The sequence below is a fragment of the Pseudomonas sp. FW306-02-D09B genome, assembly GCF_058782685.1.
On the sequence record NZ_JBYSXY010000005.1, the window covers coordinates 1 to 55,490 of the forward strand.

The 55,490-nt window shown below is 59.4% G+C and carries 57 protein-coding genes and 1 pseudogene (1 of these 58 running past the window's edge); 14 read left to right on the plus strand and 44 right to left on the minus strand.

Translation table 11 applies throughout. From position 1 onward, the window contains the following. Window positions 1-94: 94 nt before the first annotated feature. Window positions 95-463: a DUF4870 domain-containing protein gene (locus AC3WK5_RS10230; RefSeq protein ID WP_103314728.1), complete on the minus strand. Its 369-nt coding sequence runs from the start codon at window positions 461-463 to the stop codon at window positions 95-97. Between the two features lie 34 nt (window positions 464-497). Next, complete coding sequence (gene rph, locus AC3WK5_RS10235) at window positions 498-1,220, minus strand: ribonuclease PH (RefSeq protein WP_054594651.1); 723 nt, start codon at window positions 1,218-1,220, stop codon at window positions 498-500. A 270-nt stretch (window positions 1,221-1,490) separates the two neighbouring features. Between rph and AC3WK5_RS10240 the strand changes: the two genes are divergently transcribed. The 6 genes from AC3WK5_RS10240 (at window position 1,491) to AC3WK5_RS10265 (ending at window position 6,795) form a co-directional block, all read left to right on the plus strand. Beyond that, on the plus strand, window positions 1,491-2,354 hold the full coding sequence (locus AC3WK5_RS10240; RefSeq protein WP_103314729.1) for a YicC/YloC family endoribonuclease: 864 nt from the start codon (window positions 1,491-1,493) through the stop codon (window positions 2,352-2,354). Window positions 2,355-2,366: 12 nt separating this feature from the next. Further along, a complete protein-coding gene (gmk, locus tag AC3WK5_RS10245) occupies window positions 2,367-2,987 on the plus strand; it encodes a guanylate kinase (RefSeq protein ID WP_019694279.1) in 621 nt (206 codons plus the stop codon). A gap of 168 nt (window positions 2,988-3,155) precedes the next feature. After that, window positions 3,156-3,419, plus strand: coding sequence for a DNA-directed RNA polymerase subunit omega (gene rpoZ / locus AC3WK5_RS10250; protein ID WP_003177259.1), 264 nt, complete (start codon window positions 3,156-3,158; stop codon window positions 3,417-3,419). Window positions 3,420-3,476: 57 nt separating this feature from the next. After that, a complete protein-coding gene (gene spoT, locus AC3WK5_RS10255) occupies window positions 3,477-5,582 on the plus strand; it encodes a bifunctional GTP diphosphokinase/guanosine-3',5'-bis pyrophosphate 3'-pyrophosphohydrolase (RefSeq protein ID WP_019694280.1) in 2,106 nt (701 codons plus the stop codon). Between the two features lie 36 nt (window positions 5,583-5,618). After that, window positions 5,619-5,999 (plus strand): RidA family protein, encoded by a 381-nt coding sequence (locus tag AC3WK5_RS10260; RefSeq protein WP_003229509.1) that lies wholly within the window; start codon window positions 5,619-5,621, stop codon window positions 5,997-5,999. A 55-nt stretch (window positions 6,000-6,054) separates the two neighbouring features. Further along, window positions 6,055-6,795, plus strand: coding sequence for a hypothetical protein (locus AC3WK5_RS10265; RefSeq protein WP_054594653.1), 741 nt, complete (start codon window positions 6,055-6,057; stop codon window positions 6,793-6,795). Window positions 6,796-6,946: 151 nt separating this feature from the next. Here AC3WK5_RS10265 and AC3WK5_RS10270 read toward each other — a convergent pair whose 3' ends face one another. Further along, window positions 6,947-7,804, minus strand: a complete 858-nt coding sequence (locus AC3WK5_RS10270) for an NAD-dependent epimerase/dehydratase family protein (RefSeq protein ID WP_103314730.1) — start codon at window positions 7,802-7,804, stop codon at window positions 6,947-6,949. 189 nt (window positions 7,805-7,993) lie between these two features. On the opposite strand from AC3WK5_RS10270, the gene exbB reads away from it, so the two are divergent. The 6 genes from exbB to AC3WK5_RS10300 all read left to right on the plus strand — a co-directional run bounded on the left by exbB (window position 7,994) and on the right by AC3WK5_RS10300 (window position 14,935). Next, on the plus strand, window positions 7,994-8,989 hold the full coding sequence (gene exbB, locus AC3WK5_RS10275; protein WP_103314731.1) for a tonB-system energizer ExbB: 996 nt from the start codon (window positions 7,994-7,996) through the stop codon (window positions 8,987-8,989). A gap of 6 nt (window positions 8,990-8,995) precedes the next feature. Continuing rightward, complete coding sequence (gene exbD / locus AC3WK5_RS10280) at window positions 8,996-9,424, plus strand: TonB system transport protein ExbD (RefSeq protein ID WP_054594656.1); 429 nt, start codon at window positions 8,996-8,998, stop codon at window positions 9,422-9,424. Continuing rightward, complete coding sequence (locus AC3WK5_RS10285) at window positions 9,421-10,170, plus strand: energy transducer TonB family protein (RefSeq protein ID WP_103314732.1); 750 nt, start codon at window positions 9,421-9,423, stop codon at window positions 10,168-10,170. Before exbD ends, AC3WK5_RS10285 begins: the two co-directional genes overlap by 4 nt. Before the next feature lie 277 nt (window positions 10,171-10,447). Next, window positions 10,448-11,371, plus strand: a complete 924-nt coding sequence (locus tag AC3WK5_RS10290; protein ID WP_054594658.1) for a hydrogen peroxide-inducible genes activator — start codon at window positions 10,448-10,450, stop codon at window positions 11,369-11,371. Window positions 11,372-11,380: 9 nt separating this feature from the next. Continuing rightward, window positions 11,381-13,456 (plus strand): ATP-dependent DNA helicase RecG, encoded by a 2,076-nt coding sequence (gene recG, locus AC3WK5_RS10295; protein ID WP_054594659.1) that lies wholly within the window; start codon window positions 11,381-11,383, stop codon window positions 13,454-13,456. 78 nt (window positions 13,457-13,534) lie between these two features. Further along, window positions 13,535-14,935 (plus strand): aminoacyl-tRNA deacylase and HDOD domain-containing protein, encoded by a 1,401-nt coding sequence (locus AC3WK5_RS10300; protein ID WP_103314733.1) that lies wholly within the window; start codon window positions 13,535-13,537, stop codon window positions 14,933-14,935. Window positions 14,936-15,184: 249 nt separating this feature from the next. On the opposite strand, the gene AC3WK5_RS10305 is transcribed toward AC3WK5_RS10300, so the two are convergent. Next, the gene (locus tag AC3WK5_RS10305) at window positions 15,185-15,562 is read right to left on the minus strand and encodes an SCP2 sterol-binding domain-containing protein (protein ID WP_103314734.1); all 378 of its coding nucleotides are present in this window, start codon (window positions 15,560-15,562) and stop codon (window positions 15,185-15,187) included. Between the two features lie 554 nt (window positions 15,563-16,116). Between AC3WK5_RS10305 and AC3WK5_RS10310 the strand changes: the two genes are divergently transcribed. Further along, the gene (locus AC3WK5_RS10310; RefSeq protein ID WP_103314735.1) at window positions 16,117-16,506 is read left to right on the plus strand and encodes a DUF6124 family protein; all 390 of its coding nucleotides are present in this window, start codon (window positions 16,117-16,119) and stop codon (window positions 16,504-16,506) included. A 46-nt stretch (window positions 16,507-16,552) separates the two neighbouring features. Here the strand turns inward: AC3WK5_RS10310 and AC3WK5_RS10315 are convergent, their stop codons facing one another. The 31 genes from AC3WK5_RS10315 to tssA all read right to left on the minus strand — a co-directional run bounded on the left by AC3WK5_RS10315 (window position 16,553) and on the right by tssA (window position 50,313). Next, complete coding sequence (locus tag AC3WK5_RS10315) at window positions 16,553-16,975, minus strand: hypothetical protein (protein WP_103314736.1); 423 nt, start codon at window positions 16,973-16,975, stop codon at window positions 16,553-16,555. Beyond that, complete coding sequence (locus AC3WK5_RS10320) at window positions 16,962-17,555, minus strand: hypothetical protein (protein WP_256585104.1); 594 nt, start codon at window positions 17,553-17,555, stop codon at window positions 16,962-16,964. Before AC3WK5_RS10320 ends, AC3WK5_RS10315 begins: the two co-directional genes overlap by 14 nt. A gap of 360 nt (window positions 17,556-17,915) precedes the next feature. After that, on the minus strand, window positions 17,916-18,428 hold the full coding sequence (gene tli1a / locus AC3WK5_RS10325; protein WP_103314737.1) for a Tli1a family immunity protein: 513 nt from the start codon (window positions 18,426-18,428) through the stop codon (window positions 17,916-17,918). 114 nt (window positions 18,429-18,542) lie between these two features. Next, entirely contained in the window at window positions 18,543-21,176 is a 2,634-nt protein-coding gene (locus AC3WK5_RS10330; protein WP_103314738.1) for a T6SS phospholipase effector Tle1-like catalytic domain-containing protein, read from the minus strand. Further along, on the minus strand, window positions 21,161-21,805 hold the full coding sequence (gene tli1a, locus AC3WK5_RS10335; RefSeq protein WP_103314739.1) for a Tli1a family immunity protein: 645 nt from the start codon (window positions 21,803-21,805) through the stop codon (window positions 21,161-21,163). The genes AC3WK5_RS10330 and tli1a (AC3WK5_RS10335) overlap by 16 nt, the downstream gene beginning before the upstream one ends. Beyond that, on the minus strand, window positions 21,790-22,353 hold the full coding sequence (gene tli1a, locus AC3WK5_RS10340; protein WP_256585105.1) for a Tli1a family immunity protein: 564 nt from the start codon (window positions 22,351-22,353) through the stop codon (window positions 21,790-21,792). Before tli1a (AC3WK5_RS10340) ends, tli1a (AC3WK5_RS10335) begins: the two co-directional genes overlap by 16 nt. Then, window positions 22,338-22,901 carry a Tli1a family immunity protein gene (gene tli1a, locus AC3WK5_RS10345; RefSeq protein WP_492574148.1) on the minus strand — a complete coding sequence of 188 codons (564 nt, stop codon included), beginning with the start codon at window positions 22,899-22,901 and terminating at the stop codon, window positions 22,338-22,340. The genes tli1a (AC3WK5_RS10340) and tli1a (AC3WK5_RS10345) overlap by 16 nt, the downstream gene beginning before the upstream one ends. After that, the gene (tli1a, locus tag AC3WK5_RS10350; RefSeq protein ID WP_256585111.1) at window positions 22,886-23,368 is read right to left on the minus strand and encodes a Tli1a family immunity protein; all 483 of its coding nucleotides are present in this window, start codon (window positions 23,366-23,368) and stop codon (window positions 22,886-22,888) included. The genes tli1a (AC3WK5_RS10345) and tli1a (AC3WK5_RS10350) overlap by 16 nt, the downstream gene beginning before the upstream one ends. A 182-nt stretch (window positions 23,369-23,550) precedes the next feature. Then, window positions 23,551-24,093 carry a Tli1a family immunity protein gene (tli1a, locus tag AC3WK5_RS10355; protein WP_371920843.1) on the minus strand — a complete coding sequence of 181 codons (543 nt, stop codon included), beginning with the start codon at window positions 24,091-24,093 and terminating at the stop codon, window positions 23,551-23,553. Between the two features lie 8 nt (window positions 24,094-24,101). Then, window positions 24,102-24,578 carry a Tli1a family immunity protein gene (tli1a, locus tag AC3WK5_RS10360; RefSeq protein WP_256585112.1) on the minus strand — a complete coding sequence of 159 codons (477 nt, stop codon included), beginning with the start codon at window positions 24,576-24,578 and terminating at the stop codon, window positions 24,102-24,104. Between the two features lie 89 nt (window positions 24,579-24,667). Continuing rightward, window positions 24,668-25,474, minus strand: coding sequence for a toxin Tle1 chaperone Tla1 (gene tla1 / locus AC3WK5_RS10365; protein WP_103314741.1), 807 nt, complete (start codon window positions 25,472-25,474; stop codon window positions 24,668-24,670). Window positions 25,475-25,485: 11 nt separating this feature from the next. Beyond that, the gene (locus AC3WK5_RS10370) at window positions 25,486-27,567 is read right to left on the minus strand and encodes a type VI secretion system Vgr family protein (protein ID WP_103314742.1); all 2,082 of its coding nucleotides are present in this window, start codon (window positions 27,565-27,567) and stop codon (window positions 25,486-25,488) included. A 21-nt stretch (window positions 27,568-27,588) separates the two neighbouring features. After that, a complete protein-coding gene (locus AC3WK5_RS10375; RefSeq protein WP_103314743.1) occupies window positions 27,589-28,596 on the minus strand; it encodes a serine/threonine-protein kinase in 1,008 nt (335 codons plus the stop codon). Further along, window positions 28,593-29,321, minus strand: coding sequence for a PP2C family protein-serine/threonine phosphatase (locus AC3WK5_RS10380; protein WP_103314744.1), 729 nt, complete (start codon window positions 29,319-29,321; stop codon window positions 28,593-28,595). Before AC3WK5_RS10380 ends, AC3WK5_RS10375 begins: the two co-directional genes overlap by 4 nt. Beyond that, a complete protein-coding gene (gene tssM / locus AC3WK5_RS10385) occupies window positions 29,321-32,854 on the minus strand; it encodes a type VI secretion system membrane subunit TssM (RefSeq protein ID WP_103314745.1) in 3,534 nt (1,177 codons plus the stop codon). Before tssM ends, AC3WK5_RS10380 begins: the two co-directional genes overlap by 1 nt. Window positions 32,855-32,868: 14 nt before the next feature. Continuing rightward, window positions 32,869-33,744, minus strand: coding sequence for a type IVB secretion system protein IcmH/DotU (gene icmH, locus AC3WK5_RS10390; protein ID WP_103314746.1), 876 nt, complete (start codon window positions 33,742-33,744; stop codon window positions 32,869-32,871). 5 nt (window positions 33,745-33,749) lie between these two features. Further along, complete coding sequence (gene tssK, locus AC3WK5_RS10395) at window positions 33,750-35,081, minus strand: type VI secretion system baseplate subunit TssK (RefSeq protein ID WP_103314747.1); 1,332 nt, start codon at window positions 35,079-35,081, stop codon at window positions 33,750-33,752. A gap of 2 nt (window positions 35,082-35,083) precedes the next feature. Continuing rightward, on the minus strand, window positions 35,084-35,584 hold the full coding sequence (tssJ, locus tag AC3WK5_RS10400) for a type VI secretion system lipoprotein TssJ (protein ID WP_054594674.1): 501 nt from the start codon (window positions 35,582-35,584) through the stop codon (window positions 35,084-35,086). A 5-nt stretch (window positions 35,585-35,589) separates the two neighbouring features. Continuing rightward, entirely contained in the window at window positions 35,590-36,789 is a 1,200-nt protein-coding gene (tagH, locus tag AC3WK5_RS10405; RefSeq protein ID WP_103314748.1) for a type VI secretion system-associated FHA domain protein TagH, read from the minus strand. 17 nt (window positions 36,790-36,806) lie between these two features. Next, window positions 36,807-36,947, minus strand: coding sequence for a hypothetical protein (locus AC3WK5_RS10410; RefSeq protein WP_008030659.1), 141 nt, complete (start codon window positions 36,945-36,947; stop codon window positions 36,807-36,809). A 324-nt stretch (window positions 36,948-37,271) separates the two neighbouring features. Continuing rightward, window positions 37,272-38,789 carry a sigma-54 interaction domain-containing protein gene (locus tag AC3WK5_RS10415; protein ID WP_103314749.1) on the minus strand — a complete coding sequence of 506 codons (1,518 nt, stop codon included), beginning with the start codon at window positions 38,787-38,789 and terminating at the stop codon, window positions 37,272-37,274. Window positions 38,790-38,799: 10 nt separating this feature from the next. Continuing rightward, window positions 38,800-41,454 carry a type VI secretion system ATPase TssH gene (gene tssH, locus AC3WK5_RS10420; protein ID WP_103314750.1) on the minus strand — a complete coding sequence of 885 codons (2,655 nt, stop codon included), beginning with the start codon at window positions 41,452-41,454 and terminating at the stop codon, window positions 38,800-38,802. A gap of 13 nt (window positions 41,455-41,467) precedes the next feature. Next, window positions 41,468-42,475 carry a type VI secretion system baseplate subunit TssG gene (gene tssG, locus AC3WK5_RS10425; RefSeq protein WP_103314751.1) on the minus strand — a complete coding sequence of 336 codons (1,008 nt, stop codon included), beginning with the start codon at window positions 42,473-42,475 and terminating at the stop codon, window positions 41,468-41,470. Beyond that, the gene (gene tssF, locus AC3WK5_RS10430) at window positions 42,439-44,226 is read right to left on the minus strand and encodes a type VI secretion system baseplate subunit TssF (protein ID WP_103314752.1); all 1,788 of its coding nucleotides are present in this window, start codon (window positions 44,224-44,226) and stop codon (window positions 42,439-42,441) included. Before tssF ends, tssG begins: the two co-directional genes overlap by 37 nt. Before the next feature lie 136 nt (window positions 44,227-44,362). After that, window positions 44,363-44,776 (minus strand): hypothetical protein, encoded by a 414-nt coding sequence (locus tag AC3WK5_RS10435; protein WP_103314753.1) that lies wholly within the window; start codon window positions 44,774-44,776, stop codon window positions 44,363-44,365. Continuing rightward, entirely contained in the window at window positions 44,763-45,716 is a 954-nt protein-coding gene (locus AC3WK5_RS10440; protein WP_103314754.1) for a DUF6402 family protein, read from the minus strand. The genes AC3WK5_RS10435 and AC3WK5_RS10440 overlap by 14 nt, the downstream gene beginning before the upstream one ends. 44 nt (window positions 45,717-45,760) lie before the next feature. Next, window positions 45,761-46,285 carry a PAAR domain-containing protein gene (locus AC3WK5_RS10445; RefSeq protein ID WP_103314755.1) on the minus strand — a complete coding sequence of 175 codons (525 nt, stop codon included), beginning with the start codon at window positions 46,283-46,285 and terminating at the stop codon, window positions 45,761-45,763. A 10-nt stretch (window positions 46,286-46,295) separates the two neighbouring features. Continuing rightward, window positions 46,296-46,703 carry a type VI secretion system baseplate subunit TssE gene (tssE, locus tag AC3WK5_RS10450; protein ID WP_054594682.1) on the minus strand — a complete coding sequence of 136 codons (408 nt, stop codon included), beginning with the start codon at window positions 46,701-46,703 and terminating at the stop codon, window positions 46,296-46,298. Window positions 46,704-46,716: 13 nt separating this feature from the next. Beyond that, a complete protein-coding gene (gene tssC / locus AC3WK5_RS10455; protein WP_054594683.1) occupies window positions 46,717-48,192 on the minus strand; it encodes a type VI secretion system contractile sheath large subunit in 1,476 nt (491 codons plus the stop codon). A gap of 28 nt (window positions 48,193-48,220) precedes the next feature. Continuing rightward, window positions 48,221-48,724, minus strand: a complete 504-nt coding sequence (tssB, locus tag AC3WK5_RS10460) for a type VI secretion system contractile sheath small subunit (protein ID WP_054594684.1) — start codon at window positions 48,722-48,724, stop codon at window positions 48,221-48,223. A gap of 32 nt (window positions 48,725-48,756) precedes the next feature. Then, a complete protein-coding gene (gene tssA, locus AC3WK5_RS10465) occupies window positions 48,757-50,313 on the minus strand; it encodes a type VI secretion system protein TssA (RefSeq protein ID WP_103314756.1) in 1,557 nt (518 codons plus the stop codon). A 310-nt stretch (window positions 50,314-50,623) separates the two neighbouring features. On the opposite strand from tssA, the pseudogene AC3WK5_RS10470 reads away from it, so the two are divergent. Then, window positions 50,624-50,730: pseudogene (locus AC3WK5_RS10470) on the plus strand (transposase); the annotation flags it as partial. Window positions 50,731-50,859: 129 nt separating this feature from the next. Here AC3WK5_RS10470 and AC3WK5_RS10475 read toward each other — a convergent pair. The 9 genes from AC3WK5_RS10475 to tagQ all read right to left on the minus strand — a co-directional run. Then, complete coding sequence (locus AC3WK5_RS10475; protein ID WP_103314758.1) at window positions 50,860-51,279, minus strand: hypothetical protein; 420 nt, start codon at window positions 51,277-51,279, stop codon at window positions 50,860-50,862. After that, window positions 51,276-51,701 (minus strand): hypothetical protein, encoded by a 426-nt coding sequence (locus AC3WK5_RS10480; protein ID WP_103314759.1) that lies wholly within the window; start codon window positions 51,699-51,701, stop codon window positions 51,276-51,278. The genes AC3WK5_RS10475 and AC3WK5_RS10480 overlap by 4 nt, the downstream gene beginning before the upstream one ends. After that, window positions 51,698-51,916, minus strand: a complete 219-nt coding sequence (locus tag AC3WK5_RS10485; RefSeq protein ID WP_103314760.1) for a hypothetical protein — start codon at window positions 51,914-51,916, stop codon at window positions 51,698-51,700. Before AC3WK5_RS10485 ends, AC3WK5_RS10480 begins: the two co-directional genes overlap by 4 nt. Before the next feature lie 90 nt (window positions 51,917-52,006). Then, on the minus strand, window positions 52,007-52,630 hold the full coding sequence (locus tag AC3WK5_RS10490) for a hypothetical protein (RefSeq protein WP_256585106.1): 624 nt from the start codon (window positions 52,628-52,630) through the stop codon (window positions 52,007-52,009). A 76-nt stretch (window positions 52,631-52,706) separates the two neighbouring features. After that, complete coding sequence (locus tag AC3WK5_RS10495; protein WP_054594690.1) at window positions 52,707-53,138, minus strand: hypothetical protein; 432 nt, start codon at window positions 53,136-53,138, stop codon at window positions 52,707-52,709. Next, window positions 53,138-53,524: a hypothetical protein gene (locus tag AC3WK5_RS10500; protein ID WP_146039793.1), complete on the minus strand. Its 387-nt coding sequence runs from the start codon at window positions 53,522-53,524 to the stop codon at window positions 53,138-53,140. Before AC3WK5_RS10500 ends, AC3WK5_RS10495 begins: the two co-directional genes overlap by 1 nt. After that, window positions 53,524-53,937 (minus strand): hypothetical protein, encoded by a 414-nt coding sequence (locus AC3WK5_RS10505; protein WP_103314762.1) that lies wholly within the window; start codon window positions 53,935-53,937, stop codon window positions 53,524-53,526. Before AC3WK5_RS10505 ends, AC3WK5_RS10500 begins: the two co-directional genes overlap by 1 nt. A 152-nt stretch (window positions 53,938-54,089) precedes the next feature. Continuing rightward, window positions 54,090-54,476: a hypothetical protein gene (locus tag AC3WK5_RS10510; RefSeq protein ID WP_054594693.1), complete on the minus strand. Its 387-nt coding sequence runs from the start codon at window positions 54,474-54,476 to the stop codon at window positions 54,090-54,092. Window positions 54,477-54,683: 207 nt separating this feature from the next. Continuing rightward, window positions 54,684-55,490, minus strand: partial view of a type VI secretion system-associated lipoprotein TagQ gene (gene tagQ / locus AC3WK5_RS10515; RefSeq protein WP_103314763.1) — the 3' portion only. The gene runs 123 nt beyond the window's last position; only the last 807 of its 930 coding nucleotides appear in the window; the start codon falls outside the window, past its right edge — the gene reads right to left on this strand; it ends in the stop codon at window positions 54,684-54,686.

The window sequence follows — 55,490 nt, forward strand, 5'->3', positions numbered from 1 at the left end:
GGCGGTGTGTCAGTCACCATCAGTATTGCCTATTCCACCGCTTTCGCGAGCAAGCCCGCTCCCACATTAGGTTTTGTGGCGTGGTTTAAAGCGCTTATTTGATCGGTCGCCAGGTGAAGGGGTAACGGTAAGCCACGCCCTCATTCGCCTTGACGCCGCCAATGATGGTCAGCACCACCGCAGCGATCACCAGCAAGCCGAACAGCGGGATGCCGATCAATAGGAACATCAGCGGGATACAGATCGTGGCCGCTACCGCCACGGTGATCTGGAAATTCAGCGCTTCCTTGCCCTGCGCGTCGATGAACGGGTCCTGCTCGCGCTTCATCTGCCACAGGATCAGCGGCCCGATCAGGCTGCCGAACGGAAACCAGTAGCCAAGAAACGCCGACAAATGACAGAACATCGCCCATTGCCTGACTTCCTGGCTCGGTGCGGGTGCGGGTAGCTGGTCGTCATTCATGGCGCTCTCCTTATCCTGGAATGAATTCGAATAGTCAGTCGGCCAACGCAGCGTTCTGCAGATCGAAAATATCGTTCATGCCTTTCTTCGCCAGCTCCAGCATCGCGTTCAGCTCTTCAGGCTGGAACGGCGCGCCTTCAGCGGTGCCCTGCACTTCGATGAAACCACCGGTGCTGGTCATCACCACGTTCAGGTCGGTCTCGGCAGCCGAGTCTTCCAGGTAGTCCAGATCCAGCACTGGCTCACCCTGGTACATGCCCACGGACACAGCAGCAATCATCTGCTTGAGCGGGTCACCGCCTTTCAGGCCGCCGCGCTTCTTGATCACTTTCAAGGCGTCGACCAGCGCAACCATGGCGCCAGTGATCGAGGCGGTACGCGTACCGCCGTCGGCCTGGATCACGTCGCAGTCGACGTACAAGGTCACATCGCCCAGCTTGGACATGTCCAGCGCAGCGCGCAGGGAACGACCGATCAGACGCTGGATCTCCAGCGTACGGCCGCCTTGCTTGCCGCGACTCGCTTCACGCTGGTTACGCTCGCCAGTGGCGCGCGGCAGCATGCCGTATTCAGCGGTCAGCCAGCCTTGGCCCTGACCCTTGAGGAAGCGTGGCACACCGTTTTCGACGCTGACGGTGCAGATCACCTTGGTATCACCGAACTCGACCAGTACAGATCCCTCGGCGTGTTTGGTGTAGTTGCGGGTAATGCGGATCGAGCGGAGCTGATCGGCAGCGCGACCACTTGGACGTTTCATAGAGGAACACCTGTACGGAGGACGGAAATCTGCCGAGCATTATAGGGCGACCAGGCGCGCCTGGGCACTTCTAAAAAAAACGGGCGACGAGCGAGGGCTCTGAACCGGGCTCTGCGACGACCTGCTGCGCTTTGTCACACGCGCCATTTGGGAGCATCCGCCGCACTGCGCTACAATCCTGCGCCTTTGCAGCCTGTGGGCTTTAATTCATCTAATCAGGTCCGTTGAGCCCGCGGGGTTCGGCGCCGGCCTGAATCGCGAGGTACCTCCATGGTGCACAGCATGACCGCCTTCGCCCGCGTCGAAAAAGCCGGCAGCCAGGGCACCCTGAGCTGGGAGCTGCGTTCGGTCAACAGCCGTTACCTGGAACCGCACCTGCGCCTGCCAGAGTCCTTTCGCGACCTCGAAGGCAACGTGCGCGAAGCGCTGCGTCAGGGCCTGTCGCGCGGCAAGCTCGAATGCACGCTGCGCTTCACCGAAGAAACCGCCGGCAAACCGCTGCAAGTCGACCGCGAACGCGCCGCGCAACTGGTCGCCGCCGCCGAGACCGTCGCCAGCCTGATAAAGAATCCTTCAGCCCTCAACCCGCTGGAAGTGTTGGCCTGGCCTGGCGTGCTGGTTGCCGACGCTAGCGACCCGCAAGCGCTCAACGCCGAGGCGCTGGCCCTGTTCAATGACGGTCTCAAGGAACTCAAGGCCGGCCGCGAGCGCGAAGGTGCGGAGCTGGCCCGACTGATCAACGAACGCCTGACGTCGATTGAAGAAGACGTGGTGACCCTGCGCGAACTGGTTCCGCAGATGCTCGCCACCCAGCGTCAGAAGGTGCTCGACCGCTTTGCCGACATGAAGGCCGAGCTCGACCCGCAGCGCCTGGAACAGGAAATGGTCATGCTCGCGCAAAAAAGCGACGTCGCCGAAGAACTGGACCGCCTGAGCACCCACATCATTGAAGTTCGCCGCGTACTCAAGTCCGGCGGCGCTGCCGGCCGACGCCTCGACTTCCTGATGCAGGAGCTCAACCGCGAAGCCAATACACTGGGCTCCAAAGCCTTCGACCCGCGCAGCACCCAGGCTGCGGTCAACCTCAAAGTGTTGATCGAGCAGATGCGCGAACAAGTGCAGAACATTGAGTAAGGCTACCCCGACATGACCCACAGCACTGGCACCCTGTACATCATTTCCGCCCCGTCCGGCGCTGGCAAAACCAGCCTGGTCAAGGACCTGATCAACGATCTTCCACAGATCCGTCTTTCGATCTCGCACACCACCCGCGCCATGCGCCAGGGCGAAGTGGACGGAGTGAACTACCACTTTGTCGACCGCACCCAGTTCGTGAAGATGATCGAGCACGGCGACTTCCTGGAGCGCGCCGAAGTGTTCGGCAACCTCTATGGCACCTCGCAAAGCCACCTGCAGCAGACCCTGGATGAAGGCCACGACCTGATCCTGGAAATCGACTGGCAAGGTGCCGAACAGGTGCGCAAGTTGATGCCGCATGCGCGCTCGATCTTCATTCTGCCGCCCTCCCAGGAGGCCTTGCGCCAACGCCTGCACGGCCGTGGCCAGGACAGCCACGAGATCATTGAAGGCCGGATGCGTGAAGCGGTCAGCGAGATGAGCCACTACGTCGACTACGACTACCTGATCATCAACGATGATTTCAACCAGGCGCTGGAAGACCTGAAAGCGATTTTCCGCGCCAATCAGCTGCATCAGAAACGTCAGCAACAGCGTTTCGGTAAATTACTTGCCGAATTGCTGGGCTGAATCAGCTCTTCCCAAAACCGCTGCAAGGGCTTTACATTGGTACTTGCAGCGCGTTGAAGGGCTTGGTTAAAAAAACAGCGCTTCCCTAATCGCTGGTGATTTTTTAAACTGTTGAGTCCGCTCGCCCAACCGGGCAGCGCGCATATTGCATTCGCTCCGAGGAATACCATGGCCCGCGTAACCGTTGAAGACTGCCTAGAACACGTGGAAAACCGCTTTGAGCTGGTCATGCTCTCTACCAAGCGTGCCCGTCAACTGGCCACCGGCGGCAAAGAGCCTCTGGTCCAGTGGGAAAACGACAAACCTACCGTTGTGGCCCTGCGTGAAATCGCTGAAGGCCTGATGAGCTACGAGTTCATCGCCAATGCTGAAATCGTCGAAGACGAACCGCTGTTCGCAGCGTTCGAGGACGAGTCCAACGAGGCCGTCTAAGTCCATGCCTGGTCGACGTAGTACGGCGCGGGGTCACAGCCATCGGCAGGAGTCATCATGCCGAGCATAGACGCCCTCGCCGAACGCTTATCGACCTACCTCGGCACCGACCAGGTCAACCTGGTCCGCCGAGCGTACTTCTACGCCGAACAAGCCCACGATGGCCAGCGCCGCCGCAGCGGCGAGGCGTACGTCACGCACCCGTTAGCGGTCGCGAACATTCTTGCCGACATGCACATGGACCATCAGAGTTTGATGGCCGCGATGCTGCATGACGTGATCGAAGACACCGGTATTGCCAAGGAAGCGCTCTCTGCGCAGTTTGGCGAAACCGTGGCCGAACTGGTCGACGGGGTCAGCAAACTGACCCAGATGAACTTCGAGACCAAAGCCGAAGCCCAAGCCGAAAACTTCCAGAAAATGGCCATGGCCATGGCGCGCGACATTCGCGTGATCCTGGTCAAACTGGCCGACCGCCTGCACAACATGCGCACACTGGAAGTCCTGTCCGGTGAAAAGCGCCGGCGGATCGCCAAGGAAACCCTGGAAATCTACGCGCCCATCGCCAACCGGCTGGGCATGCATGCCATCCGCGTAGAATTCGAAGACCTGGGCTTCAAGGCCATGCACCCGATGCGTTCCGCGCGGATCTACCAGGCGGTCAAGCGCGCCCGGGGCAATCGCAAGGAAATCGTCAACAAGATCGAAGAATCCCTCAGCCACTGCCTGGCCATCGACGGCATTCAGGGCGAGGTCAGCGGTCGCCAGAAACACCTCTACGGCATCTACACGAAAATGCGCGGCAAGCGCCGGGCCTTCAACGAGATCATGGACGTCTACGCGTTCCGGATCATCGTCGACAAGGTCGATACCTGCTACCGCGTGCTCGGTGCTGTGCATAATTTGTACAAACCGTTGCCGGGTCGCTTCAAGGATTACATCGCGATTCCCAAGGCCAACGGCTATCAGTCGCTGCACACCACGCTCTTCGGCATGCACGGCGTACCGATCGAAATCCAGATCCGCACCCGTGAAATGGAAGAGATGGCCAATAACGGCATCGCCGCCCATTGGCTGTACAAATCCAGCGGCGACGAGCAGCCAAAAGGCACTCACGCCCGCGCCCGCCAGTGGGTCAAGGGCGTGCTGGAAATGCAGCAACGCGCCGGTAACTCGCTGGAGTTCATTGAAAGCGTGAAGATCGACCTGTTCCCGGACGAGGTCTACGTGTTCACGCCAAAAGGCCGGATCATGGAGCTGCCAAAAGGCTCCACGGCGGTCGACTTCGCTTACGCGGTGCACACTGACGTCGGCAACAGTTGCATCGCCTGCCGGATCAACCGCCGCCTGGCGCCGCTGTCCGAACCGCTGCAAAGCGGCTCGACGGTCGAAATCGTCAGCGCTCCGGGCGCACGGCCGAACCCGGCGTGGCTCAACTTCGTGGTCACCGGCAAGGCCCGCACGCATATTCGTCACGCGCTGAAACTGCAGCGCCGCTCCGAGTCCATCAGTCTCGGCGAACGCCTGCTGAACAAGGTGCTCAACGGCTTCGACAGCTCGCTGGAAAAAGTCCCGGCCGAGCGCATCAAGGCGATGCTCAACGAATACCGCCTCGAACTGATCGAAGACCTGCTCGAAGACATCGGCCTGGGCAATCGCATGGCCTACGTCGTCGCCCGCCGCCTGCTTGGCGAAGGCGAACAGTTGCCAAGCCCGGAAGGTCCGCTGGCGATTCGCGGCACCGAAGGCCTGGTACTCAGTTACGCCAAGTGCTGCACGCCGATCCCGGGCGACCCGATTGTCGGCCACCTGTCTGCCGGCAAAGGCATGGTCGTGCACCTGGACAACTGCCGCAACATCAGCGAAATCCGCCACAACCCGGAAAAATGCATCCAGCTCTCGTGGGCCAAGGATGTCACCGGCGAATTCAATGTCGAACTGCGCGTCGAGCTGGAACACCAGCGCGGCCTGATTGCCTTGCTGGCCAGCAGCGTCAACGCTGCCGACGGCAACATCGAAAAAATCAGCATGGACGAACGCGACGGTCGTATCAGCGTGGTCCAACTGGTGGTCAGCGTACACGACCGTGTACACCTGGCCCGCGTGATCAAGAAACTGCGCGCCCTGACCGGGGTGATTCGCATCACCCGCATGCGTGCCTAGCTCGTCCATCCAGCACCCCATTACAAGGAGTCATACATGACCAAGACTGTTATCACCAGCGACAAGGCCCCGGCCGCCATCGGCACTTACTCCCAAGCGATCAAGGCTGGCAACACTGTCTACATGTCCGGCCAGATCCCTCTCGATCCAAAAACCATGGAACTGGTCGAAGGCTTCGAAGCCCAGACCGTCCAGGTGTTCGAGAACCTGAAAGCCGTGGCTGAAGCCGCTGGCGGTTCGTTCAAGGACATCGTCAAACTGAACATCTTCCTCACCGACCTGAGCCACTTCGCCAAGGTCAACGAGATCATGGGCAAATACTTCGACCAGCCTTACCCAGCGCGCGCCGCCATCGGCGTGGCCGCCCTGCCAAAGGGTTCGCAGGTTGAAATGGATGCCATCCTGGTCATCGAGTAATACGCACGGCGCAGCCCCTCGGGCTGCGCCGACTTCGTTCTGTAAGGATCTCCTCATGCGCAAAGCGCTAGCTCTCTCGTTGCTCGCGGTGTTTCTCGGTGGCTGTGCCAGCAACCCTGCCGACCGCGACATCAGTGGCACCTGGATCAACCAGTCGGCAATCAATGCGGCGGCCAAGGGCGGCCCGCTGCGCGAAGCACTGCAAGCCTATGGCCCGAACCTGGAGTGGGACGTCAACACCAAGGCCGGCCAGGCGCGCTACACAAACGGCTTCGAGAACGTCGAAGGCAAAATGCTCGGCGAGAAATCCGACGCCTGGAAAGTCGAGTTTTATGGCAGCGCTGCCACCGAATTGAAGCGCGACGGCAAACAGTTACACCAAGTGGCCAACGACAACGAGCCTGAGCAACTGTTTGACCGCGCCAAAGACATCGCCCCCGAAGGCGCGCCGATTGGTGCCAGCTTCGAGCGTGCGCTGTACTCAGCCTATCTGGGCGGTAGCTGGAAGATCGTCAACGGTCCTGGCGAAGGCAGCACCGTGCAGTTCCAGGCCGATGGCGCCGTTCAAGGTCTGCCCGGTGCTGACCGCTACGCGCTGTGCCTGGCGGGCGACTGCGCGTCCATGAGCGGCGGCCACGACACCGTCTGGCTGCAACTGAGCGGCCAAGGCAACCCATGGATCTTCACCCGCAACGGCAAACAGATGGAGATCTTCCAGGCAGTCAATGGCGCCCAGGCGGACGAAGTCCCTTCGTTCACCCCTGGCAATCGCCAATGGACACTGGAAAAACAGTGATCCTGCTCTAACTGCAACGAAGATCCAATGTGTGCGGGCTTGCTCGCGAAGGCGGTGTAACAGTCAACCAAGATGTTGAATGTTATGACCTCTTCGCGAGCAAGCGAACGTCGCCCGGCCCTTCCCACAGTTGTTTTGTGGTGTGTGAAAGTCAGCTGCGACCTTCGAGAATCGCCGCATAGCCTTCGCGGTAGCTCGGATAACGCGGCGTCCAGCCCAACGCTTTAGCGCGAGCGTTGCTGCAACGCTTGCTGCCCGTACGGCGCACGCTGGCATCCTCCGACCATTCGGTCACCCCAAGGTACTCGCGCAACCAGCCCACCACCTCCGCCAACGGCGCGGGCGCGTCGTCGACGCCGATATAGCAGTCATCCAGCGCCTCGTCGCGTTCGGCACGCAGCAACAGGAACGCCAACAACCCGGCCGCGTCATCCACATGAATCCGGTTGGCATACAGCGGCGGATCAACCGCGACGCGATAGCCTTGCCGCACTTGGCTCAACAGCCACTCACGGCCCGGGCCGTAAATCCCGGTCAGGCGCACCAGACTCGCAGGAATGCCGCTGTTTGATGCGATCTGCTCGGCTTCCAGCATCACTCGCCCGGAATAGCCGGCCGCTTGAGTCGGCGACGTTTCATCGATCCATTCACCGTTCTGCTGCCCGTACACGCTGCTGCTGGAGACAAACAGCAAGCGTTTCGGTTCCTGACCGTAGTCGTTCAGCCATTCCAGCACATGCTGCAAGCCCTGGACATAAGCGGCGCGGTAACCGGCTTCATCGTGATCGGTGGCGGCCGCGCAATACACCAGGTAATCCACCGCACCAACGGGCCAGGTCGCCGGGCAGTCTTCATTGAACAAGTCGCCGGCAACGCCAATAACGCCCTCGGGCAAGCGCGAGATGTCACGCCGCAAGCCATGAACCTCCCACCCCGAGGCCAACAGTTGAGTGGCCAGACGGCCGCCGACATCGCCACAACCGGCAATCAAAACAGAAGGCGCGGACATCAAAATTCTCCCATCAGAAAGGTACAGGCTAGCCTTGGTATTGGACACGCGGCTAGCAATCAAAGAAAAAAAGAGACTCTATTACTTTTGTTAACAAGAATTACTTGCAATAATGCCCGCCACTTTTGTTCTCGGCCCACGAGGCCTGGAAGGACATTAAACCCTCTTCTTCTCTTAGGTCCGGCCAGCATGACACGTAATTCACTCTCCGCTTCGCCAACCACGCTTGCTCGTCCCACTCGCGCCCTGAGCGCGGTCGCCGCGCTGCTGTTCAGCCTGCTGCTGGCCCCGACCGCTACCTTCGCCGTCGAGCCCACCGCCACTGCACCGGCTGCAACAGCCTCCGCGCCCGCCGCTGCTGATCACGCTGATCACGCAGCCCCGGTCGTGACGCCTGTCGCCACCAACCCGGCACTGGCCACCGAAGACGCCGCCACTGACGCACCCGAAGTCCTCGAAGCCGACAACTCCCTGGGCATGGCCCATGACCTGTCGCCGTGGGGCATGTACCAGAACGCCGACATCATCGTGAAAATCGTGATGATCGGCCTGGCCATCGCCTCGATCATCACCTGGACGATCTGGATCGCCAAGGGCCTTGAGCTGCTGGGCGCCAAGCGTCGTCTACGCGGTGAAATCGCCAGCCTGAAAAAAGCCACCACCCTTAAAGAAGCCAGCGCCAGTGCGGCCAAGGAAGGCACCCTCGCCAACCTGCTGGTCCACGACGCCCTCGAAGAAATGCGCCTCTCGGCCAACAGCCGTGAAAAAGAAGGCATCAAGGAACGCGTCAGCTTCCGCCTCGAGCGTCTGGTGGCCGCCTGCGGCCGCAACATGAGCAGCGGCACCGGCGTGCTGGCCACCATCGGCTCCACCGCGCCGTTCGTGGGTCTTTTCGGCACCGTGTGGGGCATCATGAACAGCTTCATCGGCATCGCCAAAACCCAGACCACCAACCTCGCCGTCGTCGCCCCCGGCATCGCCGAAGCCCTGCTGGCTACCGCGCTGGGCCTGGTGGCGGCGATTCCTGCGGTGGTCATCTACAACGTCTTCGCCCGTTCCATCGCCGGCTACAAGGCCCAGGTGTCCGATGCTTCGGCGCAAGTCCTGCTGCTGGTCAGCCGCGACCTCGACCACCTGCCGCCCGAGCGCATCCCTTCGCAACCGCACATGGTCAAAGTAGGGTAATCCGCCATGGGCTTGCATTTAAAGGAAGGCGCAGACGACGATCTCGCCGAGAACCACGAAATCAACGTCACGCCGTTCATCGACGTGATGCTGGTGCTGCTGATCATCTTCATGGTCGCCGCCCCGCTGGCCACCGTGGACATCAAGGTTGACCTCCCCGCCTCGACCGCCAAACCGGCACCGCGGCCAGAGAAACCGGTGTTCCTCAGCGTCAAGGCCGACCAACGCTTGTACCTGGGCGAAGACGAAGTCAACGCCGAAACCCTCGGCGCGACCCTCGACGCGCGAACCCACGGCAAGAAGGACACGACCATCTTCTTCCAGGCCGACAAAGGCGTGGACTACGGCGACCTGATGCACGTGATGGATGCCCTGCGGGCCGCCGGCTACCTGAAAGTCGGTCTGGTCGGACTTGAGACGGCAGCCAAGAAATGATCACGACGCGCCAAAAGCTGACGCGTTACGGCGCTAGCCTGGTCGTGGTGCTGGGCGTCCACGCGGTCGCGATTTTGCTCGCGCTCAACTGGAAGTCCTCGCCGCCGGTCGAGTTGCCGCCGATGGCGATGATGGTCGAGTTGGCGCCGCTTCCGGCACCGCCACCACCGGCACCGCCCAAGATCGTAACGCCGCCGCAACCACCGACCCCGGTCGAAGAGCTGCCGCTGCCGAAACTCGCGGAAGCGCCAAAGCCGACGATCTCGGTGCCCAAGCCGGTCAAACCCAAGCCCAAGCCTCAACCGCCCAAGCCGGTGGAGAAAAATCCCGAGCCGCCGAAGGAAAAACCGGCCGAGGAAAAACCCAGCGACACACCGCCGACCAACACTCCGACGGAGAAATCCGCGCAACCTGCCCCAGGCCCGACGCTGGCGCAGTCTGCGGCCAAGGAAAGTTGGCAAGGCACACTGCTGGCGCACCTGGCCAAGTACAAGAAGTACCCGCCGGCTGCTCAATCGCGTGGCAAGGAAGGCTTGAACCGTCTGCGCTTCGTGGTCGACGCTCAAGGCAACGTGCTGTCTTACGAGCTGGTCGGTCGCTCCGGCAACGCCGATCTGGACCGGGCCACCCTGGAAATGATCCGCCGCGCCCAGCCACTGCCCAAGCCACCGGCCGACATGCTGAAGAACGGCTCGATCGAAATCGTCGCACCGTTCGTGTACTCCCTGGAAAAAGGCCGCCGCTAAGTACAAATGCAAAACCCTTGTAGGAGCCGAGCTTGCTCGCGATAGCGGTGTGTCAGTCAACAGAGATACTGAACATGATGGCCTCATCGCGAGCAAGCTCGGCTCCTACAGGTTCTGCGGCGGCCAGAGAATCTGCAAAAGGCACCGAAAGGTGCCTTTTGCATATCCGCCAGCGCCAAACATGCATTGCCCAGTGTCGCTCTCCGCCCTCTGTCTGATAACGTGCGTCTATCGATTGCAGCCGGTATGCTTGGCCGCATCATCATGGACGCCCGCTATGACCCTCACAGAATTACGCTACATCGTCACCCTCGCCCAAGAGCAGCATTTCGGTCACGCGGCCGAGCGTTGCCACGTCAGTCAGCCGACCCTGTCGGTGGGCGTGAAAAAACTTGAAGACGAACTCGGTGTGCTGATTTTCGAGCGCAGCAAAAGCGCGGTGCGCCTGACCCCGGTTGGCGAAGGCATCGTCGCCCAGGCCCAGAAAGTCCTTGAACAAGCCCAAGGCATTCGTGAACTGGCCCAGGCTGGCAAAAACCAGCTGACCGCCCCGCTGAAAGTCGGCGCGATCTACACCGTCGGCCCGTACCTGTTCCCGCACCTGATTCCACAACTGCACCGGGTCGCCCCGCAGATGCCGTTGTACATCGAAGAAAACTTCACCCACGTGCTGCGCGACAAACTGCGCAACGGCGAGCTGGACGCGATCATCATCGCCCTGCCGTTCAACGAAGCCGACGTGCTGACCCTGCAACTCTACGACGAACCGTTCTACGTCCTGATGCCGGCCCAGCACCCGTGGACCGAAAAAGAATCCATCGACGCCAGCCTGCTCAACGACAAGAGCCTGCTGCTGCTCGGCGAAGGTCATTGCTTCCGCGATCAGGTGCTCGAAGCCTGCCCGACCCTGGCCAAAGGCAACGACGGCGCCAAACACACCACCGTCGAATCCAGCTCGCTGGAAACCATTCGGCACATGGTCGCCTCCGGCCTGGGCATCTCGATCCTGCCGCTCTCGGCCGTCGACAGTCACCACTACTCGCCCGGCGTGCTCGAAGTGCGCCCACTGTCGCCGCCCGTGCCGTTCCGCACCGTCGCCATCGCCTGGCGCGCCAGCTTCCCGCGGCCGAAAGCGATTGAAATCCTCGCGGACTCGATCCGCCTGTGCTCGGTGGCCAAGCCGCCAGCGGTTGCGGGGTAAGCAGTAGCAATGGCTGAGCTGTCGCAAGTGTCGGTCACGGCACTCAAGGGTGTCGGCGAAGCCATGGCCGAAAAACTCGCCAAGGTCGGCCTGGAAAACCTTCAGGACGTACTGTTCCACCTGCCGCTGCGTTATCAGGATCGCACCCGCGTGGTGCCGATCGGCCACTTGCGGCCGGGTCAGGACGCGGTGATCGAAGGCACCGTCAGCGGCGCCGACGTAGTGATGGGCCGGCGCCGCAGCCTGGTCGTGCGCCTGCAGGACGGTACCGGCGGGCTCAGCCTGCGCTTCTACCATTTCAGCAACGCGCAAAAGGAAGGCCTGAAACGCGGCACCCGCGTGCGTTGCTACGGCGAGGCCCGGCCCGGTGCGTCGGGGCTGGAAATCTACCACCCGGAATACCGCGCCATCACCGGCGACGAACCGCCGCCGGTGGATGAAACCCTGACGCCGGTCTACCCACTCACCGAAGGCCTGACCCAACAGCGGCTGCGCCAACTGTGCATGCAAACCCTGACCCTGCTCGGCCCCAGCAGCCTGCCCGACTGGCTACCGCAAGAACTGGCGCGGGACTACCAACTGGCACCACTGGCCGACGCGATCCGCTATTTGCATCACCCGCCCGCCGATGCCGATGTCGACGAACTCGCCCTCGGTCATCACTGGGCGCAACACCGTCTGGCTTTCGAAGAACTGCTGACCCATCAGCTGTCGCAACAACGCCTGCGTGAAAGCATGCGCGCGCTGCGAGCGCCGGCCATGCCCAAAGCCACCCGGCTGCCGGCTCAATACCTGGCCAACCTCGGCTTTCCGCCGACCGGCGCGCAGCAACGGGTGGGCAATGAAATCGCTTACGACATGAGCCAGCACGAACCGATGCTGCGGCTGATTCAGGGCGACGTCGGCGCCGGTAAAACCGTGGTCGCCGCCCTCGCCGCCTTGCAAGCACTGGAGGCCGGTTATCAAGTGGCGCTGATGGCGCCCACCGAAATCCTCGCCGAGCAGCACTTCATCACCTTCAAGCGCTGGCTCGAACCGCTGGGTCTGGAAGTCGCCTGGCTGGCCGGCAAGCTCAAGGGCAAGAACCGCGTCGCCGCGCTGGAACAAATCGCCAGCGGCACGCCGATGGTGGTCGGCACTCACGCCTTGTTCCAGGACGAAGTGCAGTTCAAGAACCTCGCGCTGGTGATCATCGACGAACAACACCGCTTCGGCGTCCAGCAACGGCTGGCGCTGCGGCAGAAAGGCGTGGGCGGGCGGATGTGCCCGCACCAGTTGATCATGACCGCCACGCCGATTCCGCGCACCTTGGCGATGAGCGCCTACGCCGACCTCGACACCTCGATCCTCGACGAACTGCCGCCCGGCCGAACCCCGGTCAACACCGTGCTGGTCACCGACACGCGCCGGGTTGAAGTCATCGAGCGAGTGCGCGCCGCGTGCGCCGAAGGGCGGCAGGCGTATTGGGTGTGCACGCTGATCGAAGAGTCGGAAGAGCTCACCTGCCAGGCCGCCGAAACCACCTATGAAGACCTCACCGCCGCCCTCGGCGAGCTGAAGGTCGGCCTGATTCACGGGCGCATGAAACCCGCCGAGAAAGCCGACGTCATGGCCCAGTTCAAGGCCGGCGCATTGCAGTTGCTGGTGGCGACCACGGTGATCGAAGTCGGCGTCGACGTGCCCAACGCCAGCCTGATGATCATCGAAAACCCCGAACGCCTGGGCCTGGCGCAACTGCACCAGTTACGCGGTCGCGTGGGCCGGGGCAGCGCCGCCAGTCACTGCGTGTTGCTCTACCATCCGCCGCTGTCACAGATCGGCCGGCAACGCCTCGGTATCATGCGTGAAACCAACGACGGTTTTGTGATCGCCGAAAAAGACCTCGAACTGCGCGGCCCCGGCGAAATGCTCGGCACCCGCCAGACCGGCCTGCTGCAATTCAAGGTCGCCGACCTGATGCGCGACGCCGACCTGCTGCCGGCCGTGCGCGACGCGGCCCAGGCATTGCTGGAGCGTTGGCCGCATCACGTCAGCCCGTTGCTCGACCGCTGGCTACGACATGGGCAGCAATACGGCCAAGTGTGAGCAGTGTCTCAGTTTCTGGGCGATGGTTTTAAACAAGCTGGTTATACTCCTGCAATTGTTTGAAAACGGACACATACCATGACCGAAGTTGCCCTCGCACCCGAAGCCCCGCACGCCCCGTCTGTTATCCGGATGCTGCTCGGCAAGCTGGGCATCAGCTACGCCGAAGTGCTCGACCGCCCGGGCCTCAACCCCGCCCGCAAGGTGCAAGCGGTGTTGGTCGATGACGCTGTCGGCGCGCTCATGGTGCTGTTCCCGCAGAGCCAGTTGCTGGACCTCAACCGCCTCGCCGAACTCACCGGCCGCCGGCTCACCGCCGTGCCGACCGAACGCCTGGAGCGCATGCTCGGCAAACACAACCTGAGTTTTCTGCCCGGCCTGCCGGCGCTCACCAGCTCGCCGTGCCTGTATGAAGAAAGCCTGCTGCGCGAACCGCAGTTGCTGATCAACTCGGGTGAGACAGGCGTGCTGCTGGAAATCACCAGCGAAGACTTCAAGAGCATGCTGACCAAGGCCAGCGCCGCGAACTTCGGCGAAGCCCTGAGCAGCATTCGCCCGAACCTCGACCGCCCCGACGATGACCGCGAGGAAATCACCCAAGCGGTGCAGGCCTTCACGGCGCGACGCATCCAGCAACGCCTGGAAGCGACCATAGAGATTCCGCCGCTGGCCGAAACCGCACAAAAAATCATCAAGCTGCGGGTCGACCCCAACGCCACCATCGACGACATCACCGGCGTCGTCGAAACCGACCCGGCGCTGGCCGCGCAAGTGGTGAGCTGGGCGGCGTCGCCGTACTACGCGTCGCCGGGCAAGATTCGTTCAGTGGAAGACGCGATTGTCCGCGTGCTGGGTTTCGATCTGGTGATCAACCTGGCGCTGGGCCTGGCCCTGGGCAAAACCCTGAGCCTGCCCAAGGACCACCCGCAACACACCACGCCGTACTGGCACCAATCGATCTACACCGCCGCCGTCATCGAAGGCCTGACCCGCGCCATGCCGCGCGCCCAGCGCCCGGAAGCCGGCCTGACCTACCTCGCCGGCCTGCTGCACAACTTTGGCTACTTGCTGCTGGCCCACGTCTTCCCGCCACACTTCTCGCTGATCTGCCGCCACCTGGAGGTCAACCCGCACCTGTGCCACAGCTTTGTCGAGCAGCACCTGCTGGGCATCAGCCGCGAACAGATCGGCGCGTGGCTGATGCGCTACTGGGACATGCCGGATGAACTGGCCACCGCGCTGCGCTTCCAGCACGACCCGAGCTACGACGGCGACTACGCCGAATACCCGAACCTCGTCTGCCTGGCCGTGCGCCTACTGCGCAGCCGTGGCATCGGCTCCGGCCCCGACGAAGAAATCCCCGACGCCCTGCTCGACCGCCTCGGCCTCTCCCGCGACAAAGCCGACGACGTCGTCAGCAAAGTCCTCGAAGCCGAAGTCCTGCTGCGCGAACTGGCCTCGCAGTTCACCCAGTCCTAAAAAAACCCGCCTGACATTCAATCCAGTGTCGGGCGGGCTTTGATGAGATATCTCAGTGACAAACTTTTGTGGCGAGGGGGCTTGCCCCCGTTCGGCTGCGAAGCAGTCGCAAACCCAGAAAGCACGTTGTGCCTGACACTACATGGTTTCAGGTTTTAGGGCCGCTACGCAGCCCAACGGGGCGATGCGGCGTTCCGACAAGCCCCCTCGCCACAGTAAATCCCATCGCCACACAGGTTCACACCCACCTCACGCCTTAGCCTTCCTCGGCTTCAAATACTTGGTCAACCCCTGGAACCACATCACCAGCGCCGGGTTGCCCTTGATCTGAATCGACTTGTCCTGAATCCCGGTCATGAACGCCAACTGCTTGTTCTTTGCCTGCATCGTGGCAAAGCCGTAAGCAGCATCTTTAAAGGCAATCGCAAACGCCGGCTCGGCATACACCCCAGCCTTACTGGTAATGCGCTGATCCTTCACCACGAAGTGCCGCGCCACCTTGCCGTCCAGCGTCTGCAACTGGAACACCAATTCTTTATCACCCAACTGCTGCTGAAACGCCGGATTGGTCCGACTGGCCTTTCGCATCAGCAAGCCCATCACCCAGAGAAGAAAACGAAATTTCATGCTCAAGCCCCAAAAGAAAAATGAACGCTGGCGCAGTGTAGCGGCTTAAACCCAGAACGCCACCGTTGCGCAGCGTTGACAGAAGATGAAGCGCTTTTTAAGCACGATGACCACCAAGTCACACTTATCAAAGCCCACCACATCCCCCCTGTAGCAGCTGCCGAAGGCGGCGTTCGGTCTGGGCCGCATCCGGACGCAGCGGTCGTAAAACCAGACAACCCGATCTCGGCTTCATCCCCGCCCCAATTGGCCTCGGACATTTCCTTCAAGTTGTAGCGGTGTTCGGTAACTACCCGGGCCTGCGGGTCAGGGCTAGTCTCACCCTGTCACCAAAAAACGGTGACACGGACGTGCAAGTCCGGGATCGGCACACAATCGGTTATGGCTATTCATCGAGCGTTTTCTTATGCTCGCGAATCGTTATGGCGGCTGTGTGTGGGAGGCCTTCGGGTCTGCCGGTTTGCCGATTCCGGTCTTGCACACCTATACACAGCTGCCACCTCATTCGAAGTGCGAGCGAAATGGTGTTAGCTCCTAATATCGGTACTAATCCAATGTTCAAACAAACACCAAATCCACCAGAAGACCCAACCACCTCCCCCTACGAATCCATCGATTCGAAAAAACTCCACGAAGCCGCCGAACGCGCCCTCGACCATCACCTGGGCACGCCCCCGCCCAAAATCCACCTGGCCGACGCCCGCAAAGGCCAACTCTTCATCGTCGCACCCGGCGTCGACACCGACAGCCTCCTGGCCAACGCCTCCGAAGACATCGCCTCCATCAAAGCCATCGCCGGCGACCTCGCCTTCGAAATCGAAGGCTCCCGCCGCAACGTCGCCCTGGCGATCTACCGCATGGCCGAAGGCGCCCAACTGCTGATCGACCGCGCCATGGACAACCTCGACCCGCCGAATCCGGTGGAGTATCGGGTTAAGGTGTAAGCCTACCGAGGGGCACGACAACACTGGCGCGCCCCTCGGTGCCTCGCTAAATCGCGAAATCCGAAACCTCACTGAGCATCCAGCATTTACCACGCACGAATCGATACTCAACCAAGTAGTCGGTATCAGGCTTATTCAATATGGCCGTAGCGTGATCCCCACTCAGTTCTTTCACGCTTAACGCCAGACCCTCAGCCTCTCGGTGGGCGCGATCAGGCAAGAGCGGAAATTTAATCTGCTCTCCTCCCAATGCGCGCTTTTCCTGTCGCGGCTCGGGCTCAGCATCTACCGTCACCACAAATTGCAGAGGTCGCTGAGTAAAGGCTTTCTGAACAGCCGGGCTCTCCGAAAAAGAAGTGAGGAACACATTGAAGTCCGTAGAAGGGCAAGCAACCTCCGCCGTAGTAGTCCGAACGAACAGACCACATAGCAAACCCGCCAACAGCATCGCGAAATTACGGCTGCCCATAGGTGATCCTTTTCGCATCAGCATTCTGCTCTCGCAACGCCTTCGCAGTAACGCCGTAAGCCTCGATCAGTTCGCGATCAGAGCCCTTGGAACCGAACGAGCGAACGTTATTGCTGTAGGAGTAACTAACCAACTTTCCCGCCGTCGAGTAATAACCAAACCATTCAGGACAAGCACCGCACCCGCCGTACCCACCGATGAACACCAGGCTGCCCTTTGTCCCTTTCATACAGGCCATGGCTACCACAACGTTTGCCAACATCCGCGTACTTTTCCCGTCAGTGGTCAGCTGTGACACCCGCCCCACATCACGTCGCAGCACTTTGCCGTTGATGTTGATCGTCTGGTCAGAGCAGACCGGCAGGGGTTGAGCTTCGCCCTCTTCGACCGCAACAGATCGACAAGAAGAGACCAGCTCCACATCGACGCCGCCACACTGCAGAACATCATGCTGGGTATAGGCATCACTGGCAGCCAAAGCCCAGAGCGAGACCATTGCCAATGCACCGCCCACGAGAAAGCGCTTCACCATCAAACGCCGTCTCTTGGAATCCACGCGCCCATAGAAATCATTGCTCATTTGCATCACCAGCCTTGGCCATCCACATTGTCCTTGCTCAACGTCCGAACACCTTGAAACCCTACGTCGCCAACGATCAGGAGCCCTCGACCTTCAACAACCGAAATTAGTTGTTCGTAAACTCGTAATAGCGAACCCGATTACCCCTGACCATAGGCTTCCCGCTCACATCCACTTCAGTGTCAGCGGTAACTTTTTACACCAAAAGAGGACGCGTTTATTTACGATAAGGTAGCACTTCAATAAATCTCCTTTTACATTCACCTCGATTGATAATTCCTTCGCTCTGCGTGGGAATTCAGCCCGTGACGCTCTGCGTCACAAGAATTCGTAACCCGAACACATCATCACGACACACACTCAAGCGCCAGGACACACCTTCGGCTCGTCCATGTTCATGGGGTAGTTGTAGGGGTAACCGGGATAGCCCGGTGTGATGCCCGTGGCTGAGACACGCACCTGATCACAAGGCAGAAAGTGCACTTTCAAACTGCCTGGGTCATCGTATTGCGGGATATCCACAACGACTTTGTGACGCGTGTATTGCTTCTTCTGTTCCTCCATGCGTTTGGACCAAGCATCTGAGTAAGGACGTTCGGTCCAGGTTGCTGATGAGTAAGGATCAGGATCCTTCTCCCACTCAACAATCGCCCTCAACCCCGGCACCCAATGACGCGGGACCATGCCACAGCACACCTCACTGCCTCCACCCTGATGCGGCCCCACATTCCCACCACCGGCACCATTGACGCTAAACCAATTGATCGCCGCCGAGGTGTGGTTGTACCCCGTCACCGGCGCGGCCAGCATCTTCGACGGAGTGTTGCAGGCTGTCAGCGCCAGCAGGCTAAGCAGCAACGCTGCGTGTCTCATCAAGAAACCAGAAATATCGTCGACTCCTTCCCCTGATAGCAGGCCTCGTCTCGAGAACCTGAAGGTACACATGCAAAGAGCGACTCATCCAGAGCCGCCCTTTACATGTTGTGATTACACGTTCTTTTCAGACGACTTCAACTTGCCCGCCTGATCGGCCACCATGTCCAGCCAGCCACCGGGCTTGTCCTCGTCGTTCGCCGCTTTCGCCACCAAACCGGCCAGCGCGCCAACGTCCTTCTTGCGGGCCGCTTCCACTGCCTCGAGCGCCTGATGCGCAGCCAGGATCTTCTGCAACGCCGGGGTATTGGCCGTACTGGCCGTCAACGGTTTCAACGGTGGCAAGGCGGCAACCTTGGCCGTCATATCCCCCGGCGCCTTGGTGAATGACCGCAAAGAGTCGAGGTTGTCGAGCATCGGCAATGCGATACCGGTGAGCGGGTCGAAGGCGCTGATCTCTGGCAAATCCGACATACCGACTTTACCGCTGAGCACTGGCAGGGCCAGGGATGGCAAGAACAACCCCAACAGCATGCGCGGGTCCTTCTTCTTGATGCTCAGGCCAACGCTGGCCACGGCAATCCCCAGCCCCAGTACTCGACCGGCATTAGCCAGCAGCGACAGTTGCTTGTTCGACTCGTTGTCGAAGTGCACCAAACGGATGCGGAAGTAGTCGGTAAAAGGCTCACGCGGCACAATCCCGGAGGTGTTCATGAACCAGGCACGTGAGTCGTGAACCTGATCATCGAACAGGGCCACGATATCTTCCTGCCCTGGCTTCGGCTTGTTCGGCGCAGAGAACATTTTCTCGTAACGCAAAGTGCCCTCTTTGTGGAGGTAGGCGTACTCCTCTGCCTCGTCCTCTTCGTTGATCAGGTACACCGTTCCGCCAAGCAGCATGTCGATTACAGCCACACTCGTATGACCATCACCCACCAAACCCCACTCGCGGCGGTAATCGTGTCGGAATTCTGCGGCGGCACCAAGCAATTGACTTTGGTCGAGCGGCGGCTCAAAAGCCTTTTCCCAACGCGCTTTGTCGTACTTTTCCTGGCCGACGATTTGGATGTTCAGCTGATGTTCTTTTTCCTCGGCCTCGGTGTAAGTCGGCGCAGGTTTGCCCTCCGCAGCCGCCGTCGCTTCAGCTGTATGACGTTTTTCCAATGCTTTCCAGGCGTCCTGCTTGGCTTCAGGCATGTCCGGGGACACGTTTTTGAAGAAGTCACGCTGTGCGAGGCCACCAGCGTAGCGATCGATACGCCAGGCAGTAATGAGCGCCTGTTGCTTCTTGATCATGTCCTCAAGCGGACCGGCTTGGCTCGCGGCATCGCTCTGCCAGGCATTGAAGCGTTTGATGAGGTCGTCGGATACACTGAACTCATCGAATGTTTCAGCACTCATTGCCCGCCATGTTTCATGGACATCAGGCTGTAGTGCTAGTTGGGGTACCTGCAACGGCGCTCCCGCCATAAACGCTTCGGCGTACAGATGCTGCAAAGGAATCTGAGATAACAAATGGTCGGTACCGGCCATCGCTTTGCCTTGATCACCGGGCGGGTATCCACCACCCACATCCGAGTGCATACCAGGATAGAGATATTCGACGGTACCGCTGCGGTAGCTGGAAGGCTTACTTGTATCCCGCTGACCATCGGCGTTTTTTGGTCTACGGCGGATAGAGTCCAACGGAAAGCTGGCCCGCTGCTCATGCGCAGACACTAAGTGCACGCAGCGCTTCAGGAAGTGGCAGTCATCTGACAGGGATGTGTCCATACCCTGTTCTGCTGCCTCGTCGGGCAAGCGCATGGTGCCGTCAGCCCAGTCCATGTGCCCGGCAGCGAACGGAGCACTGTCTGCAAGCCCCACCGCCGCCACGGTGTCGCAGATACCGAGGAATTCAATGGAGATAGGCAACCCGGCGAAGCGATATTCCATCTTGCAATTACTGCCTTGGCAACGCGTAAGTGCCTGAAGCCAGTTGGCGAAAGCACGTGCCTCAGCAGCACCTCGAGAGAATCCATAAACGTACAAACGCATAGCCAAAATACGCGGCTTCTCGTCAGCATCACGGCGTTGGTTTAGGATTTTTTCCAGATCATCCATGTACGGACGCATGCCGGCTTCACGTTTTTTTTCGCCATTCTCCAGCAGGCCTGCGGTCACAACATTGCCGTACCAACAAGTAGCCATGGTATCTACCAGCGCTCGGGTATCGTCCAGTGAAAGAGGGTCTTGTCCCGGGATCGAGTCCTTTAACGCTGCAATCAACCGTGTTAGCCCCCAGTTGATTCGGTTCTCACCGCCGCTGGCACCAATCAGGCCACTATTTTTTGGTGTGAACTCGCGGATGTCGGGGAATACCGTTCCCACCCCAGGGCAGTAAAAACGATAGAAACCCTCTGCCTGGATAGTTGGATCGTCCCCCAAACTTGCATGAAAGATCCGCGCAATATTGCTGCACGATGACGGTATCGAGGCACTGTCAGCTTTATCGTTATTGTTGGTTCCATCGAACGCTAGCGTGATATGCAAAGTTTTACTACAGGGTGTCCCACTGTGCGTATCGCCCTTGGCCTCGAGTAGCTTACGTTGTTGGTTACCAAATGCAGTTCCGTCACGTTTCTGGCGCTTGATGTTTTCCGCAAGCTGTTTGGGATCTGTAGGCAGTCGCCTGCTTTGAGGAAAAGATGGAGCAACTTTTGCAACATCAGAGCTGGGTTTCCCTCCACTATTCATGGGTTCGGACATACCTTCGGCTCCTCCATATTCATCGGGTAGTTGTAGGGGTAACGGGGATCCCCCCGCTTGATATTGTCTGCAGAAACACGCACTTGGTCACACGGAAGAAAGTGGACTTTCAAGCTACCCGCTATATCGTATTTGGGGATATCAACAACAACCTTGTGACGTGAGTACTGTTTTTTATGTTCTTCCATGCGCGCTTTCCAAGCGTCGGAATAAGGTCGCTCGGTCCACTTACCATAGGAATATGGATCAGGATCTTTTTCCCACTCGACAATTGCCCTCAACCCTGGAGTCCAGTTACGCGGAACGATGCCGCAGCAGACTTCACTACCACCACCTTGATGAGGCCCAACGTTAGGTCCGCCAGCTCCATTGACTGTAAAGCGATTGATGGCCGCGGATGTATGGTTGTACCCAGTCACAGGTGCAGACAACATCTTCGATTCAGCCTGACAGGCACTCAATGTCAGCACGCCAATGAGTAACAGAAGAGCACGTACGCAACGCAAGTCTCGATAACCAGCAACTTCTGACAGATATCGCGTGGGCAAGCGTCGCTCCCACGAAAACTTGATTGGCCTCAACGCCGCGAAAAATCGCGCCTTGATGCCGGTATTTATGAGTGTGGACATACCTTCGGTTCCTCCATGTTCATCGGGTAGTTATAGGGGTAGCCCGGGGTACCGGGTTTTATGTTGCCCGCAGAAACACGTATTTGATCACACGGCAAAAAGTGCACTTTCAGGGTTCCTGCTACTGTGTATTGGGGAATTTCCACATCAACCTTGTGATGCGAGTACTGCTGTTTCTGCGCCTCCATCCGCTTCCTCCAAGCATCGGAGTAAGGACGTTCGGTCCACTTACTGGATGAATATGGATCAGGGTCCTTCTCCCACTCGACAATGGCCCTGAATCCTGGCGTCCAATTACGAGGAGCGACACCACAGCAGGTTTGCTTGCCACCACCTTGATGGGGTCCCAAATTCGGCCCGCCCGCCCCATTTACCGAAAACCGATTGATCGCCGCAGAGGTATGGTTGTAACCCGTCACCGGTGCGCCCAGCATCTTCGACGGTGCACTGCTACAAGCGCCCGGTGTCAGCAAACTCATGAGCAATACCAATCCACAAACACCCACAAATCCCATGCGGGCCATGTACCCGATCAAAGAGCCGGACATATCGTCGACTCCTTCATCTGGAAATACGCCCTATCGGGGTACTTGGGATTTGAAGGGGTGTAACAGGTCGTCGAAACACGCACCTGATCGCATGGCAGGAAGTGGACCTGCAACGCGCAGACCTTTTCGGTGTATTGAGGAATGTCGACAATTGCTTTGTGCCATGTGTATTTGGCGGCGTGAGCCCGATAGGCCTCTCGATAAGCATCGCTTCCAATTCGTGGCCAGTTGACCGACGCCCCACTATTCGGATCTTTCTCCCATTCAACGACGGCTTTCAGACCCGGAGTCCAAACACGAGGCAGCATGCCACAGCAAACTTCCGCCCCGCCGCCTAAGTACGGCCCCAAATTCGGCCCACCCGCCCCATTCACCGAAAACCGATTGATCGCCGCCGAGGTATGGTTGTAACCCGTCACCGATGCGCCCAGCATCTTCGACGGTGCACTGCTACAAGCGCCCAGCGTCAGCAAACTCACGAGCAATACAAATCCACAAACACCCACAAATCCCATGCGGGCCATAACGCTGATCAAAGAACCGGACATGTCGCCGACTCCTTCATCTGGAAATACGCCCTATCGGGGTACTTGGGATTTGAGGGTGTGTAACAGGTCGTCGAAACACGCACTTGATCGCACGGCAGGAAGTGGACCTGCAACGCGCATACTTTTTCTGCGTACATTGGAATTTCGACAGTTTCTTTATGATGAGAGTAACCAGAAGAATGGCGCTTATAGTCTTCTCTATCAATTTGACCATACTGATCACGCTTGAGTGACTCTCGTGGATTAGGGTCTTTGTCCCACTCGATAATCGTTCTAAGTCCCGAACTCCACTGAACAGGAATAACGCCGCAGCAGACCTCACTTCCTCCGCCTTGATGTGGTGGAATTCGAGGGCCGCCAGCACCGTTGATACTAAACCTGGTAATTTCGGCAGAGGTATGGTTGTAGCCAGTTACAGGTGCAGACACCATTTCAGGGCCAGCATGGCAAGCGCTCAGGCCCATCATGCTGACTAGTACAACCAATAACCGAACATGCTTCTTCAGCTTGCTGACTTGCTGCTTAATATTCAGCGTTGACGTGACCAGCATCTTCAAGGGCCCGCGATTAAATGCGCTCAACATCAGCGGCCTCACGAGCGATGCACATCCACGGGCACCAATAGTACTCACGTACACCACGTACTTGATCAAAGAACCGGACATGTCGTCGACTCCTTCATCTCGAAATACGCCCTATCGGGGTACTTGGGATTTGAAGGGGTGTAACAGGTCGTCGAAACACGCACCTGATCGCATGGCAGGAAGTGGACCTGCAACGCGCAGACGTTTTCGCCGTATTGGGGAATGTCGACAACGGCCTTATGACGCGAGTACGTTTGTGTGTGCTCGTTCATGCGCTTTGTCCACGCATCGGAGTAAGGGCGCTCACTCCATTTGCCGTAGGAGTAAGGGTCAGGATCCTTCTCCCACTCGACAATGGCCCTGAGGTCCGGTGTCCAAACACGAGGCAGCATGCCACAGCAAACTTCCGCCCCGCCGCCTAAGTACGGTCCCAAATTCGGCCCACCCGCCCCATTCACCGAAAACCGATTGATCGCCGCAGATGTATGGTTGTAACCCGTCACCGGTGCGCCCAGCATCTTCGACGGTGCACTGCTACAAGCGCCCAGCGTCAGCAAACTCACGAGCAATACAAATCCACAAACACCCACAAATCCCATGCGGGCCATAACGCTGATCAAAGAACCGGACATGTCGCCGACTCCTTCATCTGGAAATACGCCCTATCGGGGTACTTGGGATTTGAGGGTGTGTAACAGGTCGTCGAAACACGCACTTGATCGCACGGCAGGAAGTGGACCTGCAACGCACAGACCTCTTCGGTGTATTGAGGAATCTCAACGATTACCTTATGTCGTGAGTAATTGGCGGCGTGACGTTTGTAGTCTTCACTATCAAGCCGACCATATCGGTCACGTTTGATATATCCGTCAGGATCCGGATCCTTCTCCCACTCCACAATTGCCCTCAATCCTGGATTCCAAACACGAGGCAGCACGCCACAGCAAACTTCCGCTCCTCCACCTACGTACGGTCCCAGGTTCGGTCCACCGGCCCCATTCACCGAAAACCAATTGATCACCGCAGAGGTATGGTTGTAACCCGTCACAGGTGCGCCCAGCATCTCACTCCTCGTCGAGCATCCGCCCACCATCAACACGCCCAGCAAAACCCACCCACGCGCCCACCATGAAGGCAATTCCTTCCCGGCCAACGCAGCGAGTTCATGACCACGGATAAGCTTCATATCAACGGCCTCGGCGGCTCATCAATAACGAACGGCGAGTTGTCGCGCAGCCATTGTTCGATGAAGGGTTGGCGTTGTTCCGGTTCCTTGAGGCCTTTCTGGTTGGCGGCCAGTTGGCTGTGGAACAGGTGGCGGATCAGGCCTTCCTTGCGGCTCATGCCGTAGTCTTGTGGCATGGCGCAGCGGTCGATGCGGTAGCTGTCGGCTTCGGTCCAGGCCAGCAGGTTGGCGACTTGTGGGTGGTCGAACATGATGACCTGGGTAGCCGGCGGCGGTGTGTGGCGCACGTAGTTGCCGGGCAGGCTTTGTGTTTGCTGGTCGCGGTCCAGCCAGTGCCAGGCGATGGCCGGGGCGTGGAAGGCCTGGCTCTGTGCCGGGGTGAGGGTTTCGCACACGGGCACAAACATCCGCGGTTCGTAGTAGCGCAACACGCCTTCAGAACGGCCCTGGTTCCACTGCGCCTGGGTGCAGCCGCGCAGGTGTTCGCTGAGCACGTCAAAGTCCCAAGGGCTGAACAACGCGAGCACATGTTGATTGCAGTCGATGGCGTTGAAGAAGGTTTTCAGCCAGGGCTTTTGGACCTTGTCCACGCGCAGCAGCAACGGCCCGAAATCGGCAATCGCGACCTCCGGGGTGTTGTCGAACAGCTTCGCCAGTTTCGGTGCATCGGGCAGGCTCGCCAGCTCTTCCAGCAGCGGGTAGTCGAGGCTGGTGGCGTCGATCAAGAGGTCAAGGTGGTTGTGGCCCAACTGCTCGGCGTCGACCCACAGTTGGTCATGCCACTGCGCATTGCTTGCGTACATGAAAGCGTCCTTTATCGTGCCGCCAGGGCTTGACTATTACGTTTGGCCCGGGCCAGGCATTCCTTGCAAACCGGCGGTGGCGGCATGGGCGTGTTGCCCAGCGCCTGCACCGGCGGCGCACCGGCAAGGTCTTTGTCTGCGGCGCCCGGCAAGCGCGGCGGCTTGATCCCAATCCCCGTCCCACTCCCCGCCGAGCCCCCGGCATTAACCTTCACCAGCGGCCCAACCACCGTCACACCCCCCGCATCCAGCTTGATAAAGCTCCCACCCCCCTTGATGGTCAGTTCCGATCCGGCCTCGATGACCATTTTGTCGCCGGCCTTGAGATGGATTTCTCTTCCGACGCTGGTCAGCTGTGCGGTGCCGATTTTGATGTGTTGGCTCTGGCCGATGGTCAGGTGGTCGTCCATCCGCGCTTCAACTTTGCGGTCGGCAAGGGTGGTGCGGTGTTCTTCAGCTTTGAGTTCGGTGTAGGTGTTTTTTTCGACGGTGTCGTGGCGTTCGTTGCCGACGCGGATTTTCTGGTCGTGTTCGATGTTTTCATCCCAGTCGCGCTGGGCGTGGATGAAGATTTGTTCGGCGCCTTTTTTGTCTTCGATGCGCAGTTCGTTGAAGCCGCCGCCACCAGGGGAGCTGAGGGTTTTGAAGACGCTGCGGGTTTTGTTCGCCGGCAAGGCGTATGGCACCTGGTTTTCCTTGTGGTACAGGCAGCCGGTCACCAGCGGTTGGTCGGGGTCGCCTTCGAGGAAGGTGACGAGTACTTCCATGCCGACGCGCGGGATGGCGATGGCGCCGTAGCGGTCGCCAGCCCAGCTGCTGGAGACGCGCAGCCAGCAGCTGGTTTTGTCGTCGGCCGCACCGATGCGGTCCCAGTGGAATTGCACTTTCACGCGGCCGTATTGATCGCAGTGTATTTCTTCACTTTTGGGGCCGGTGACTTGCGCGGTCTGGCTGCCGAGCACGCGGGGTTTGGGGTGCAGCAACGCCGGGCGGTAGAACACGTCCCACGGAGTGGCGAGGAAACGGTTGCGGTAGCCCTGGTGGAAGTCGTCCTTGTTGGCGGTGGTGTCGCTGGTCACCGACTCTTCGAGGACTTGTGGTTGCTTGCCTTCGTGGATGACTTCGGTCAGCAGCCAGAGGTCGTTCCACTCGCTGCGCGGGTGATCGGAGATCTCCAGGAAGTGGCCGCTGACCAGGGCGGTCTGGTCGCCATGGCCTTCGGCTTGCTGGTAGTCGGCGCGGTGGCGTTCCAGCGCCCGCTGGCTGAGGAACTTGCCGCGTGGGCGCTCGGTGAAGCGGCCCGGGTAGTCGTAGTCTTCCAGGTCCGGCTCGTCACGTTTGCCGTCGGGTTTGTAGGCCGCCTCCAGTTGCAGGCGCGGCTTTTCAAAATCGTAGTCGCGGCGCGTGGTGCGGCTGGTGCGGGTTTCCAGGCGCAGCGTGAAGCCTTTGATCACCGGCTCGTCGGCGACCATGCCGCTGCCCTGCACATAGGCGGTGGGCTGGTCGAGTTTCGGGAACACGGTCTGGTCGTCGCCGAACACCAGTTTGTGGCCGGAGGCCGAGTGCTGGAAGTGGTAGTGAATGCCCTCTTCCTCGCACAGCCGCTGGACGAAATGCAGGTCGGTTTCGTCGTACTGCACGCAGTACTCGCGATCCGGGCACGGCTGGCTCAGCTTGAAGCTGTAGGCGTTGCCCTTGATGCCGTGTTCTTCGAGGATCAGCGCGATGATTTTCGGCGCCGACATCTGCTGGTAAATGCGCTGGTTGGTGCGATGGCGCAGGTATTCGAGTTGCGGCACTAGCGACACTTTGTAGCGGGCCAGGCGCTTGCCGGCATCGCCTTGGGCGACACGATAGATCTGCCCGTGAATGCCACTGCCTCCGCTTTTGGAAGAAGCCGCATCGAAGGCGAGAAATGCCTGCTTGTGCAGCAGCGTCTCAAGGTCCAGATCGTGGTTTTCGCTGACCAGTTCCAAGTCGAAACGAAAGGTCTTGCTGATGCCTTCGGTGCCAGTGAACGACAGCACTTGCAGGTCACCCCGGAAGTCAGCCACGGTCAGGCTGAAATGGGTTTCGTTAGAAGGGTTGAACATTGCTTGCTCCCTGTTCGGTAGTCATCCGTTGCGCCGATGCAGCCAGCGTTGCAGCCAGGAGGAAGTGGCGCCTAGGGCGTCACGCAGTTGTACGGCGGTGATGGTGCGTTGCGCCGCATCGAAAGCCAGCGCCGTGCGCAGCGCCGGCCAGCAGTGTTTCGGAAGGTGTTTGGGCGCTTGCAGTTCACGGTCCAGGCGTTCGTCACGAGCCTGGGTCGACGGCAAGCGGCGGAACGGGTGCTTACCGCCCGCCAGTTCATAGATCACGCAGGCCACCGCGAAGAGGTCGGCGCTGGCGGTCAGCGGCGCGCCTTCCAGCAGTTCCGGCGCGGCGTAGCCCGGCGTCCAGGCGTTGAAACGGCTGCGGCTCAAATGCGGCAGGCCGGGCAATACGCCCTCCTCGGCCTGGCCGAGGCCGAAGTCGAACAGGCGCACGCCCTCCTCGCTGAGCATCACGTTGCTCGGTTTCAAATCACCGTGCAGCACGCCGCGACCGTGGGCATAGGTCAACGCATCAAGCAGCGGCAGCGCGATGTCAGGCAATTCTTGCCACGGCAGGCCCAGAGGCCTTTCGCAGAGCAGTTTGTCCAGGGTCAGCCCGCGCATCAGTTCCATGGTGATGAAGGCGCGCTGGCACTCGGTGTCCACTTCAAAGCTGTGCAAACGCACCACGTTGGCATGGCGCAGGCGTCGGGTCAGGGCGAACTCGCTGTAGAGCAAGGCGCTGGCGTCCGGCGATTCGGCAAATTCTTCGCTGAGGATTTTCAGCGCTATATACGGGTTGGGGTCGCCGAACTGTTCGTGCAGCAGGTCCCGTGCGCGATACACCGCGCCCATGCCACCGGCACCGAGCAAACGCTCGATGCGGTAACGCCCCGCCAACACGTCCGGCAACGCGCCAACGCTGGCCCGGGTCGGCGCCACGGCACGCGGTGCTGCATGGGATTTGGCGAAGGCGAAGTAGGTCAGGTTGGCAGCTTCTTCGTCGCTGACCAGCAGCTCGTCGAGCACAGGATTGAGTTCACTCATTGGCGGATCACCACGGCAGTCAGGTTGTCCCGTGCAGAGCCGCGCAACGCGCTGTCGAACAAACGCTCCAGCGCCACCTGCGGCGCGGTCAGGCTCAAGGCGTTGCCCAGCGCGTCGCTGCTCAAGCCCTGGTACAAACCGTCGCTGCACAGCAGAAACGCGTCACCGGGATAAACCTCGAGTTCGAGCACGTCCAGGGTCAATTGCTCGCTGGCCCCAACCGCACGGGTCAAGGCGCTGGCGGTCGGATGAGCCCGGGCTTGCTCGACGCCCATCTGTTGTTCGTCGATCAGTTGTTGCATCAGCGAATGGTCTTTGGACAGCTGATACAAACGCTGCCCACGCCACAGGTAACAACGGCTGTCACCGGCCCAGATGCAGGCCGCGCGATTACCGTCCACCAACAACGCCACCACGGTGCTGCCCATGATGCTGTCATGGCGCCCGGCGGTGACGGTCAATTCCTGGCCCAAGCGACGGTTGAGCCAGTGCAGGCACTGGCGCACGCCTTTGAGCCGCTCGTCGAAGCTGTCTTCGATGGGCAATTCCGCCAGGCTGGCGACGATCAACTGGCTGGCGATGTCGCCCCCCTGATGACCGCCCATGCCGTCCGCGACCACCCACAATCCCTGCTGTGGGCTGTTGAGGAAGGCATCTTCGTTGCGCGCCCGAACCTTGCCCGGATCGGTACGCGCCGCGCTGCGCCAGGGGCTGGCAACCAGCATCAGAGCTGCACCGGCATACGGAAGGTGCGCAACACGCCCATGTCGAACGGGTTCGGCGTGCGCTGGCTCATCAGCAGGTAGTTGGCACGCAGGCCGCCCACATCAGCCTTGAGCACCAGCACGTCGCGACCGCTCAGGTATTCGGTCTGCATCAAATCGAACAGACGGAACAGCGACCATGGGCCGGTGTTTTTCTCGATGCCGATCGGGCGGCCGGCCATTTTTTCGAGGACCAGGCTGGTGCGGCCATCTTGCGCGTCGGTTGGCCATTTGAAGGCCACCGGCACGATCGGGCCATGACGGTATTCCATGGTCTTGTCGCCAAAGCGGAACTCGGAACGGCTGACAGTCGGGTCGAGGGTGTACGGCTCCAGTTTGAACTGCACCTGCGGCTCGGCCGGGTTTTCGGCAAAGAAACTTTGGCGGATCACTTGTGCCGCAGCCATCTGGTCGAGGTAGACCTTGGACATCGGCAGGCTGTGACCGTCGATGCTGCGCAGGCGGTAGTTGCCCGGATCGCCGCTGACGAAAGGCCGCATGTAGGTGTCGAAGAAGCGGTCGGCGATGCCCTGCGCCTTGAAGAACTCGCGGAAGTCGCTGATCGCAACGTCGCTGGTGCTGTGGGCGTTGAACGGGTAACGCTTGTTGATCGCCTTGCCATAGAAGCTGTACAGCTCGCTCTGGTAGCGCTGGTTGAGGTACTGGTAGGAATCGTTGAGCACCAGACGCCAGGTGTCTTCGGCCAGCACGTTGAACCACACGCTGATCGGGCGCGGCAGGCGACCCGAGGCGTTGCGCAAGTTGCTCAGCGCATCGCGCTGGCCGCTCATGCGGGTCTTGGCCATTTCGAACGCGGCCTGATCCGGGGCACTGGCTCGCGCCAGGCTGGACAGTTGCAGTTGCAGGTCGTTCAGCGCTTGCAGCGCCGGGGTCAGGTCGGCAGCCGGGCCGTTGTTATCATCCAGCAAACGGTGCAGCGGTTCGAAGCGCCGTTGCAGGGATTTCTTCGCGGTGTCCGGCAGTTTTTTGGTGGCCAATGCATCGCCCGCCTTGCCTGCCACGGATGCAGCGACTTTACCCAGCGCACCGCCCTTCTTGGCGAGCAGTTTTTCCGCGGCATCCGTGACATCTTCCGTGTTGTCGACGGCGGTTGGGAAACGGGTGTTCTCGCGCACTTCCACCAGCATCTGCAAGACCGGCGAGTTGGCGGACGTCAGCCCGGCCAATTGTTCAGCACCTTCACCCGCGTCGTTGATTGGCCGCAATGCCACCTGGCCGACCGCTTCGCTCCAGAAGTTGGCGTAGTCGCGGAAGTACTGTTGCTCCAGTTCGACCATCAGGCGGCGCAAGTCCATGCCGCTCATGCCCGAGCCTTCGCCCAGCACCCAGTTGTCACGCAGGATGTCGGTGACCAGTGCCGAACCCTGGACCGAGAAGTACTGCTGATAACCCTGTTGGGTGTAGAACCCCGGGATCACGTAGTCGGTGCCGACGAACAGTACGCCCTGCGGACCGAGGTGTTGGCTGAAGCGGTAATCCGGCAGGTTGCGGGCCTGCTCGCGCAGCATCCGGTAGACCACGGTGGCCAGCGATTCGCTGCGCAGAACCTGACGCGCCTGGGCAACCAATGCATCGTTGAGCGGGTAGATAAACGGCTGCTTGAGCAGGCGTTCGAAGTGCCCGTTCAGACCGTTCTGCACCGCGGTGTTGCCGGTGTAACGGACCGACCAGTCCTGAGCCACCCAATCTTTCAGCCACGCTGGATCGCGACGGTCCTTCATGTTCAGCATCAGGTAGGCGCGCAGGCTGTTGAGCAGCCGACCGCGGTCCTTCATGTTGTTGCGGATCTGCCCTTCAAGCAGTTGCGCAACGCGTGGCAGCAACTGGGTTTCAAGTTCACGCCGATACGCGTCCTTGACCACCGGGTTGCTCTCTTGCCCCTGATACAGACCACCGCGCTCGAACATCGACACATCGCCTTTAGGCGGGAAGACCTTGGTCGCTTCATAGCGGGTATCGAGGGTTTTAAGCACGCCCATCGCGTCATCGCGAGCCGTCAGCGCCGAGCGCTGCTGGGTCCAGGTCTGCGCCAGCGAACGCAGGTGTTCCAGGCGTTCGTAGTTGGCGGAGAAACCGGTAGCCCAGAGCAAACCGAACAGCCCCAGCGCCGCCAATGCACCCACGTACAACGCACGCTGGCCCCAATGGATGCGGCTGCGCTCGCGCTTGTCCAGACCGGCCAGATCGGCCTCGGGGAAAATCACCCGGCTGAGCACGTGGTGGATGAACCGCGAGCGACCGCTGCGCAAGGTCGGTAACACGCCGCTGTCGATGCCCAGGTTGGCGCCAATGCCGGCGGTGCTCTGGTCCATCTGTTGCTTGAGGTGCGGCGCGCTGGTCAGGTAGAAACCGCGCAACTGGCTGACGCGCTGGTAGCGATTGCCGGTGAACGCCATGTCGACAAACAGGCACAGGTGCTCGCCGATCTGCCCCAGTTGATGCGGGAAGTCGAGAATGCGACCACGGCGCTGGGTGTCGCGCTCCTGGTGCATGCGCATGATCACCTGGCTGTTGAGGCGACGCAGCAGCTCTTCGAACTCTGCGCGCAGCACGGCCACGTCGGTGCCGCTTTGCTCCTTGCGAAAGCTGGTGCCGAGTACCTGATCGCTTTCTTCGCGGGTCAGCTGATCGAAGAACTCGTCGAAGCCCAACAACTGGTCGGCCTTGCTCAGCACCAGATAGATCGGCAGGTCGACGTGCAGTTTCTGATGCACGTCTTGCAGGCGCGCACGCACCTGACGCGCCAGGGTGTCGAGGTCTTGCTCGGTGCCACTGAGCAGCAATTCAACTGGAATGGTCACCAGCACGCCGTTCAACGGACGGTTGCGACGACGCTTGCGCAGCAGCTCGAGCAAGGTGGTCCAGGCGCTGCCGTCGACATCCACGTCCGGCTGGGTCAGATAACGCCCGGCGGTGTCGATCAGCACGCCGTGGTCGGCGAAGTACCAGTCGCAATGGCGAGTGCCGATGGTGTCGCGGGTGAGTTTGCGGTCGATCTTGTTGATCGGAAACTCAAGGCCCGAGAAGTCCAGCAGGCTGGTTTTGCCGCTGCCCTGTGGACCGATCAGCAGGTACCACGGCAGATCGTTGCGCCAGCGTTCGCTGCGGCCGCGATACAGGCTGGAGGTTTTCAAGGTACGCAGTGCGTCTTTGAAACGCGCACGCAGCTCCTTTTGTTCCTCGTCGATCAGCCCTTCACGGTGAATACGGTCCTGGCCGTCTTCGGTTTCTTCGACGGCTTTTTTGCGCACACCGGCGCGCCAACTGACGAAGACCATGGTCAGGCCCCAGATCAGGAACAGCACGCTGATGGTCAGCAGGCGCGAGGTCGAGCCTTCCCAGAATTTGTAATCGTTGACGGCCAGCAGCGGTCCGACGAACCACACCAGCAGCGCCACGAACAGCACCAGCAGCAGGGTCCAGAACCAGGTCTTGCGCAAGAACGCGCCGACTTTCTTGAAAAGCTTTTTCATCACACGTCCCTGTTTTACGGCTTCGACAGCGGCTGAACTGCGGCTGGATCAAGCGGCTGATAAGGTTGCAGAACAGTGTCGCGCTGCTCGCCGAGTACCCAGGCAAAACCCGAATACATCACCACCAGGCACACCAGCGTAAACAGCGCCACCATCCACCACGGCACGATACGCACCAGGCTGCGACGCTTGTCGTTGAGGCCTTCCCAGTGCGGCGACAGCTCACGCGGTACGTCGCCGCGCAGCTGGCGAATCTGCCGGTAGAGCGCATCGCGAATGCCGTCGAGTTCCAGCATGCCGCGCGCCTGTACCCGGTACTTGCCCTCGAAACCGAGCGACAGGCACAGGTACATCAGTTCCAGCATTGGCAGGTGTTTGATCGGGTTCTTCGACAGACGATCGAGCAGCTGGAAGAATTTCTCGCCGCCAAAGGTCTCGTTGTGGAAGCTGCTGAGCAGGCTCATCTGCGACCACTCGCTTTCGTTGCCCCACGGGGTGGTGACCACTGCTTCGTCGACGACGGTGCAGAGCACGTAACGCGCAGCCATCACCTGGCTGCTCTCGGCGCCGTTGTGCAGCGCACGGACTTCGAAGAGTTTCAGCGCAGCCGTCAGCCGCTGGTTGAGCGCGTGCATGTCTTCGCGGGTGGCGCTGTGCTTGAGCCGCACCACTTCCGACAGCAGGTCGGACGACGCCGCCACCAGCGAGTTGAGGCTGATGTTGAAGGCTTCCGCCGGGCGCAGGCGCGCGGCGTAGATCATCCGTTCTTCCAGTTGCTCGAAACGCGGCGGTGCCGCGAAATCGGTCAGCGGGCTCTGTGCCGGGCCATGGCCCTGACGATCCAGAAGGACGGTTTTGTCATCCTGGCTGTGATCCATTTCCTTGATCATGTCGGTCAGTTCCTGATGGCCCAGAATTTCAGTTCAAGCTCGGCAAATTCGCCGGACACGTGGAACGCGAAGCCGCCGGAGCGCTCCAGTTGTGCCAGGTCTTCGGAACTGAGTTCGAGGATGAAATAGGTTTTGTTCGAGTGGAACGGGATCTGCCGCGGCGCCACCGGCAAGGGTTTGACCTTGATGCCCGGCAAGTGCAGGTTGACCAGCTGGCGGATGCGTTCCACCGGGCCGACCTTGAGGTGTGCCGGCAGGCGATGACGCAGCTCTTCGGAGTCGCAGTTGGCACTGGCTGCCAGCACGAACGACGCCGTGCCCAGCAGTTTGTGGTCGTGCAGCGGCGACACGGTGATCCCGTATTGACGGGCTTGCAGCTCCAGTTCGATGGCGTGCTGTTCGAGCACCATCGACAGCACCTGACGAATCGCTTCCATCAGTTTGCGGAAGCTCGCGCCCTGGTCGCTGTGCTGATAGCGGCTGTCCAGACGCGGACGCTTGCTGTCGCTGGCAAAGGTCGACAGATCGCCGAGCATCGACAGCAACGTGCGGTACAACTCTTCCGGGTGAACCTGTTCCAGGCCGAGGTAATGGCGCAGGACCAGTTCGGTGCGGTTGATCAGTTGCAGCATCATGAAGTCGCCGACTTCCGCGCCACCGACCTTGCCGTTGGAGCGAATCCGGTCGGCAATGGTGTCGCCACGGTGGCCGAGCATGCTGATGACTTCTTTGAGGCACGACAGCAGGTAGCCCGACGCGTGAGCGTGGATGAAGGTCGGGACGAAATCCGGATCGAGGCTGATCACGCCGTCGGGCGTGGTGTCGAGGACTTCGCAGATCTTCAGCTTCACGTAAGCCTGGTCGCTCTGCTGCTCGCCGAGCAACAAGCGGAAGTCCGGGCGCGCGCAGCTGACCTGGCTGCTGGAATCATCGCCGGCGTTGGAGTCGGCAACTTCCGCTTCGTACGCGGTGTAGCGCGCCAGCACGTCGGATTGCTCCAGGCGACGGGACTCGATGTGGTTACCGGTCACCAGCGGCAAGGCCAGGTAGATCGGCGTGTTGCCAGTGTTCGGCGGGACGTCGAGGGCCAGCGGTTCGGTGTTGCCACCGAGTTCGAACAGGCTGCCGTCCGGGAGAATCCCCGAGGCCTGGCTGATCACCAGCTTGCCCATGTTGAGGAACTGCAAGTCGATCTCGAGCCCCAGAAACCCCCAGGTGTAACTGCCCAGCAACTGGGTGCGGGTTTTCATCTGGTTGTCGTAGTAGCGATCGTTGTGCTGGAAGTGCTGCGGACGCAGCAACATGCCTTCCTGCCAAATGACTTTATGCACGTTCATGTTCAGTCATCCGCCTTGGCGAGCTTTTGGTTTTTGTTATGGATGCCGGTCTGATCGAGGGTCAGCTCGGCCACCGTCAGATCGGCCGGGGTGACTGGAACCACGTAGCGCCATTGGGTTTCACGCAGATCGCGATACGCCGCGAGCACGCCGACGTAGCGGCTGCCGCTGTCGACGCTGAGCTTGAATTCGACGGCTTCACCCGGGCGCAATTCCAGCTCTTCGCTTGCCACCAGGTCTGGCGACAGGGATTCCTTGGCGCGCTCGTACAGGCTGAAGAAGTCAGCGTTTTCGAAGGCCACCGGGTGTTTGAGCTCTATCAGCCGCACGACAATCGGCGATGGTCGGCCATTCAGGTCCGGGTTGACCTGATCGCTGGCGGTCAGCTTGAGGTTGAGCTTGGTGACGGTGGAATACGGCGAAATCGACGAGCAGCCGGCCAGCAGCACCAGAGCGCTGAACGCTGTCAGCAGGTTGATTATTACGGCCTTGAAGCGAGACATGCGCATCATCCTTGGTGGTCGGTGTGTAGGGTGGAAATCAGGCGGATCTGTTCTTCGTAGGCCTGGGCGAAATCCCGCGCCAGCAGGCGTTCGCTCCAGTCATCGTCCTGACGCAGCGCCTGGTGATAACGGCCGTAGGCTCTCCAGCGGCTGCCAGAGGTGGCGAGCAGCGGCTTGTTGCCGTCGCGCTCGAAACGCAAGGTCAGTTGCTGTGGCGAGAAGTGTTCGAGGGTGCCGCGTACCGCCGCGCGGCTAGCGGTGAGCAAGGCCACCTGATGCGCCTGCAAATCACGGAACGCCCGCGAGATCGCCTGCCCGGCCGGCAACTGGCCGGGTTTGTCGCCCTGCAACAGAATGCCCAGCGCTTCGCCGGCATCGACGGCAAATTTCAGCGGGTTTTTGCCGGTGCCTTGAACGGTGGTCTGTGCCAGACGCAGTTCGTTTTTCAGCTCCGAACGGGTGCGCAGGCTCTGCTGCAAACCACCAACGCTTTGCTTGAGCAAACGTGCGGCGTCGATCGCCAGGGCTTCGCGGCTGTCGTGATCGAGGCCTTTGAGGTCGACGCCCAGCGCATCACCGAAATGCTCCCAGAAGCCTTCGCTTTGACGCTCGATCGCCTTGGGTGCCGGCGCAGGTTCCGGCGCGACAGGTGCGGCCACCAGTTCCGGCACCAACAGGCTTTCCATGTCGATGCGCGCGTAGTCGGCACACTGGCGCGGTTCCTGACGCGGCGCATTGAGGGCGCTCAGTTCATCGATTTCCGAGTAGGCCCGTTCCTGTTGATCGAGCGCCATGAGTGGATCAAGGTCGAGAAACGCATCGTCCGGAATGGTGCTGCCGGCCGCTTGCGGGTGGCCGACTTCGGTATCGAAGGCCGCCGGGGCGCGTACCAGCCGCGCACGGATTTCGAAATCCCCCAGCACGTAGACGCTGCCGTGTTCAACGCGCTGCGCTTCACCCTTGCGCAGACGCGCGCCGCTTTCGCTGGCCTGAATACCGTTGCTGCTGGTATCGGTCAGGAAAAACCTGCCATCGCGGTAGCTGATCAACGCGTGATGGTTGGACAGGTGACGCTTGCGGTCAGGAATGATCCAGTCGCAGTCCTCGCCCCGCCCGATCACGCCACCAGCCTGCTTGAAGGTCTTTTGGCACAAATCTGTGGGCACGAACTGCTTGGTGTTCAGCATTTCGAAAACCAGTTCCATGATGTCGCTCCTTGCGGTCACTTGCCGCGATTGACCGCCTGCGGATCACCCAGAGGGCGATAGGTGTTGTCGTTGAATTTGTAATTGCCGCTACAGCCCCCGAGGCCGCATAGAACGACGAGGGTCAGCAGGACGGCTTGCCAGTGACGAACAGACATCAGAGGGTCTCCAGGGCTAAACAATGCACAAAGCGCCGACCCTTGAGGGCGGCACTGACAGAAGCGGATGAGGTGAGATCGAGCGGGCTGGCCACAGGACTTGAGCCGATCACCTGTGGCGAGGGAGCTTGCTCCCGCTGGGTTGCGAAGCGACCCCAAAACCATGCGCGGCGGTGTTTCAGTGAAACCGCATCTGCTGCTTTACGACTGCTGCGCAGCCGAGCGGGAGCAAGCTCCCTCGCCACAGAAAGCTCTATTGCCACAGGAAGCCTCTTAGCCACAGTGAACATCCCAGCCACAATTTTTGAGTGCCAGGCTTGAGGGTCAGCCATCGAAATCACCCATGTTGATGTTCAGGCGCCCGAGGCGGTACAGCAGCGTGCGCCGTGGCAGACCGAGTGCGCGGGCTGCGAGGGTTTGGTTGCCGTCGTTTTTGCGCAGGCAATCGAGCAACAGACTGCGCTCGACCTGCTCCAGGCGTTCGCGCAGGTTCAGGCTGCTTTCCTGCGGCGCGACCTCGATGCGCAGCGAGAAATGTTCGGCCAGCAACTCGCCGCCTTCGCAAAGCAACACGGCGCGTTCGACCAGGCCTTTGAGTTCACGAACGTTGCCGGGAAAGGCATAACTCGACAGGTGATCGAGCGCCGCGTCGGACCAGCGCACCGCATCGCGTTGCAGAAAGGTGCAGGCCTTGTCGGCGAAGTGTCGGGCCAGGTCGAGGATGTCGCCTTCACGCTGGCGCAAGGCCGGCAGTTCAATCGGAAACTGCGCGAGGCGGTAGTACAGGTCTTCGCGGAACTTGCCTTCGCTGACCAGCACCGCCAGGTCGCGGTGAGTCGCGGCGATGATGCGCACGTCGATTTTGTGGGTGTCGTTGGAGCCCAGCGGACGAATCTCGCCTTCCTGCAAAACCCGCAATAGCTTGGCTTGCAGGGACAGCGGCATGTCGCCGATTTCGTCCAGCAACAAGGTCCCGCCGTTGGCCGCATCGAACAGCCCGGCGCGGTCACGGTCGGCGCCGGTGAAGGCGCCTTTGCGGTAGCCGAACAGCTCACTTTCCAGCAGGTTTTCCGGGAACGCCGCACAGTTCTGCACGATGAACGCCTGGGAACGGCGCGGTCCGCAATCGTGGATGGCCCGCGCCACCACTTCCTTGCCGGTGCCGGTTTCGCCGCGCAGCAGCACGGTGTACGGGCTGTGCAGCACCTTGCTGATCAGTTGGTAGGTCTGGCGCATCGCCGAGCTCTTACCGATCAAGCCATAACCGCTGGCACTCGGCACACTGCTGGGCATCGGCGACACATCGCCTACTGGCCGGCGCAACCGTTGCAGCAAGTGCAATTGCCCGAGCACGAACGAACCCAGTTGCCCGAGCGAATCGGAAAACCCCTGCAACTCGACCTGTTCGCGGCTGGCGCACAGTAAAAGACCGACCACAGCTTTTTGCGGGTTGAGCAACGGCACGCACAGCAGTGACTGCCACGGTACGGCCTGCTCCGGCAGGAAGCTGGTTTCGTGCAGGCTGCCACTGAGTCCGGTGAGGCTGAGCACACGGTTCTGGCACAGGGAAAACTGCAGCAGTTGCTCACCGTTGTAGTCGGCCGGCAGGCTCGCGGTTTCCCGTGGCTGCAAGATGCCCTGCAAACACTCGGCGTTCAGCCCGAGGCTGGTGTGGGTAACGTCGAGCAGGTACAGCTGACTCAGCTCACAGCCACTGAGCTCGGCGACCGCTCGCACGAAGTCACCCAGCAGCGCAGCGCCGTCAGCCGCGCACGACAAGCTGGCGAACTTCGCCAGCAAGGCTTCGGCATAGACCAGCGGTTGCGGCACTCGAGTGAACATCACACTCACCTCAGGCGAACTCGCAGGTCACGCTAGCGTCACCATCGAGCGTTGCGTGAACGCGCTTGAGGCTAATGCCTGCGGCCATCGCGTCGAGCAGACGATCCGCCACCAATGGCAGCACGTGCAGGTCGAGCAAGTGATCGATCAACCGCGCGCCGCTGTCGCTTTGGGTGCAACGCTCGGCCAGGTGATCGACGAGGTTCTGGCAGTAAGTGAACTCCAGCTGGCGGCGGTTCAGGCGCTCGCCCAGACGGCCCAGTTTGATTTCGATCAGCTCGCGCAGCACCGGGCCGCCGACCGGGTAGTACGGCACTACGCGCATCCGCGCCAGCAACGCCGGTTTGAAGTGTTTGCTGAGCACCGGGCGAATGGTTTCTTCGAGGACTTCAGCAGTTGGCCGCGCACTGTTTTCGCAGAGTTCGCTGATGCGGTCGCTGCCCAGGTTCGAGGTCATCAGGATCAGCGTGTTGCGGAAGTCGATTTCACGCCCTTCCCCATCGTTGGCCACGCCTTTGTCGAAGATTTGGTAGAACAGGTTGAGCACGTCCGGGTCGGCCTTTTCGACTTCGTCGAGCAGCACCACGGAGTACGGCTTCTGCCGCACGGCTTCGGTGAGCATGCCGCCTTCGCCGTAACCGACGTAGCCCGGCGGTGCACCGATCAGGCGCGAGACAGTGTGCTTCTCCTGGAACTCGGACATGTTGATGGTGGTGATGAAACGATCACCGCCGTACAGCAAGTCAGCCAGCGCCAGCGCGGTTTCGGTCTTGCCGACGCCGCTCGGGCCGACCAGCAGGAACACGCCTACCGGCGCATCGGGTTTGTTCAGGCCGGCCGCAGTGGCGCGCATCGAGCGGTCCAGTGCATGGACGGCTTGTTCCTGACCGCGAATGCGGGTGCGCAGGTCGGTGGCGAAGCTCGCTACCTTGGCGTTGTGCTCACGGGCCAGTTGCGCCAACGGCACGCCGGTCCAGGCGCTGATCACTTCAGCCACCAGGCGCGGGCACACCTCGAAACTCACCAGGCGTTCCTTGACCTGAGCATCGGTCAGGGCGCGGTGGGTTTCGTTCAGCGCGGCTTCCAGGGCTTCGACGCTGTGCGCTTGGTCCACGCTCGCCTCGAGGGTTTCGATCATCGTGCCTTCGGCGTCCTCCTCAACCGCGACGGTCGGCTCGACGGCCGCGGCTTCACGGGCCTTGGCCAGTTGCTGACGCAGCTCCAGCAAACGCTCGGCCAGTTCTTTTTGCTCGGTCCAGAGGGTTTCCAGGGCGACCCTTTCGTCTTCGGCGGCGTCCAGGCGATCTTCCAGCGCATCGAGCGCTTCGTGGTCGATCAGCAAACCGGCTTCGGCATCGCGGCGCAGGGCCTGACGCTGACGCCCGCCTTCGGCCAATTCGCCACGCAGGCGCTCAAGGCTTTCCGGCGCGGCAGCGAGGCTGATACGAACGCGGGCGCAGGCAGTGTCGAGTACGTCGACGGCTTTGTCCGGCAGCTGCCGACCGGCCAGGTAACGCGCCGACAATTGCGCCGCCGCAACCACCGCGTCATCGCGCAGGTAGATGCCGTGGCTCTTCTCATACACCTGAGCCAGACCGCGGAGGATGGTTACCGCTTCGCTGACAGTCGGTTCGTGCAACTGCACCGGCTGGAAACGACGAGCCAGGGCCGGGTCTTTCTCGAAGTATTTTTTGTACTCGGCCCAGGTGGTGGCGGCGATGGTTCGCAACTCTCCACGGGCCAGGGCTGGCTTGAGCAGGTTGGCCGCGTCCGAACCACCGGCATTGCCGCCCGCGCCGATCAGGGTGTGGGCTTCGTCGATGAACAGGATGATCGGTTTCGGCGAGGCTTTGACTTCGTCGATCACGCCTTTGAGGCGACGTTCGAATTCACCTTTGACGCTGGCGCCGGCTTGCAGCAAGCCCATGTCCAGCGACAGCAGTTCAACGCCCTTGAGCACTTGCGGCACTTCACCGGCGGCAATGCGCGAGGCCAGGCCTTCGACGATCGCGGTCTTACCGACGCCGGCTTCACCGACCACAATCGGGTTGTTCTTGCGCCGACGCGCAAGGATGTCGACCATCTGCCGAATCGCACCATCGCGGCACAGCACCGGGTCGAGTTTGCCGTCGCGGGCTTGCTGGGTCAGGTTGTGGGTAAAGCGTTGCAGCAGGGATTCACCCGGTACAGCCGGTTTGCCGGTGGCCGGTTGTTCCTTCTGCGACAGGGCAAAATCCTTCAGACGATCAATGTTCAGTTTCGCCAGCAATGGCTGGTAACGGCTGCCGGCATAGCGCATCGGGTTGCGCAGCAGCGCGAGGATCAACGCGGCCTGTTCGACCTGGCTCTGGCCCAGTTCAAGGTTGGCCACCAGCAACGCATCTTGCAGCCACTGCACCAGTTCCGGGGCGAACACCGGGTTGCGCGAGGCGCTGTGCTCGACCCGCGATTGCAACGCGGCGCTGAGTTCGCCAGCGTCGACTTCGGCGTCTTGCAGCGCGCGTGCGAGCAAGCCTTGCGGGCGCTCCAGCAGGCCCAGCAACAGGTCTTCGACGAGGATTTTGCTGCCGCCACGGGCGACGCAGCGTTCGGCCGAACGTTCCAGGTCACGACGGGTTTCGGCGTCCAGCGCCTGGATCAGTTGTTGCAGGTCTACGTTGATCATTGGTCTCTCGTCCTTAATGAATTTTGCTACCCAGGGTCACCACGCCGTCCGCGTGTTCGCGGCCCAGCCAACTGGTCCACCCCAGGCGACAGGCGTTCTGCTCACCGATGCGCAGTTCGCGGATTTCTTGTTGGCGCAGGACCAGGCGAATGTCGTAATCGAGCGGGTCACGCAGGGTGAACCGCACCAGCGCACACAGCGGCTGGTAGCCGAAACCGATCGGCAGGAATTCGTGAAAGCGTTGCCAGTCGAGCTCGCGGATGTGAATCCGGAACTTGCCGCTGCGATCGCGCACGCTCTCGCCCAGCACCAGGTCTTCACCGAGCGCGCTGTTGGCACGGCCCAGGCAGTTACGCTGTTCGTCGAGGATTTCCACGCGGCGCTCGATGCACTGCTCGATGGTCAGTTCGGCGTGCTTGAAGTAGTAACGCAGCACGGCCTCGATCAACGCCGCCGAGTGCGCCCGCAGACTCAACAGGCCGAGGTAAGGCAGCAGGCGTTTCCAGTTCAGTTCCTGGGCCTTGCGAATGTCTTCGCCACCCAGGCCGATCAGCGCAAACAGCTGCGAGGAAAACGGGTCGAGGGCGCCGCTCTGGAAGCTCGCGCGGTAGCGGTACTTGCGCCAGATCGGCAGCATCAGCCGTTGCAGGCGATGGTGGAACAGGTCGAGGAAATGCCGTGTCGGGTTGCCGTCTTCGCTGTCGCCCAGCGCTTGCTCACCGTAGAACGCCGGCAGCGGCGAACCGGAACCGACCAGGCCGATCAGGTTGAAACGCAGACGCGCGCGCAGTTGCCCGTGCTCACGGAAAAACTCCACGCGATCGACATCGCTGCCAGGGAAACCCAGGCTCGGGTTGGCCTGGAATTCCAGCTGGTCGTAGAGGTCCTCTTCGCTCAGGTACGGGTGGGCCTCGCGCAGCCGATCGACGACCAGCAGCACGGCCTGAAACAGCGAGTACTCGCGTATTCCTCGGGTCAGCCCGCTTAAAGCAGAGGCTGAAGGCCCATACGTGGTGTCCATTGGTACACCTCTCCCTGTGTGCTTTTTACCCGCAGCTCGTGGTACGAATTGAGACTGGCGTAAAGCGCGAAAAACTCGTTAAGAACCGAAGCGAAAACGAACAGGTCGCCTTCACCGATATAGCCTTCCGGGTCGATGGTCAGCTCGGTGCGCAATCCGCGCAGCGGCAACCCTCGGTGCAACCGGTCGACGTGCTGGTGTTTGATCGACTTGAGCCCGCCCAGCAGGCGTTTGCTGACCTTCTCCGCGTGCTGGTCGTAGTAGCGCGGCAAGTCGTAGGTTTCGAGAATCACCTTGAGCGCGTCGACGTTGGCCAGCGACAGGTAGTTGAGCGACATGTTGCTGATCAGCTTCCACAGAAAGTCGTGGCTCAGCGGTGGCGCGAAGCTCGACGTGGCCGGGGTGATGTTGCGGAAACTGAGGAACTCCGGGGTCTCTTCGCAGGCCACGCAGATGTCGCCGAGCTTGAGCCGGCGCGGCAGGTTCTGGTTGGTGCAGATCAGCTCGATCGACAGGGTTTCATGGGCTTCGGTGTGGCGAATGCCGAAGCTCAGGTAAGTGTCGAGGCCGTCGTGCAGCAACGAGGTGCGCTGGCGAATGCTGTAATGCGGACGGCTTTGCGGCACGTCGAAACTCGGGTCGTGCTCGAACGATTCGAACGGCACGTATTCCTGATAACCCAGGCCGCCGGGCTTCCAGCCGGTGACGCCTTCAACCGAAAACACCCCGCAGTTTTCCAGGTCGTATTCGGCCGGCAGCAGCAGGTACTCGTCCTGTTTACCGTCGAGGCGAATCGGCAAGGCGTCATGCTTGAACAGGTTGACGATGGGCGTGCAGTAGAGCTTCACGTTGTCCAGGGTCGGGCGCAGACGCTGGATGCCGCTCTTGCGAATGTCAAAGCGCAGTTCCAGGCCGCGCATCTGCTTGAGTGTGTCTTCGGGCAGAGACTTGAGCAGGTCCAGACCGTTCAAATCGACGAACAGGAACTTGTCCTGGAAGGCGAAATATTCCTGCAGGTAGCGATAGCCACGGAAGGTGTTCAGCGGATACGGGATCAACGCTTCTTCTTCGGCAAAACCCACCGGCTGCACACGGTCGCCAGGCATCTTGAACGCCATCGGTGTGCCGTTGGCGCCATTGAGCGGCTTGCCGGCCGCGTCCAGCGGAATCAGCTCGATGCCTTCCAGATTGCGCAGCAAGCTCAGGTAAAGCATCTGGCTGATGTAACGCTCGCCGGCCAGGTGCAGGCGCAGACGACTCAGGTCCAGCTCACCGATATGCCCGTCGCAACTCATCTCCAGGCGCAGGCTCAACAGCGAACCGTCGCCCTTCACCGAGTACGTCAGCGCAGTCAGGTCCAGCGGCAGGACTTCAGTCGGGTAGCAGGTGCGAAACCGGCAACGCACATCATCGATCGGCACACTCTCGATCGGCGTATCACGCTCCACCTGCAACGCCGGCCCGGAACGCTTCAACGGGTCGAACTGTAAAATGCTGAACGCCGGCAACGGCCGCATGTAGTTCGGCCACAGCAGGTGCATCAGCGAATGGCTGAGCTCCGGCAACTCGTCATCGAGCTTCTGGCGCAGGCGGCCAGTCAGGAACGCAAAACCCTCCAACAACCGCTCCACGTCAGGGTCACGCCCGGCTTGACCGAGGAAAGGTGCCAATGCCGGGCTACGCTCGGCGAATCGACGACCCAACTGGCGAAGTGCGGTGAGTTCGCTTTGGTAGTAGTGGTTAAAGGACATGGAATAGCTGCCTGATCATGAATTTAAAGTGAAGTTGCCTAGGTGGCAGCAACTCCAAGAGTGGCTCTCGCAACCTCGGCGCCTTTCAACGTTGCAGAATTCATAGGCGCTGACTCAGAACACAAATCAAGCACCATTAGTTAGGTATCACTTCATAGGCTATGTTACTGATGAAAAAATTCGCCCAATGCTCTTTCCAGTTCGGAATGGACAATACAAAGACGCGACGGGACTTATCGAAATCAACCCAAGTAATCCCCACGACTTTCTTATCCTCATAAGATTGCATGCCCAATGAAGTTTTCGACATCAATGGCGTACGATATATTTTCCCTGGCTGTTCTAGATCGGTAAATCGAAGATAAATCAGATTAGACGACACAAGCACGGGACCTGCTCGAACGGCCTCAACTTTATAACGACCAGACTTGCTCACGTTCGAAACATATGACTCACGATTAAGCACATCCGCGACAAGAACAAAAAAACCAAGAATCACGCCAATCACCAGCGCAAAAAAACAATAAATGATTTTCTTAGTTTGCGTCATTTTTTGGAAACTCTATTGGCGCTGCGCTGACGTTCTCATACAAAATATCGGAGTAGACACGAAAGTCACCACCCTTGCCGCTCGACTTCCGATAGTCTCGAAAGTCTCCGTTTTGCACAAACATGTAATGTTTGTGCTCTAGCGCGTTCATTTCCTGCGCCTGCTCAGGACTAAGACCGCCTCTTGCTTGAAAAGCAATGCTGTTCTGTTTCATTCGGACATCTGAGTTCTGAGAAAACCCCTTTTTAAAACTGGTTTCCAGGCCATCGAAGTTCCAGTAGCCCAATGCCTGGCTAGGTTCAAACCAGCCGTCATTGAAGTCGTAGGAGTCCTCTACATAAAAACCAATCCGTTCGGGGATAAGCGTGATGCTTTCCTGTGTGACGCTAATATTGCCGTCCGCGAAAACATGTACGTTAAAGTTAGCGAGTGCCGCCCGTAGTTCGTTAACGTCATCATCACCACTTTGATTAAATACAATAGTCTCACTATTGGCGCAACCAACCCTTTCTACTTCACTTGCCTTGCTGAACTTGAAAGGATACACGCCAGGCTCTTTATCTTTATAAGCTGGCAATAATACTTTCCTGCGCAGGTGTTCCTGGGCAGCCGGGTTATTCCAACGATTGCGCAAGCTATCAACAGCGGCTTTGGTTCGATCGAAAGTCATTGCCCAACTCATCGTGACAATAGTTTCGTTGATGTATTCCTCGGGAGCGAATTCATCATGAGACTTTACGAGTTCTGCCATTCCACCATCGTCTGTGTTCGGCCATGGTTTTCCGTCAAACCAGTGCTGCATCAAATCAGCCGCCACAGGCCAGTTCATCTTTCTCATGGCATCGGGAATATCGGTCACTTTGAACAGGCACACTGCCACCGACCGACCCACCTTGTTACTGGCCGGAGTCATTGTCGAACTTACTGTAGTAGTGGCCATATAAAACTCCTATCCAAAAATAATCCCGAGTACGGGCGCGACCATCAGGCGATCAATACTCTCGATTGCGGTTCAATTACCAACTCGAACGCCTCCTGCACTTCAGAAAACACGGTTTGTGTTCGACCACTCGTGTCCGTCACCCCTTGGATGACTTTTCCTGAAGCAGTTTTGATCGTGTATTCAACCCCGGCCAAGGGTTCGCCGCTGTCCTGGCAATTGATCACAAAGTGCTCATTGAAGGGCCACTGAATCTCCACCGGCAACGGCGCTACAAACGGCGCCGGCGAATGCGAATTCCCAATAATCACCGTCCCGGACCCCGCCGTAACTTTGTTGCCATGAGTCCCAACGGAATCCACTGTCGCCGCCGCCTTACCGTTTATAAAAACCGTCGTCGCCAACCCGCCCGACATCGCACCACCACACGCGCAGGCATCGCCTTCGCGGGCGGCCGCGAGGCCGTCGAAGAATACGTCGCCGGAACCGGCGGCGATCGGGTTGGTGCTGTGGCCGGGGAGCGGGCAAGCGGTTGGGTCACCGACTCGTGCTGCGGGTTTGCCGGACATCGTCGTCTCCTTAATTGACCTTGACTTGACCGCTGCCATCCAGGCGCGCGGCAAAACTGACCTGACGCTTGAAACCTTCAACTTCCAGCAGGCCTTCGATGCTGAAGGTCAGCCTGAGTTGATCGTTGTCTCGCGGCAGGGAAACGACACGCACGTTGGTGAGGCGTGGCTCGTAGGCTTCGATGAAGCGTTCGATGGCCAGGCGGGCCTGACTCAGGGAGTCATGCAGGCTCAGGCGCATGTCGTTGAGATCGGGTAGCCCGTAGTCGGACAGCGTTTGCACGCTGCCCGCACGGGTGCTGAGCATCTTGGCCAGATGGGCAGCCACCGACGCCATGGCGGAGACCTCGCGGCTCCAGCCGACGCGTTTGTCCGCGTCGCCACCCAGGCGTTCGAAAAGGCTGCCGTATCCAGTCATGAGTCAGCTCCGCTTACTCTTTGTCCAGCTTGCCAACCAGCGACAGGGTGAAATCGGCACCCATGTACTTGAAGTGCGGACGCACGTTCAGGCTGACGCGGTACCAGCCTGGCTCGCCTTCAACATCGCTGACGACGATCTGGGCAGCACGCAGAGGACGACGGCCACGCACTTCGGCGCTCGGGTTTTCCTGGTCGGCAACGTACTGGCGGATCCACTTGTTGAGTTCCAGCTCGAGGTCGGTACGTTCTTTCCACGAACCGAGTTGCTCGCGCTGCAGCACTTTCAAGTAGTGAGCCAGGCGGTTGACGATCATCATGTACGGCAGTTGGGTGCCGAGCTTGTAGTTCAGCTCTGCAGCCTTGCCTTCAGCGCTGATGCCGAAGAACTTCGGCTTTTGCACCGAGCTTGCGGAGAAGAACGCGGCGTTGTCGCTGCCTTTGCGCATGGTCAGGGAGATGAAGCCTTCCTCGGCCAGCTCGTATTCACGACGGTCGGACACCAGCACTTCGGTCGGAATCTTGGTTTCGATTTCGCCCATGCTTTCGAAGTGGTGCAACGGCAGGTCTTCAACCGCGCCACCGCTTTGCGGGCCGATGATGTTCGGACACCAGCGGAATTTGGCGAAGCTGTCGGTCAGCTTGGTGCCGAACGCGTAGGCGGTGTTGCCCCACAGGTAGTGCTCGTGGCTGTTGGCGACGGTTTCTTTGTACACAAACGATTTCACCGGGTTTTCTTCCGGATCGTACGGGTTGCGCAGCAGGAAACGCGGGACGGTCAGGCCGATATAACGCGAGTCTTCGGACTGACGGAAGCTCTGCCATTTGGCGAATTGCGGGCCTTCGAAGTGATCTTTCAGATCCTTCAGGTCCGGCAGGCCGGTGAAACTTTCCAGGCCGAAGAATTTCGGGCCGGCAGCGGCGATGAACGGCGCGTGAGACATGCACGCAACGCTCGACACGTACTGCATCAGTTTCACATCTGGCGAGCTTGGCGACATGAAGTAGTTGGCGATGATCGCGCCCACCGGCTGACCACCGAACTGGCCGTATTCAGCGGTGTAGATGTGCTTGTACAGGCCAGCCTGCATCACTTCCGGCGAATCTTCGAAGTCGTCCAGCAGGTCTTGCTTGGAGACATTGAGGATTTCGATCTTGATGTTTTCGCGGAAGTTGGTGCGGTCGACCAGCAACTGCAGGCCACGCCACGCCGATTCCAGCGACTGGAAGTCCGGGTGGTGGAGGATTTCGTCCATCTGACGGCTGAGCTTGGCATCGATCTCGGCGATCATGCGGTCAACCATGGCTTTCTTGACCGGCTCACCGTTGTTCTGCGGCTTGAGCAGTTCTTCGATGAACGCCGACACGCCGCGCTTGGCGATGTCGTAGGCTTCGTCGTCCGGGGTCAGACGCGTTTCGGCGATGATGCTGTCGAGAATGCTGTATTCGCCGTTCTCGTTACTCTTTTGCTGCGCTGCGCTGGTGCTCATAGTGCTGGCTTCCTTGGCTGATAGGGACTCAGGCGTCCTGGGCTGCGGCGTTCAGGCCCAGCTCACCCAGTACGCGACCGCGCGATTCATCGTCGGCGAGAACGCCTTCGATGGCTTTGCGGAAGGCAGGTGTGTTACCCAGTGGGCCTTTGAGGGCCACCAGTGCGTCACGCAGTTCCATCAGTTTTTTCAGCTCAGGCACTTGCTCGACCAGGCTGGCCGGGTTGAAGTCCTTCATCGAATTGACGCGCAGTTTCACGGCCAGCTCTTCGGTCTCGCCCTCTTCCTGAAGACGGTTCGGCACGCTCAGCGTCAGCTGCAGTTCTTGCTTGGCGAGTACTTCGTCGAAGGTCATCTTGTCGATGCTGATCGGCTTGCGATCTTCAACTTTGCGCTCGTCCGCGCGGTGGGTGTAGTCACCGATTGCCAGTAGTTTCAGCGGCAGTTCAATCTCTTCCTGAGCACCGCCGGTGGCAGGTTTGAAGGTGACGTTGATGCGTTCCTTGGGGGCTACCGAGCCTTCTTTGGCCATGGCTTTTCTCCTTGCGGTTGTGGCCCTGGGGCCTATTCGAGTACCACTTCGAGATCGAGGTGGCACAGCCTGCGATAAATCTCTTCCTTGCGTTCTCGCACTGCGTGGTTCTGCGGCAACAACTCACAGCAGCTATGCAGGAGGTGCAGCACTTCCAGCGCAAGATCAGGCTCCCAGGCGTGCAAGCCTGAGTTCTGTAATTCTGAATCGAGGGTTTCGAGCTGGGTCTTGGCCAGTTCGTATTTCTTGGCCAGGAAGCACAGCCGCGCCAGGCTGAACTGCCAGAAGAACCGCACGCGCCCGCCGTAGGCAGCTTGCAGGCCTTGCTTGAGAATCTGCACCGCGGCCTTGAGGCCGTCCTTGCGCAGCACCGGCAAGACGTCTTCGAGCGCCAGTTCCCAGGCCGGTTGGCTGGCGCTGACTTCGACTTTGCGCGGCGCGCTGGCGGTTTGCAGATGGGGCATCACGTGGGCGCTGATCCAGGCGCGAGTGGCCGGATCTGCGAACGGCGCGCCATCGTGGTAACGCAATTCGACGATGCCCGGCAGGCGCTGAATCAACAACGCGAAGTGGATTTCCACTTCGCGCATGGCCAGCTCGGCGTTCAGCCCTTGCAAACATTCCCAGACCAGCCGCTGGCCATCGAACCAGAACGGCGCCTTGGCCAGGCTCGCCTCCAGCTCCACCAACAGGTCGGCGAATTGCCCCTGGTCGAAACGGTCCTGGTAGATTTTCAGTTTGTCCGCCGGCAGCCCGCGCAGAGCAGTGATTTGCTCGGCGTTGCGCTCGGGGACGGCGTCGATCGGCAGCCACAGCAACGTGCGGTTCAGGCGCAGGGCGCGCAGGTCGGTGGCTTTCTGTTTCAACCACCAGGCGCACAGTGGGCGCGCATTTTCCTGCTGCGCGCGCAGGGCCTTGTGGGCTTCTTTTTCGTTGTCGATCGGCGCGCCGGGGGTGAACAGTTGCGTCGCAACCTGCTTGACCTGAGCCACCACCGCACCGACAGCACCGGGCTCCGGCTGGTTGTCGGCGGCACGCTGAACCATGTTTTTCAGACGGCGGGAGATCGGCAGCAGCAGCGGTGCGTCGTCGCCCATGTGCTCGGTGCAGGCAGCATCGAGACCTTCCAGGTGCTCGACCAATCGGCGGAACAGCGGCAGTTGCTCTTTGATCGCGACGTTTTCGTTCAGCACCTGCTCGAGACGCGGCACCAGCCAACTGATGGCAGCGGAGCGGGTGCGGGCTTTGTTGGGATGAACCTCGGCCCAGTGGTTCTCGCACAGGTGGTGCAGAAGTCCGAGGCCGGCCAGCAGTCCCTGAAAGGATTCGCGTTGGTACAGGGCCCAGGTCAGCCAGGCACCGACTCGTAAATCCTTGGACTGGGTGCGCAGCAGGTTTTCGCTGTTTTCGCGGATTTTCAGCCAGTCGATCTGACCGCTTTCGTGCATGGATTGGGCTTTACCCAACTCGCTTTCCAGTGCCTCGTATTCGCTCGAAAAACGAACATCCTCGCCCGCGAAATTCTCTTTGGAAACAGAGGCTTTGGCGAGTTCAAGGTAATGGGCAGAAAGTTTGTTTGAGTAGGACATCCGTGGCCTTTAGTTAGAACGACTGTCATCGCCCGTTGGGATTCCAATGGCGCGGGATTGCATTAAAAAAACGGCGAAAGCCTTCTCTAATTGAAGCCATGCTTTTTTAAAAGCGGCCGCATCACAACTGACCCCCTCCTGATGGGGCGTGAAGCATGCCAAAAACAAAAAGTTATGAATGTAGGAACATTCTTAAACTGAAACCGGACATTTCAGATATGGCTTCTGGACTCTTCCTACTGAGCGAGCCCCATGAAAAACAGGACACCATTTCCCCCTTACGATGGGGGATAGGCAAACGGTTATGTTGATGACTAACCGCAACGATAAGAGTGGGGAGTTTTTGGGCCAGGAGCGGCGGCGACGCTGGAGCCAGAGCAAAAACTGGCCATGGTTCGCGAGAGCCTTGAACCGGGGGACGACCAGTGAAACTGGTCAGCGAACTGCCCAGCTGTGGTGCTCGGACAGCTTTGAGTTCCGTTGCGAGGACGGCGCCACACTGAGCGTGACCTTAAAGAAAATGGAGTACCTGCCTGGTATTGAATCTCATGAATAAAACGTCCTGTAGACCGCTATCGTCAGCCCCGCCACCACATAGCCGACGATGAGTACATACGGAATGAAAACCACCCAACCGAACATCAATGCAATGTTACTGGAGGAACCACAGAGCATTTTTGCCAACCCGAAGATCATCCACGGTGCCGCGTAAAACGGGATGAATACCCATGGTCCGAGCCAGATTCGGTTGAGTATCCGCTGCTCGCTCTTGCCACGCAGAAGGCGCATTTCCACCAGGGCAAAAGCGATGTAGGCGGGAATGCCAAAAGCCAATCCGAAGGTCTCGAACAACTCGACGGTTGTAGGAAAATTGCTCAGCCGATCTTCCAGCACCATCAGCAGGAGTACGACCAGCGGAATCCACAGGGCGGTGACAAGTAGTCGGCGGCGACCTGCATTGATCACGCGTTTGCCTCTTTAACAGGGTTTGCAGGTGTTGCCCGTCGCATGAAGCTGCGTCTTTCCCAGCGCAACTCAATGACTTGCGTCGCCAAAATCGCCAACAACGTGACACATCCCTGAGCCACACCATAAAACAGCGCCCTTAGCGGATTTTCAGGCAGCATCCAGAGCAGGATGAAGCCGACCATCACGCTCAGCAGCAGGAGCTTGGCCACGAGATTCGGTACCAGTGCAATCACCAGATTGACGACCAGAAATATATAAAAGAGCGCGTAGCTCGCCATTCCGATAGCAACACCATGCGAGGTGAAACCTTGGTTCAAAGCTTTGTAGCCAATCACCACCGCTTTATTCAGAAACGCGTAGGCAACACAGCCCAGGGCGTGGAAAAACAGGCACAGGGGCAGGCGGACGTATTTATTCATGCCGGATTAATAGTCCCGTAGTAGGAACCCGCGACTTGCATGGCGACAACAATCGCTAATGCAATGAACGTCAGTGCTCGGTGCACGCGTGACTCTCGGATGCCCCGATGCAGTGCCGTCAAGAGCAGTACCAGACAGAACATGGCCAGGCTGCCAAACAAATCATTGTCGGCCACAACGGCCAGGTAACCTTCTATTTCACTTGGTATAAGCATGTCTGTCAGTTTTCCATGTGTGTATAAGGTGTATTACTGATGAATACGTTCAGCCAACTTTTTCCCACGGTGGCATTGAAATAGTGAATGTCATGGGCAAAAAGACGCATCGTTGATCGTCCACTCACGCTGAGTGCCGTCATTCATTTTTTTCACGCCGCTCAAGCGCTGTCGCAACTGAGCACCGTCAACCACCTTGGTGCCGACGGCATCAGTGATGGTCAGCGAATAGTTGCCCGGTATTTGTTCGATCACGTCTTCGCCATAAGAGGCAAAGCTCGCCACCAAGGCGCGCGATCCTGCTTCGGCCTTCACGTTGCGCTCCAGTGAATGCAGATTGGAGCTGTTGGAAATCTTCATTTCCAACGGTTGGTCGCAGCGGTTTTCGACATAAACATGGTTGTTGTAAACCTGTTGTGCCGCGCAACTAGCCAGGGAGATGAAGAGCGGGAGGATGCCAGCGAACTTAATCATCGCTTTGATAGTAGTGGTTACCGGACATGAGTGAGCTGCCTGGTATTGAATTCTGGTGAGCTCGGTACGTGCTTCGACGCGGTCTTTCATATTCATGCGAGCGGTTGATTCAGGAAGTAAGTGCCAATGCCGTGCATCACCGCAAAGCCCATCAAGGTGACGAATGTCAGCGTGCAGTGAAGCTTCGAGTTCCGGCTCGCAGCGCGCAGGCCCGTCAGGGCCAAAATCAGCGCCATGCATGCGAAGCTCCCGAACAAGTCGCTGTCGGAGACAACGGCCAAGTAGCCTTCTATTTCACCGCTCACAAACATGTTCGTCAGTCTTCCATGTGGACATAGGGCGTGTTACTGATAAAAATATTTAACCAGTGCCACTCCCACTTAGGCATGGCTATATCAAAAGTTCTTTCTTTCTTATTGAAATACATCCAAGCAATGCCGACCGTTTTGTCATCTTCAACCGAGCGCATATCCAGCAATTGGGTCGAATATAATGGCGTGCGATAGACCTTTTCGGGACTCTCTCTATCAGTCACTCTCAAATACGCCATCCCGCCCAAAGTCAAGACTCGACCTACGTGAACGTTTTCAAAAATGTAGCGCCCTGAAGGACTCACAATCATCGAACTCGCAGGGTAACCAAGCATTGCCTTGACAACATAAAAAAGTAAAACAAAACACGCCACCAACACCATCAACCCTGCGATCAAGGTTCGGGGCTGCTTCCTTTTTACTGAACTGGTCATCATCAACGACATTCCGTAACCGTCCAACTTTCCCAGCCTTCAGTACCTGGGTACAGGATCATTTCGCCTTGAAATTCTGGAGCAACTCCGGAATTACCTTCTCGCATCCACAGATACCACTCTGACGTTTTCAATAGCTCACCATCCGTTGAATAGACACGGTAAAAATACGGGCTGCTGAATATTTCGATGATACTCCCCACCCCACCTAACACTCTGTAATCAGGTGCGTATCTGGAGATGTAGCACGTGCCTGAATCATTCCAGTATTTTTTTAATGGCTGCGCAACCCAAGAGCTCTGCACCTTCAGTCCAAGCAAAGCCAGCAGCAGTAAAACTACAACCAGCGATGAAATAAACACTGGCAGAGACAGACTTCGGTTCGACATCAGTTGGCCTCAATTTCGTAAGGCGTGTTGCTGATAAAAAAGTCCAGCCAATGCTCTCTCGGGTTGGACAACCCGAGCGTGAACTTCTTGCCCTGCTTATCAAAATCAATGAATACAACACCCACTGTTTGCGCGTCCTCAAATGCACCCATGTCCAAAGACACGTCAGAGAACAAGGGAGTGCGGTACACCTGATCGGGATGGTCACGATCGGTAAAGCGCAAGTACACGGCATCCCGAGGAGTCAGAAGGGAGCTGGCAGGAACCGACGCAATAAGATAACGGCCAGATGGACTCAGCTTCGAAACGTCGGGGACGCGAGTCAAAATCCCATTCACGATAATGGCAATTGCAATAACCAAACTGATCATTAGCGCAGCGGCATACACCAAACATTTGCTGGCACTGTTCATTTTCCAGGTATCTCAAGAGCACTCGGGACAGCCGCAATTTTCGGAAACAGCGCCAACGCCGGACTATGCTCAGCGAAACAGCGGCCCAACTGGCGAAGTGAGGCAAGTTCGCTCTGGTCGTAGTGATTAAAGGACATGGGTTGGCTGCCTGATCATGAATTAGAGTAAATTTTCCGCTGGGGCATTTGTCGATCCACTATTAAACGAGTGACCAGCGCCAAAATACTCATACTGAAGGTAAGCCCGCTATAGGCCATTGCACGAACCGGATTTTCTGGAAGGAAATAGAAAAGTACGATAGCGACCATCAGCACTATCGGCACAATTTTCGCCACCAACGTCGGCATAACAAATACAACAATGTTTACGAAAATAAAAAAATAAAATGTCAGTTCCGCGGTGCCACCTATTGCGACCCCTCTCGCTGTAAATCCGCCCATATGAGTCTTATAAAAAATAACCCCATAATCATGAACAACGAAATACAGAGCAATCACCAACAGATAAATAATCAAACCTAAAGTAACTCTTAAAATCATGGCGTCCACGTTGGATGTTTGCCAATGGTCAACGCAGCGACTGCAATGCGCCCACTCTGAAAAAAGCCCACATCGACAAATTCGGTATCTCCTATGGAAGTTGGTAAGGAGAGCAAATACGATGGCGGCGCATAGCGCCAAGGCGTAGCCCGTACAGATCGTTCCCACGCAAAGCGCAGGAACGATCAAGGACCTACAACAACTCAATCAAACATTCGGGCAAGGCACTGGTGCCCAGTCGCCCAGGTCCGGGTTTTTGCACATGCTGTTGACCTGAGTGGTGCCGGCACTGGCGACCTGCTTGCTTTCAGCCTGTTTGGCTTGGGCGGTCTGCAGGGTTTTCTCGGTGCTGACCGCTTCTTTCGGCACGGTTGGCAGCACCGGTTTTTTCGCCACTTTCACTACTTTTTTGCTCTTGGCCGGAGTCACGACCGGTGTGGTGTCGGCGGTCGCCACGGTGACCACGTCGGTGCGCTGCACGCCGACTTGTTGCAGGTCTTTTTCGTAGGCCTGGGTGTAGTTGTTCAGGTCTTCACTGGCTTTGCCGTTAACCGCAACGATCAGGTCGTTGGACTCTTTGAGGCCCGCAACGATTTCTGCCAGGCGCTTGCGGCCTTCGGTGTCGCTGACGGTCTTGGCCTTGCGGTCGGCGACCAGTTTGGTGAACGCGCTCTGGTAGCACTGCTGCGAAGTCTTGGCGTATGCGGTGCTGCGGTCGATGTCGGCGGCGCTTTTGTTGACGTCGGTGGCATAGGACGCGATGCGCTGGTTGTCATCGGCGATCTGCTTCTGACGCTCGGTGTAGTAACCGGCCGCGCCGCCCGCCAGGGCACCACCCGCTGCGCCGATGGCGGCGTTGCGGCCACGGTTCTCGGAATCGGTCAGGGCGCCCAGCAGTGCCCCGCCGACAGCGCCGACGGCCGCGCCGGTGACGACCGACTTGGTCATGTTCGAATCGGTGGCACGCAGGTGCTGCACCGGCTCGTAGCAGTTGGGGTAGTACTCGACCTTGGT

Coding starts and splice junctions, on each gene's coding strand:
- AC3WK5_RS10500 (WP_146039793.1), bottom strand. CDS start 53,524: ATGTCGAACCGAAGTCTGTCTCTGCCAGTGTTTATTTCATCGCTGGTT.
- AC3WK5_RS10310 (WP_103314735.1), top strand. CDS start 16,117: ATGTTCAAACAAACACCAAATCCACCAGAAGACCCAACCACCTCCCCC.
- tli1a (WP_256585105.1), bottom strand. CDS start 22,353: ATGTCCGGCTCTTTGATCGGGTACATGGCCCGCATGGGATTTGTGGGT.
- tssK (WP_103314747.1), bottom strand. CDS start 35,081: ATGAACGTGCATAAAGTCATTTGGCAGGAAGGCATGTTGCTGCGTCCG.
- tla1 (WP_103314741.1), bottom strand. CDS start 25,474: ATGTACGCAAGCAATGCGCAGTGGCATGACCAACTGTGGGTCGACGCC.
- tssF (WP_103314752.1), bottom strand. CDS start 44,226: ATGTCCTTTAACCACTACTACCAAAGCGAACTCACCGCACTTCGCCAG.
- tagH (WP_103314748.1), bottom strand. CDS start 36,789: ATGGAACTGGTTTTCGAAATGCTGAACACCAAGCAGTTCGTGCCCACA.
- AC3WK5_RS10435 (WP_103314753.1), bottom strand. CDS start 44,776: ATGACGCAAACTAAGAAAATCATTTATTGTTTTTTTGCGCTGGTGATT.
- AC3WK5_RS10240 (WP_103314729.1), top strand. CDS start 1,491: ATGGTGCACAGCATGACCGCCTTCGCCCGCGTCGAAAAAGCCGGCAGC.
- tli1a (WP_103314737.1), bottom strand. CDS start 18,428: ATGAGACACGCAGCGTTGCTGCTTAGCCTGCTGGCGCTGACAGCCTGC.
- AC3WK5_RS10290 (WP_054594658.1), top strand. CDS start 10,448: ATGACCCTCACAGAATTACGCTACATCGTCACCCTCGCCCAAGAGCAG.
- AC3WK5_RS10320 (WP_256585104.1), bottom strand. CDS start 17,555: ATGAGCAATGATTTCTATGGGCGCGTGGATTCCAAGAGACGGCGTTTG.
- AC3WK5_RS10375 (WP_103314743.1), bottom strand. CDS start 28,596: ATGAGTGAACTCAATCCTGTGCTCGACGAGCTGCTGGTCAGCGACGAA.
- AC3WK5_RS10495 (WP_054594690.1), bottom strand. CDS start 53,138: ATGATGACCAGTTCAGTAAAAAGGAAGCAGCCCCGAACCTTGATCGCA.
- AC3WK5_RS10270 (WP_103314730.1), bottom strand. CDS start 7,804: ATGTCCGCGCCTTCTGTTTTGATTGCCGGTTGTGGCGATGTCGGCGGC.
- AC3WK5_RS10315 (WP_103314736.1), bottom strand. CDS start 16,975: ATGGGCAGCCGTAATTTCGCGATGCTGTTGGCGGGTTTGCTATGTGGT.
- tli1a (WP_256585112.1), bottom strand. CDS start 24,578: ATGGTGGGCGGATGCTCGACGAGGAGTGAGATGCTGGGCGCACCTGTG.
- recG (WP_054594659.1), top strand. CDS start 11,381: ATGGCTGAGCTGTCGCAAGTGTCGGTCACGGCACTCAAGGGTGTCGGC.
- tssA (WP_103314756.1), bottom strand. CDS start 50,313: ATGTCCTACTCAAACAAACTTTCTGCCCATTACCTTGAACTCGCCAAA.
- AC3WK5_RS10485 (WP_103314760.1), bottom strand. CDS start 51,916: ATGCTTATACCAAGTGAAATAGAAGGTTACCTGGCCGTTGTGGCCGAC.
- AC3WK5_RS10305 (WP_103314734.1), bottom strand. CDS start 15,562: ATGAAATTTCGTTTTCTTCTCTGGGTGATGGGCTTGCTGATGCGAAAG.
- icmH (WP_103314746.1), bottom strand. CDS start 33,744: ATGATCAAGGAAATGGATCACAGCCAGGATGACAAAACCGTCCTTCTG.
- tssH (WP_103314750.1), bottom strand. CDS start 41,454: ATGATCAACGTAGACCTGCAACAACTGATCCAGGCGCTGGACGCCGAA.
- AC3WK5_RS10510 (WP_054594693.1), bottom strand. CDS start 54,476: ATGATTTTAAGAGTTACTTTAGGTTTGATTATTTATCTGTTGGTGATT.
- rpoZ (WP_003177259.1), top strand. CDS start 3,156: ATGGCCCGCGTAACCGTTGAAGACTGCCTAGAACACGTGGAAAACCGC.
- tli1a (WP_371920843.1), bottom strand. CDS start 24,093: ATGGCCCGCATGGGATTTGTGGGTGTTTGTGGATTTGTATTGCTCGTG.
- AC3WK5_RS10380 (WP_103314744.1), bottom strand. CDS start 29,321: ATGCTGGTTGCCAGCCCCTGGCGCAGCGCGGCGCGTACCGATCCGGGC.
- AC3WK5_RS10265 (WP_054594653.1), top strand. CDS start 6,055: ATGCGCAAAGCGCTAGCTCTCTCGTTGCTCGCGGTGTTTCTCGGTGGC.
- AC3WK5_RS10410 (WP_008030659.1), bottom strand. CDS start 36,947: ATGTCTGTTCGTCACTGGCAAGCCGTCCTGCTGACCCTCGTCGTTCTA.
- tssM (WP_103314745.1), bottom strand. CDS start 32,854: ATGAAAAAGCTTTTCAAGAAAGTCGGCGCGTTCTTGCGCAAGACCTGG.
- AC3WK5_RS10440 (WP_103314754.1), bottom strand. CDS start 45,716: ATGGCCACTACTACAGTAAGTTCGACAATGACTCCGGCCAGTAACAAG.
- AC3WK5_RS10300 (WP_103314733.1), top strand. CDS start 13,535: ATGACCGAAGTTGCCCTCGCACCCGAAGCCCCGCACGCCCCGTCTGTT.
- tssG (WP_103314751.1), bottom strand. CDS start 42,475: ATGGACACCACGTATGGGCCTTCAGCCTCTGCTTTAAGCGGGCTGACC.
- AC3WK5_RS10480 (WP_103314759.1), bottom strand. CDS start 51,701: ATGAATAAATACGTCCGCCTGCCCCTGTGCCTGTTTTTCCACGCCCTG.
- tssC (WP_054594683.1), bottom strand. CDS start 48,192: ATGAGCACCAGCGCAGCGCAGCAAAAGAGTAACGAGAACGGCGAATAC.
- gmk (WP_019694279.1), top strand. CDS start 2,367: ATGACCCACAGCACTGGCACCCTGTACATCATTTCCGCCCCGTCCGGC.
- exbB (WP_103314731.1), top strand. CDS start 7,994: ATGACACGTAATTCACTCTCCGCTTCGCCAACCACGCTTGCTCGTCCC.
- AC3WK5_RS10260 (WP_003229509.1), top strand. CDS start 5,619: ATGACCAAGACTGTTATCACCAGCGACAAGGCCCCGGCCGCCATCGGC.
- AC3WK5_RS10370 (WP_103314742.1), bottom strand. CDS start 27,567: ATGTTCAACCCTTCTAACGAAACCCATTTCAGCCTGACCGTGGCTGAC.
- AC3WK5_RS10285 (WP_103314732.1), top strand. CDS start 9,421: ATGATCACGACGCGCCAAAAGCTGACGCGTTACGGCGCTAGCCTGGTC.
- tssB (WP_054594684.1), bottom strand. CDS start 48,724: ATGGCCAAAGAAGGCTCGGTAGCCCCCAAGGAACGCATCAACGTCACC.
- tli1a (WP_492574148.1), bottom strand. CDS start 22,901: ATGTCCGGTTCTTTGATCAGCGTTATGGCCCGCATGGGATTTGTGGGT.
- AC3WK5_RS10490 (WP_256585106.1), bottom strand. CDS start 52,630: ATGCATGGCGCTGATTTTGGCCCTGACGGGCCTGCGCGCTGCGAGCCG.
- tssJ (WP_054594674.1), bottom strand. CDS start 35,584: ATGTCTCGCTTCAAGGCCGTAATAATCAACCTGCTGACAGCGTTCAGC.
- tssE (WP_054594682.1), bottom strand. CDS start 46,703: ATGACTGGATACGGCAGCCTTTTCGAACGCCTGGGTGGCGACGCGGAC.
- exbD (WP_054594656.1), top strand. CDS start 8,996: ATGGGCTTGCATTTAAAGGAAGGCGCAGACGACGATCTCGCCGAGAAC.
- AC3WK5_RS10445 (WP_103314755.1), bottom strand. CDS start 46,285: ATGTCCGGCAAACCCGCAGCACGAGTCGGTGACCCAACCGCTTGCCCG.
- AC3WK5_RS10505 (WP_103314762.1), bottom strand. CDS start 53,937: ATGAACAGTGCCAGCAAATGTTTGGTGTATGCCGCTGCGCTAATGATC.
- tli1a (WP_256585111.1), bottom strand. CDS start 23,368: ATGATGGGCCTGAGCGCTTGCCATGCTGGCCCTGAAATGGTGTCTGCA.
- tli1a (WP_103314739.1), bottom strand. CDS start 21,805: ATGTCCACACTCATAAATACCGGCATCAAGGCGCGATTTTTCGCGGCG.
- spoT (WP_019694280.1), top strand. CDS start 3,477: ATGCCGAGCATAGACGCCCTCGCCGAACGCTTATCGACCTACCTCGGC.
- AC3WK5_RS10415 (WP_103314749.1), bottom strand. CDS start 38,789: ATGTTCACTCGAGTGCCGCAACCGCTGGTCTATGCCGAAGCCTTGCTG.
- rph (WP_054594651.1), bottom strand. CDS start 1,220: ATGAAACGTCCAAGTGGTCGCGCTGCCGATCAGCTCCGCTCGATCCGC.
- AC3WK5_RS10330 (WP_103314738.1), bottom strand. CDS start 21,176: ATGTCCGAACCCATGAATAGTGGAGGGAAACCCAGCTCTGATGTTGCA.
- AC3WK5_RS10230 (WP_103314728.1), bottom strand. CDS start 463: ATGAATGACGACCAGCTACCCGCACCCGCACCGAGCCAGGAAGTCAGG.